Source organism: Halobellus clavatus (assembly GCF_900107195.1).
Taxonomy (GTDB): domain Archaea; phylum Halobacteriota; class Halobacteria; order Halobacteriales; family Haloferacaceae; genus Haloquadratum; species Haloquadratum clavatum.
Genome location: NZ_FNPB01000018.1, coordinates 1 through 49838, shown reverse-complemented (window position 1 = coordinate 49838; position 49838 = coordinate 1). Strand labels below are relative to the sequence as shown.

The window sequence follows — 49838 nt, the reverse complement described above, 5'->3', positions numbered from 1 at the left end:
TGAGCTGAAGACACAGTACGAACTGGACAAGTTCGACACGAGCGACCCGGATGTCGTGAAGATTCTGTTGTACGCGGCGTTGCTGTCACTGCTGGTGAGTCGTGATCTGTTGGGTCTGGTCACCGAGCAGGCCGCCGATGAAATCGTGTTTCCGCCGGAACGCTGGGCGGCGACCTTCCGGTCGCACGCCCAGCTCATCCTCCACGAACTCGGCGAGTTCCTCGGCTACTCGCCACCGCCACTGCTGGAGCGACTGATCGAAGACGCACAGAAGATCCACCAACAACGACCGATCCTGCAAGAGACGCTCGCTACCGCTACGCAACCGAGGTGTGAGTCTTAGCTAAAGACGAATGCTTCTCTGACTCGTACACCGTGTCGACGTAAATCTCGGCGCGGAGGTTCCCGATATTCTGCACTTCCGACTGCACCTCGTTCAATCGCCCACTTCGGATCTCGCGAACGTCGATCGTCGCCTGCGTTTCGAGACGTCCGTCGGTGACCTGCACCGAGTCGCTCGCGAGCGTTCTCGTCTCGCTCCAGAACACGTCGTCACCTCGGGTCGCATAGAGTTTGATGCTGATCTGGTGGGTGACCGCTACGGCGCGATCGTCGGGGACCGCTGTCTGAGCGCTTATCGTGACGTTTGGCGAGGCAGAGAGCAGATAGACCGGCATATTCGAGAGCGTCTGATTGGGTTCATACAGGGTCGTGTTCTCCGTCACTGCGGCGCTCGTATTCACCGTCGTCTCGAACGACTGTTTGTCCGTCTGTTCGGTGATCTGCCGTATCTCCGGCGATTCACCGTACGCGAAGGCCGTACTCGCGAAGGCGACAGTACTCACCAGCAGTAAGCCGACGATGACGAGCGTTCCGTACCGGCTGAGTATATATTTGAGCCGGAGAACAGATTCCGATTGCGAATTCATAGATATCTATCCGTTCGCCTTATTCGCCCATAAGTACGAGCTAACCGATCGCTTTTCATCGCCGGTTACCGGCCGGTAAGTGGCTTACATACCGGGAATCGACGGGCGCTGTGACACACGACCGTCGGATTGTATGAAGACAGACACGAGCGTCCCTCACACGGTGAAGTGCGATTACTCGGGTCCCTTTCAGCACTGCGATAGTTTCGTCCGTCGGATGGGCAGTGGCTTACGCCGCCTATCGTCGATCGCGACGGCGACCGTTTGACAGTCACCGTTCACTGCGTCACGCAGGCGGACTGCGTTTGGAGTGACGCGCAACCGTCTCAGGCGGTTCGCCTGCGGAAAGGACACAGCGTCTTCTTTCGGTTGGCCGGCCCATCACTGAGGGAACGTGACTCGCACCGTGACCTGCTCTCCGCTGCTGAGATAGAGGACGAACTCGACGTACTTCCCCGTCATATCGACGTTTGGCGATCCGCCCTGCTTTCTGAATTTGTCGGCGGTCACTTCGACAGTCTCTCCGGGGGCCAGCGTCTGGTTCGTCGTCAGATCGACTTTCGTGCCGAACGAGAAGGCGCCGTCACTGTACTCGAAGGACCGGTTCGAGGTGAGGGCGCCGGAATTCGAAATTTTTGTCGCGGACGAATTGGTGTCCGTGAAGTTGATCGCCACGATAGTGAGTGACGTTGATTTCGCGTTCTGAAGCGTGAAGCTGCCTTTCCCGTTCGACCCGCCAGCGGACGAGTCGCCGCTAGTGATGGGGGCTGGTCCTGCCCCACAGTTACTCGTGCCGATGGTTGTCGAGCGAGTCGTCTTCCCGCTAAAGCGGTCGCCAGCTGTCCCCTCAACAGTGAACGAAACGCTGTCCGCGCGTGCGCTGCACGCAACGTCAACCGACACGACGAGAGACTCCTTCGGCTGGAGCGTGGCTTGGCTGTTCGAGACGGTCCCTGTGTGTGCAGCGACGGTGAAGTTGATGGTCTGGCCAGCGTTGTTGGTGACGGTGACAAGCCGGTCGGTCGTACCCGCCGCCACGCTCGGGGCAACGTCGAGACCGAAGATGCTGCCGGTATCGTCGGCCACGTCGACCGACGAGCCACGGTCAGCCGACAGACTCGTGAACGCATCAGTGGTGGTGTTGAGGCCGAATCCGACTGGAGCCGTCACCAGCAGGAGGACGACGCCCAGAACAGTCCAGATCGACCGGCCATCCGAGCCCCGCGATCGGGAGCGACGGCGTCCCATCAGCGATCACCCAGTCGGCGGAGCCAGCGGCTGCGCGAACCTCTGATCGGCGCAGTCGTATCGATCAGCAGCCAATACAGCGTGTAGACCGGGAGGAAGATCACGAGTACTGAGCCCAGTGCGGCCAGCCACGGATGGATCGACTGGAGTTGCTCGAGGGTCCCTCTGGGCAGGGTGGCAGGGTAAGGGTACAGACTGATCCGAGCCGTGTGACTTCCCGGTTCTGCCTGCGCAGGGACAGTGGCACTGAGGGTCGTACTTGACCGGGTGATGAGCGGCTCTCGAAGCGAGTCGAGCGCTCCAGACTGGCCTTGGTCCGCTGCCGCACTGGGTTCCGCAATGGTAGTATCAGTGATGACGATCCCTTCTGTATCGGTGAGTACCTGTGTCAGCGGCGTACTGACGATATTGGCATCCAGAGAGGTCGTCGTGCTCTCGCCGACGGCGAGTACTTGGGGGTTATCCGTCCCGGTTTCGGTGACCGAGTACGTCAGTTCCGTGTGGACCGCACCCGACGAGATCAAGAGCACACTGACGAAGATCGCCACCAGAATCGTTGGGATAACGATCTCTCGGCTCTGCAGGGCCGACTCCTTGCTGTCCCGAGGGCGATCGGATTCACCGCGGAGCACGCCCACGATCACCGACAGGCTCATCAGAGTGAACAACAGCATCCAGTTGGCGCGAACGAGTCCGAGAACAACGCCCAACTGCGGGATCAGAACCGGCTGGCCACCGATGGTGAACACCTGGCCGATAATCGCGCTGCGCTCGACCGGCGGGTTTCCGGCTGCCTGATCGGTCGTCGGGTTGGCGTCCCCTTGCGTGAGAAAGCCGTCTGCCGTCGTCCCTACGACGCGATGAGTGACGTAGCCGTCGCGTTCGTCGGAATAGTACGTAACGATCTCACCCGGGATGACCTCACCAGGGGGAACCAGAATGTAGCCGTCGTTCGTCTGGATCGCCGGCTCCATACTGTCGGAGGTCACGTACGAAATCTGAACGGGTGAGGTGGCTGGAGCGAGGAGCGCAAGCGTCACAGCGACGATGACGACGAGTCCAGCCTTTTTGTACATATGTTTGAGTATTGTGTCCGAAAGTGTGATCAGCGTGCGATGCGCGGTGAAAACTCAGTTCGGCTTAGCTGCCGTCGGAGTTAGCGCCGCCGTTGTCCACGTCGTCGATGGTAAACGAAAGCTCTCCGGAGAGGTCAGACGCCGACGTCAGATCGGCCGTCCCAGCCCCGCCACCGGTATCAACCGTCACGACGACGTAGAACGTTTTGGTAGCGGGCGCAGTGAACGAAGCCGTGGTCCCCTCTTCAGTGACCGAGTCGACGAGGCCGTTACTGTCGTAGATACTGAAGTTCAGGTTTTCTTCAGTGTTCGTGGTTGCGCCGGTGTATTTGACGTTGATCTGGTGCTGTTCATTGTCTTGGTTCGTGATCTTGAATGCGTTCGAGGTTGTCGGGTTGGCGGGGTCACCGAGTTCGAACGTCGCATTGACGTTGGCACCGGTCGCCGTGCCGTTGGTGAAGTCGATGCTAAGCTGTTCGGTACTTCCGTCCTGGAAAACCAGGTTACCGGAGTTCCCGTCGGTGAGCGCCAGCAGCCCGCTGCTATCGGTAGCAACGTTAACGTCTGCCGAACGGTCGACCGTTGCCGCGGTGAATGCACTCGCTCCGAAGGTGACGGTGGCGACCAGCAGCAGGCCTGCCACCAACAGGGTGGGGATGGGTTTTGCCATACAAGAATGTAGAAGGACTATTCACGCATAAGTATAACCTAACCGATAGGTTTGCAGGGGCACTTACCGGACGGTGAGTGCCATCTCCCGACGAGACGGAGAGAGGCCGAATAATAGCGTTTTAGCTGGCCACGGACGCGAAATCAGCATATATTGGTGATAGCGTTTGCACAGCCCGGTCGTTGCTCAGATCTCGAGGAAGCATCTGTCGGGCAGAATATACTTGAATATAAACAAGATCTGATGGGATCCGAATGTGCAATCCGCTGCAACTCTCACCTACCGGCTGGTAAGTGACGCTCGTTACCGATCGGTTGGCGCGGAATTAAGCGTGAAACGACAGCTTAGTGCAATAGGCACCAAGACCCCCGTGAAGCAACACACCGACCCTGCCGGTCCGGGGAACACTGACGAACGGATCGATACCAAGCGCGCAGGGACAGAGTCAGCACGCGGGCCCGTCCCGAGGGCACCACGGCGGAGTCTCCATAGTACTCTGCAGCTGTGGAGCGACCGTCTCCGGCGACTAGCCGCCGGGGCGGCCAGTGCGAACGTCTCTGGTGTCCGTCGATCGGGGCCCCGATGACGTTCCGCCGACTCGGGAGTCGTGGCCCATCGCATCCCCCGGTTGAGCCACTGGACATCGCGGACGAAACGGGCGACGCCGATGTCCTCGTCGTGGAGGATAATCCCGGAGACGTTCGACTCTTCGAGGAGGCGTTCGCCGGTCTCGACGCCGACGTATTGTGTCTGCGGAGCAGTCGCGAGATTCCTGATCTCCTCGCACAGATCCGTCGGGGAGAGGTGGTCTCGCCCGCGCTCATCTTGTCAGACTTGAATATGCCCGGAGTCGACGGATTCGACATTCTGGCACGGATCAAATCGAGCGACGAACTGCGAGCCATTCCGGTGGTCATCTTCTCGGGATCCACTATGGAGAAAGACATCACCCGTGCGTACGAACTCGGTGCGAACGCATACGTGTCCAAACCAACAGACGTCGACGAGTATCTATCCGCTCTCGAAGCGTTGACCGATTTCTGGGTGCAGTAGGTTCGCGTTCCGCGGTACTGTTTAATGAGGGGAAGAACTAGTATTGGTATGACTAGGTCGGATCGCTCGTCTGATGGGTCAGCAGACGAGAACAAGTACCTCGCTGAGGCAGCCAACCTCATCTCGAAGAAGTGGTATCCGGTCATTATTCGATTGTTGCTCGATTCCGGTTCATTGGGGTTCAACGACCTTCAGACGCGGCTAGAGCCGATTTCTGCGAAGGTCCTGACTGACGCGCTGGACGAACTGCAGGAGACGGGCCTCGTCGAACGGCGGGTGATCAGCGAGAGTCCGCTCCGTGTCGAATACTCGCTGACTCCCAAAGGCGAGGAACTCCAGGCCACTATTCAGTCGCTGGTGGACTGGGGGGAACGACACCTTGCCGAAGACGTGGGCCCGCCAACTGTGCTCGTTGCGGACGACGACAGGCGACTCGCGGAGATGCACAGCGAGTGGCTCGAACCTGACTACGACGTTCGAGTCACCTACGACGGGGACGAGACGATCAAGGCATTCGACGACGATGTTGATCTAGTGGTTCTCGACCGTCGAATGCCCGGTCTGTCGGGTGACGAACTGGTCGAGTGGATCCGACAGAACAATCTCGACTGCCGGATCGTGTTACTGACCTCACAGGACCCTGACACTGATATCGTTGCTCTCGATTTCGACGAGTATCTCACGAAGCCGACAGACAGATCAGAGCTTCTGGACGTCGTAAACACGGTTCTGGACCGTCGAGAGCACGATGCACTGGTCCGGGAGTATCTCGCCCTCCGGTCGAAGCAGGCACTTCTCAAGACTGAACTGGGGTACCAAGACCGTGACGAAAACGAGGAATACAGACGCCTTATCACCCGTATCGAGGAACTCGAAGCCGAGATAGACGAGGTGCCAGAAAGCGCCCTCCGCCCGATCGTAACAGAGGATACAGCGTGAGGATTGGCTCCCTAGCAGTTCCCGAGATCGGTTGTCAGTCTCGGTGCCCCGCCGTGGCAGAGTCGGCTACAGACAGGCGTTCGGCAGGGGCACGGGACTGATGGCGCTGCCGAGTTACCTGCTCTTCGCCATCGCTGGATATGTGCTCGCAGCGGTAAGTACGGTCACGCTCACCGGGTATGTGCTCTGGCGACACCGGGACGGTCCGACCGAGCGGGCGTTTGGCGCCGTTGTCGGGGCAATCGCGCTGACGACGATTGCGTTTTCGGCCCGACTAATAGCCCCCGAGTTGGACACGAAACTGCTCTGGGAGTTCGTGGGATACGCTGGACTCGTGATTCTTCCAGCCGCGTTCCTCGTGTTCGCGCTCCGGTTCACCGGACGGCACGAATGGGTATCTCGGCCGGTGCTCGCCGCGCTCTGCGTACATCCCGTGTTTACGCTCGTCGCGCTGGCGACGAACGGTGATCACGGGCTGTTCTACGAAGGCGTCGGCCTCACACAGGTGGGAGAGCTGTCACTACTGGCCTGGACGGCGGCAAACGCCGGCTACGCGTTTTGGATCCACCTAGCGTACTCGTACGTGCTCTTCCTCGTGGCAACCGTCCTGTTGCTGCGGTTCGCCGTTGCCTCCAACAGGCTGTATAGGGCACAAACCGCGGCCATCGTCGTCGGGACACTCGTTCCGTGGGCAGTGAACTTGACAGTGGTCAGTGGCGTCGGACCGGCGTATATCGATCTGACGCCGCTGGGGTTCGCTCTCGGTACGACCGTGCTAGCGGTTGGTGTCTTCCGATACCAGTTACTCGATGTCGTTCCGATTGCGAGGCAGCGACTCGTCGAGTCGCTCGACGACGCCGTCTTCGTTATCGATGCTGACGGGCGGATCGTCGAGACGAACCCCGCGGGTCGTGCATCGGTGTGCCTCCGCCCCGAGGTAGACGCCCCGGTCGGTGAGTCGCTCCAGTCGGTGCTCAGGGATGAACTCGCGGAGAAGTCGATCTCCGAAGAGACCGAGAGTGAGTGTACGGTACAAGTCGACGGCGAAAAGCGGCACCTCTGGGCGCGGACGATGCCGGTCACCGGGCCGGGAACGCAGGGCGAAGCCATCCTCACCGTGACGGACATCACCGATCGGCGACGACGGGAACGGGAACTCAGAGACGTCTCAGACCGACTCGAATCGTTCATCGAGGCTGCACCCGTGGCGATTATCGCGATCGATCCCACCGGTGAGGTTACGCTCTGGAACTCGGCCGCCGAAGAGATCTTTGGCTGGTCCGAATCGGAAGTCCTTGGCGAATTCAACCCCGTGATTCCGGACGAGAAGCGGGACGGTCACGACGAACTCAGAGAGCGTGCGTTCAACGGAGAATCGTTTTCGAAGGTCGAACTCCAGCGTCGGACCAAAGACGGAACACGGGTCGACGTGACGCTATCGTCAGTGCCCTTGTACGATGCCGACGGCGATCTCATCGAGGTGGTGGCGTTTCTCAACGACGTCACCGAACGTAAAGAGGCACTCCGTGGACTCCGTGAAAGTGAGCGATCGCTCCGTGATCTATACCGGATCACGTCCGATACAGACCTGTCGTTCGAAGAGAAACTCAACCAGATCCTCGAACTCGGCCGCGAGCGCCTCGGTCTCCCGTTTGCCTTTCTAACACGGATCGACGACGATACGCAGTACATCGTCGAGGCGGTGGGGTCTCACGATCTTCTTCAGACGGGCGCATCTGGCCCGCTTTCGGAGGCGTACTGTCGCAAGACAATTCAGCGGAACGGATTACTCGGCGTGCAGGATGCTGTCGACGAAGGATTTGCGTCCGATCCGGCATACGAACGGTTCAGCCTCGGTTGTTATCTCGGGGGAAAAGTCGTCGTCAACGAGGAACTGTACGGGACCCTGTGCTTTGCCGGCAGCGAGAGCCGCGAGTACTCGTTCACCGAATCAGAACAAGCGTTCGTCGAACTCCTTGTTCAGTGGGCCGGGTACGAGTTGGCGCAGAATCGTCTGGAGGAAAAACTCCGTGACCTTCAGGAGGTCGCCGGGGAACTGATGGAAGCGGACTCGATTGATGAGGTTGGCGACGTCGCTGTCGAATCTGCTGAGGAGATACTCGGTCTCGAAATAACGGGGATCTGGTCGTACGACGAGCAACAGGAGGCGCTGATCCCGATCAGCGAGACGCCAGCGGCGCGAGACCTGCTCGGCTCGTCGCCCAGGTACGAACCGGGGAGTAGCCTCACGTGGACGGTGTTCGAGCGGGGCGAAAAGGCCGTCTTCGAGGACGTTTCGACGGTCCAAGGACGGTACAATGCGGACACGGATATCCGCGCCGAGGTCATTGTCCCTCTCGGCGACCAAGGCGTGATTGTAACCGGCTCCGTGTCCGAACAGGAGTTCAGCGATACGGACATCGGGCTGTTCGAGTTGTTTGGTTCCACTATCACGAGTGCGATGCTTCGGATGGAACGCGAACAGGCGTTGCAGGAGACCCGTGCGAAACTAGAACGATCCAACGAGGATCTGGAACAGTTCGCCTACGTCGCCTCGCACGACCTGCAGGAACCCCTCCGGACGGTGTCGAGTTACCTCCAGTTACTGGAGCGCCGGTACAGGGACGACTTCGATGAAGATGGGCAGGAGTTCATCGATTTCGCCGTGAACGGGGCCGAACGGATGTCCGAGATGATCCAAGCGCTGCTCGAGTATTCACGAGTCGATACGCGTGGGGACCCGCTCAGCCCGACCAGTATGGACGAGGTATATGAAACGGCCCACCAGAACCTTCGAGTGGCCATCGACCAAAATAACGCCACAGTCACCGCCGACAGACTTCCCACCGTGCAGGGTGACGAACAACAACTCGTCCGACTGCTCCAGAATCTGCTGGACAATGCGATCAAATACGCCGGCGACACGGAACCGCGCGTTCACATCTCGGCAGAGCGAACCGACGACAAGTGGGCGTTCGCCGTGGAGGACAACGGCATCGGGATGACGGCCAAAGACACCGAGCGGATCTTCCAGGTCTTCGAACGACTCCACGGCCGGGAATCGTACTCCGGCACCGGAATCGGACTGGCGATGTGTCGCAAAATAGTCGATCGCCACGGCGGCGATATCTGGGTCGAATCCGAACGAGGCGAGGGGTCGACGTTCCACTTCACACTACACGCAACAACCGATGACTGAGGAACCGAACCGATCCGAGACCGTGATACTCCACGTCGAGGACAACCCGGCTGACGCACGACTGCTCGAAGAGGGGTTTTCTGCAGACGCTGGCAGCCGCCTCCACCGGGTGAGCGATGGCGCAGAGGCGCTGAAATTCCTCGAACAGCGGCCGCCGTACGCGGATGCGCCGCGCCCTGGACTCGTGTTGCTCGATCTCAACCTTCCCGGACACTCCGGGATCGAAGTGCTCGAACGTATCAAGACAGACGACGAATTGAAACAGATCCCGGTACTGATGCTGACGAGTTCGGATGCATCGGACGATATCGAGGCGGCGTATCAGAACCACGCGAACGCATATCTGGTGAAACCGATCGATATCGACGAATGTGAATCGCTCGCGGCGCAAATAGAACGCTTTTGGCTGCACACCACAAAACTCTCGCAATCGACCGATGACATCTGACGAACTCACACTGCTACTCGTCGAGGACAACCCGACCGACGTTCGTCTTATCGAGGAGTACCTGATTGACAGCCAGTGGGAACAGAAGTCGGCGGGTGGCCCCGAGGTCATTCACGCCAGCAGCCTCTCGGAAGGGATCGAAGCGCAGAGCGAGAAGATCGATCTCGTGCTTCTGGATCTCAATCTACCGGATAGCGCGGGAATAGAGACGGTCCAGTCGATGTTGGCTGCATCCGAGACTGTCCCGCTCGTCGTGTTGACCGGGATGAACGATCAACGACTGGGAGTCAAGGCGGTCGAGGAGGGCGCACAGGACTACCTCGTCAAGGACGAAGTTTCGCCGGAACTCCTTCAGCGAACGATCAGGTACGCAATCGAGCGTGCGAGTCAGGAGCGGGAACTGCGGCGACGAAACCGGGAACTCGCCGTTCTCAATCAGATCGTGCGCCACGACATCCGCAACGACGTGTCGGTCATAACCGGGTGGGGAACCACTCTCGAGGACTACGTCGAACCCGGCGGCGAGGAGTACCTGTCCCGGGTCATCGATGCGGCCGATCATATCACGCAGTTGACCGAGACGGTCGGGGACTTTCTGAAGATTCTCGACGGTGAACAGGACGCCGAACTACGTCCCAGTGACCCCGTCCGTGTGCTCCGCGCCGAAATCGAGAAGGCTCGGGCCACTCACAGCGAGGCGGAGTTCACGATCGAAGGAGAAGTGCCCGACGGGGTGACAGTCGAGGCAAACCAGTTGCTTTCGTCGGTGTTCAGAAACCTCCTGAACAACGCTGTCACGCACAATACCGAAGATACACCGCAGGTAGCGATCAGCCTCGAAGTGGCTGGCGATACGGTTCAGGTGGCCGTCGCAGACAACGGGTTGGGTATTCCGGATGACCGAAAGGAGACTGTCTTCGGTCGGGGGCAGATGGGACTCGAGAGCCCCGGGTCGGGGATCGGACTGCACCTGGTCGACACATTGGTTGACATATACGGCGGAGAGGTCTGGGTCGAGGACAACGAACCGACGGGGAGCGTGTTTCGGATCGAACTGCCCCGGGCCTGACCCGACGTAACGAAGTGTCCGACCCAGTCTGTGAGACTGCTCGGGCAACGTCGGATCTCCCGCGTCCGCGGGTAGCAGAAAGCGTGTCCTAGTTCTCCTCGATCGCATCGGCGACGATCATCCCCACGACCACCAATCGCGGGTCGACGTCGTCGCCAGAGAGGTCGATCGAGTACCGGTCCCGGAGCGAGAACGCCCCCTTCGCTTCGCCGATCGTGGTGCCGTCGACGCTGACAATCTCGTAGGAGAACGGGATCAGCGTCGTGATGAAGCGGCGGGCGATCGCCATCGGGACGCTGTCCTCGCGGATCGTCGCCACCTTGTCGCCGTCGGGGCCGAAGAGCGAGTACTCGTGTTTGAAGAACGAGATGGCCTCACGCTTGACCGCGCCGACGCGCTCGTCGGTCTGGGAGTCGACGATGTCGTAGGCGGCCGTGATGTCGAGGATGCTGTCGGCCGTGACGCGGAAGCGCTCCGCGCCCGTCTCGGGGTCGGTGAAGCGGAAGTCCTCCTTGAGTCGGAGTTTCTTCTGCGCGGATTCGAGGATCGCCGTGTTCCCCTCGTAGATGCGGTACTTGTTCCCGATCGAAATCTTCTGGCGGACCTCGTACGAACGACTGTCGAACATTTAGCGGTAATGGCTCGGCATCGGCAAAAGGTGTTCGTCCGGCGTCCGCACCGTCCGACACGAGAGCTCGTCACAGTCTGTGAGGCGAGGACAGTGGTTCCGGGAGGGAGCGTATCGACCGACCGAGCGTGGGTCCTCGCGCGCCGGTCTCGGTCTCAGTCGCTCTCTTCGATGAGGTCGTGCCACTCGCCGCCGAGAACGAAGACGACAAAGACCGCTGCACCGAGGAGGAGGCTGAGTCCAACGTCGTACTGCAACCACAGGAGGAAGCCGAACGTGGACCCGACGGACGCGAACGCGAGGATGCGTCGAGAGCGCGGGAGGTCGAAGAGGACTTCGGACCTCGGGAAGAGGTAGTACAGCGAGACGAAGAGCACCAACAGCGTGAGCAGACTGCCGAGTTCGATCACCCGATCGAGCCCCATATCCATCACGACGAAGATCTGGACGCCGAGCGGGACGTAGATCTCTCGGACGGGGCTCTCCGGGACGGTCGGCGCTGACTGCACGGCCTCGTAGACCGTCCACGCGAGGACCCCGATCCCGACAGACCACACCAGGAGGAAGCCGAACTCGCTCCGTGCGAGGGGAATCGGCACGAACGCTGCGCCCCACGTGAAGCGGTGGGACAACCACGCCCACACGACGAGGCACAGGGGGAGTAACAACCCCTTTGGCCTGCTTACGTTGGGCGTCTTCGCAGTCTCGTCGAGATGCGCACGGACGGAGGCCGCATCCGCGTGATACAGGAGCGTCGGAATCCGACGGACGATGCGGAACCAGTACCAGAGACAGTAGCAGACCACGACGAGGGGTGTGAGGCTGAGTGCCGCCCAGACGGCGGCGTCGCCCGTGACGTCGACGGCGTACCCCAGGCTCCCGAGGGTCCGAATCTCGGCGAGCGACCAGTACGCGCCGAGCAGCGCTGACGGGCTGAAGGCAGTGGTCGGCGTGTGATACGCGCCGGCGAGAAGCAGCGGAGCCACCGCGAACAGCACACCGAGGAGCACCGGAAGAAACACCCCCCAGGCCCGCGGGGTTACGGCTGTTCGGAGCTGTCGATAGAACGACGAGTCCACGTCTCGGGCGGCGTCGAACCCGCCGCCGATCGGGGAGTCAGGAGCCGGTGTCCGGTCGCGCCGCAGCACCCAGCTCCCGACGGCACCCACGAGTGCCACGATCTCGATGACGGGATAATAGAGGCTGAGCGTCCCGACGAAGATCCCGAGAAGCGTCGCAGGAACCACGAACACGCTAGTCCCCGCAGCCGCCACCAGCAGGCTCACGAGCGGTCGCAGTCGGGGACGCCCAGCCAGCGTCTCGAAGTCAGCACGCCAGCCGGCGGCGGAGTCGTCGGCCGTCGAAAGCCCCACCAGTGGCCGAGCGAAGTAGTTGTCCGGATGGTGAATCGGCCGCGACTCGACCCGGGACAGGGCGACGCCGACGGGGAGAAATCCGGAGAGCATCGTGGCGTTCAACAGCCACTGTGGCGGTCCGCGCAGTCCGGCAGGGAGGCTCGAACCGTCGACGGACAGCCCCCAGAGGTAGAACACTGCCCCGACGGCGAAGGCGTACGCCCCAAGCACCATTCGAACCCGCGAGTGCCGGCCGATCGGTTCACTGAGGGGGCCAACGTACACCCGTGGGATGGTCGCGACGACGACGAGACCCAGAAGCAAGACGCTCAGACAGAGCGGGACGAGCGCCCCCAGCGAACCGGACTGAACGCCGGCGAGCACCGACGCGATCCAGTCGGGCCCCGAGGCCGGAAACAGCCCCGGGGGGGCGTTCCACGCGAGGATCGTCCCACTCACGACGCCCAGTAGCCGATCGAGGTTGGGGACTCCCGGCAACCGGGCGAGCGCGAGTCTGAGTCCTCTGAGGAGCCTGCGTGCCATATCACGTCCTCCCGAGCGATCGGATCACGGTCCCCGCTGCGGTCTCGCTGACGGACAGCAACTGGTCACCGACGAGCACGGGCCGCGCACCCCGCTGTCGGTCGAAGCGATAACACCGACAGCGGCCGGTGCTGGGCTCGAACAGCCCGCAGAACGGCACGTCGTCCCGGTCGTCCCGTCGAACGAGCCCTGCCAGCAGGTAGCCCTGTGTCGTCGGCTGGACGCTGTGCATCGTGAGAGCGCCCTCGTCCGAGCCGAGTGTTCGCCACCACTGTACGCGACCTCGCTCGCTCAGGCGAGCGATCACCCCGACATCGTCGCGGTCACGGCGGTCGGCCCGTCCGACGGCGACGGCCGCCGCGCCGTCCGCAACTGCGGGCGCGACGTCCCGGAGCACGCTCGCGGGGTACGTTTGACGCCACGCGACGCCGCCGTGTTCGATGGCGAGAGCGCCCGCCGGCGACTCGACGCCGTCGGTACCGTCGAGTCTGCCCACGAGAAGGGACGTCGAGGCGTCGAGTGCGCACGCACCGTCGACGTACGAGACGTCGGCGTCGTAGGTTCGGTTCCAGCGGACGTGGCCGTTCGCGTCCACCCCGAGGAGCCACGCCGAGTCGCGCCAGTCGTCGAACGATTCGCGCTGTGATACGAGGGTGTACGCGGCATCCGGCGACTGAGTGGGGAGAATCGCGAGCGGAGCACGGCCGGAGCCACCCGCCGGCTGGTAGCGGTTCTCCCATCGGTCTGCGCCCTCGTCGGTCAGCGCGACGACCCACGCTGCATCCCCGTCATCGTCGCCGCCGATCAGTACCCCATCGGCCGTGGGGAGTATCGCCGACGGCGGTCCGTTCGACGTCGTCCGTGGGAGCGTTCGCGCAGTACGGACGGCTCCGTCGGCGTCGATCTCGGAGAACCATCCCGGCGCGTTCTCCGCCGCTGACTGCGTCCCGGCGACGACTACCGAACCGTCCGACAGTTGTGCGGTGGCTGTCGGCGGTCCGTCGACGGCGACCTCCCAGCGGACGTTCCACGGGCCGTCGGAGACCGACTGCCACGTCGGATCCAGCCGGTCGGTCACGGCCGAGACCGCGGACGCTGGCACGGCGGCGTCGCGTCGGGTGACATACCCGACCCCGCCGACGGCGGCGGTCGCACCGAAAAGCAGGACGCGGCGACGTGTCGGCATCTACGACGGGACTATTTATTCACGGAAAAAATAGCTACGGTGTACGACCCGTTCGCGAGCGGAAGAGACCGGAGCAGTACGTCGGTCGCTGGCGGGACTGTCCACCCGGTTCCCGCGTCGGCGCGCCCGGCGGAATAACAAGGTGGGGTAATAACACATTTCCGCACCGGACCCCTCTGGTCTGACGATGAATACGCTTCTGTGGGTGCTCGTCGGCCTCGCCGCCTATTCGGCGGGGGCGTTCTTCCTCTCACAGCGCGGGCTCGTGCCCGCTTCGGTGAAGATTCGGGGGCCGTTCACGACCATACACACGAAACGGGGGCGCGATCTCATCGACTGGATCGCAACGCCGAAGCGGTTCTGGCGCGCGTGGACGAACCTGGGCGTCGGAGCCGCGCTCGTGATAATGGCGGGGATGTTCCTCTTCTTGCTGCTGCAGGGGATCGCGATCGTGCAGAATCCCCCCGCGCCCTCGCAGGTGAACCAACCGCAGAACTTCCTCGTGATTCCCGGCGTCAACGACTTCCTGCCGCTCTCTGTCGCGCCGGAGATCGTCTTCGGGCTGCTTGTCGGCCTCGTCGTGCACGAGGGCGGGCACGGCATCCTCTGTCGCGTCGAGGGGATCGACATCGAGTCGATGGGGGTCTTCCTCTTCACGGTGATCCCGCTCGGTGCGTTCGTCGAACCGGACGAAGAGAGCCAGCAGAACGCGGACAGAGGCGGCCGGACGCGAATGTTCTCCGCCGGCGTGACGAACAACTTCTTCATCACGTTCGTGGCGTTCGTGCTCCTGTTCGGCCCGATCGTCGGCAGCATCGGCGTTGCGCCGGGGATGGCCGTCCAGGGCGCATACGACGGCTCGCCCGCGGCGACCGCCGGCGTCGAACAGGGCGACCGGATCACTGCTGTGGGCGGAGTCCCCGTCGGAAACGAGAGTTCGCTCGACGCGGCGCTGCTCGGGACCGACGCACGGAGCGTCTCGGTCGAACTCGACGGCGGCGATAGCGCCGCAGACCGGGACGCGCGTACCGTGACGGTCGAGCGGTCGTTGATGATCGCCGGCTCGGTCGCCGGGAACCCGGCGGACATCAGCGTCGAAGACGATCCGGTGAGCGTCACGCGCGTGAACGGGACCGCGGTCTACACCCGCTCTGGGTTCGCCGCGGCCGTCGGCGAGGACCGATTCGCGACGGTCACGACCGAACGAGGGACCGTCACGATCCCGATCGGCGCGTACCTCACACGGGTCGTTGAGGACGGTCCGCTGGCGCAGTCGGGGGCCCCCACCGAACCGGGGCTGATCGTGACGGCGATCGACGGTCAGCGCATCGTCTCGTCGACCGAACTCACGCAGGCCCTGGACCGAACCGAACCTGGAGAGACTGTCGCGGTGGAAGTGTATCAGGACGGGTCGTTCCAGACGTACGACGTGACGCTCGGAACGAGCCAGCAGGACGGCAACGGATTCCTCGGCGTGAACATCTTCCCGGGGACGAGCGGGCTGTTGGTGACGGACTTCGGTGTCCAGTCCTATCCGGCGGGAACGTACCTCGAACTGCTCGGCGGTGACGGCGGACCCGACGCGACCGGCCTCGCGGGAACCATCGGAGACTCGCCGCTCGCGACGGTGTACGTCTCGCTGGTCCTGCCGCTCGCATCGCTCGTGCTCGGGATCCCGAACTTCCCCGGATTCACGGGGAACGTCCACAACTTCTATGCGATCACGGGGACGCTCGAGTTCCTCGGGACGGGCGTGTTCCTGCTCGCGAACGTCGCCTTCTGGACGGCGTGGATCAATCTGCAACTCGGGCTGTTCAACTGCATTCCAGGCTATCCACTCGACGGCGGGCGGATCCTCCGAGCGAGCGTCGAGACGGTCGTCTCGCGGTTACCGATCGACGATCGCGACCGGGTGGTCACCACGATCACGACCGGCGTGGGGCTGACGATGCTCGCGTCGCTGCTGCTGCTGGTGTTCGGACCGACGATCCTCGGCGGGTAACCGAAGCAGTGGGTCGGTTCCGACCGGACGCGACGACAGCGTTTATCTCCTGGGGGATCTTCTCAGAGAGCGAACTCGATGGCAGACGACGCCGACGCGTCGACGACGACCGAAGAGCGTGTCGAGGAGACCCCGGCGCAACGGGGTGACACCGACGCTGACGACGGGTACTCGTGGGGTGGTCGGCTCAGCCCAGAGAACCTGGTCTCGTGGATCGATCCCGAGACCTATCCGTTGCCGGAGTTCGGCGAGGATCCCCGCGAACACGGATCGCGCGTCCCGGTCGAGATCGAAAGGGAGTATCCGGTCGAACCCGACCGGGTGCTGGCGGTCGGACTGGTACTCTTACTCGTCGGAATGGCGGGCTCGGTCGCACTCAGTCTCGTCGGCGTCTCGATCCCGCCGCCGATCCAGAGCGGGATCACGGCGGGACTGTGGGTCTTCGCAGTGCTGTATCTCGTCGCCGCCGTGGTGTGGCTGTTCAACCTCGCGCTGGGATGGCAGAGCGGGGAGCCACCGATCGAGTACGGGGCCGACGACGTCCAGGTCAGGATCCTGACAGTCGACGCGACAGGGACGGTTCAGCGGACGATCGATCACCTCCCCGATTCGCTGACCGACCGGCACGTGATCGCAGAGTCGGACATCGACGTCACGGGCGCGACGGTACACGTCGTCCCCGAATCGTTCGAGTGCGTCGCGACCAACAAGGGACGGGCCTTAGAGTGGGCCCGCCGCAACGTGCCGTGTGACCGGGAGTATGTGCTCTACCTCGACGAGGACACGCTCGTGACCGAGTTCGACGGACTGCCGGACGCCGACCTCGTACAGTTCCGCGAGTGGCCGATGAAGACCGACTCATGGTGGACCTACTGGGCTGAGATCCTCCGGATGGGGTTCCAACTCGAACAACTCGGCTACGCGGAAGCGACGATCCCGCTGTACTCCTGGGGCGGCGGGCTGGCCGTCCGGAAGTCCGTCGAGGACACGATCACCTGGGATTTCGATACGCTGATCGAGGATACGGTCTTTATGTGGTTCGCCGTGGAGAACGGGGCCAGTTTCGAGGTCGTCGAGACGCGATTCAGGAACCAATCGCCCCTCTCGCTCACCGAGATGTTCGACCAGCGACGCCGCTGGCTGGTCGGGACCATCCGGAGCGAGGAGTACCTCCCGCTGGGCCACCAGATACTCTTGACCGTCCGGAACGTCGTCTGGGGATTCAGCCCGATCCTGTTGGTTCTCACCTTCCCGCTGGCAGTGAGTCCGCTCGAACTCCCGATTCTCGAACCGCTTCGCGCGGTCACGTGGGTCTTGTTGGTGCTCGCGGCCGTCTGGGTCGTCGCGGGCGTCAGATACTACGACTACCGGGCGCAGGCGTTGCCCGTACTCGTGCTGTCACCACTGGTGATCTTCCTGCACGCTGTCGGCGCGCTGTGGGGCTTCCTGTTCCCGCCGCAGACGTTCCACACGACCCCGAAGTCCGCCGACACGGACTCGACGGAGTAGCGCACCGTTCCCAGGACGTGGGAGTGACTCGCAACGCCCATACGGGAGGCCGAGTAAGAGAAGAGTATGCCTGAGGCCCCACCGACAGACGAGGGCTGGTTCGTACTGCACGACTTCCGCACCGTCGATTGGGACGCGTGGCGCGACGCGCCGGAGCACGAGCGCGAGCGGGCGATCGCGGAAGGGACGGAACACCTCCGTAGACACGAGGAAGTCGCCGACAGCGACGAGGGCGCATCAGCCGTCTTCTCCGTCCTCGGCCACAAGGCCGACCTCCTCGTCGTACACTTCCGACCGACGCTCGACGACCTCTCGCGCGCCGAACGTGCCTTCGAGCGGACCGCGCTGGCCGGCTTCACCACCCAGCCGACCTCGTACGTCTCCGTGACGGAGATCTCGGGGTACTCGACGCCGGAGTACTTCGACGATCCCGATTCCGTCGATCAGGGACTCCAGAACTACATGGAGGGCAAACTGCAGCCCGAGATCCCCGACGACGAGTACGTCTCGTTCTACCCGATGTCCAAGCGCCGCGGGGAAGAACACAACTGGTACGACATCGACTTCGAGGAGCGCGCGGAGATGATGGAGACCCACGCCGAGACCGGCAAGGAGTACGCCGGGAAGATCAAGCAGGTCATCGCGTCTTCGGTCGGCTTCGACGACTACGAGTGGGGCGTGACGCTCTTCTCGGACGATCCGACCCACATCAAAGACATCGTCTACGACATGCGCTTCGACGAAGTCTCCTCGAAGTACGGGGAGTTCGGCCAGTTCTACGTCGGCCGCCGCTTCCCGCCCGCCGACCTGGGTGCATATCTGGAGGGAGAGGCGGTCCCGACGAGCGAACACGACGGCGCGTCGGCCCACGCCCACGGCGGCGCGCACTCTCACGGCGACGACGGCGGCGCGCACTCCCACGGCGACGACGGCGACGACGGCGACGACGACGACGGCGAGGGAGCAGACGAAGACAGCATCCGCGCGGAGCTGTCCGAGATGGACATCTACGCCGGCCAGCCCCACGGCGAAGACGTGTACGCGACGGTGCTGTACTCGGAGGCCGACACCGACGAACTGTTCGACGAGGTCGAGGGGCTCCGCGGGAACTTCGAGCACTACGGCACGCACGTCAAGACGGCGGTCTACGAGGCCCGCAACCGGGACCGTAGCGCCGTGGTGAGCATCTGGGACACAGCTTCGGCCGCGGAGACGGCCGCGGGATTCCTGTCTGAACTGCCCGGAATCGTCTCTCGGGCCGGCGAAGAGTCCGGCTTCGGAACGATGGGAATGTTCTACACGGTGAAGTCGGAGTACCGAGAGAACTTCCACGACACGTTCGACGACGTCGGCGAGGTCCTCGCGGAGATGGACGGGCACCAGGAGACCGACCTGCTCGTGAACGTCGAAGACGAGAACGACATGTTCATCTCCAGCCAGTGGGACTCCCGTGAGAACGCGATGGCGTTCTTCCGCTCGGAGGACTTCAGCGAGACCGTCGAGTGGGGTCGCGACGTGCTCGCCGACCGGCCGCGACACGTCTTCTTAGCGTAAGCCCGCGGCTCAGGGGTTCGTTTCCACTCCACGAATACTGCGAGTGCAACGTCAGACGCGATGCAGTCTGCGGGTTTCGAAGCGAAACGGAGGGGTTCCCGTTCGCGCGCCAGCGGCGGTTCGCGTGTCTCGGGTCTGACTGTTCGCAACCGACACTCGAAGCGGCCGTTTCGGCCCGGCACCTCGGCGTCCGCGGTCGATTCACCCCGAATTGCGCTCACCCGAGTGAGTCAAATAATGTTAATTATTATATGTGTATACGTTCAAACTGGCGTATGGCACACTCACCAGAGCAGCCAGATCTGTACGTCTGCACCGAATGTCAAGTCGCGCACGCCGGGACCGTCGCGGAGTATATCGAGAGCGGTGGGCACAGCTACGAACCGCCCGAAGCGTGCGGAGCCTGCGGCGCGTCGTCGTTCGTCGAGTCCAGCGGTTGGCCGCACGTCGGGAAGTAACTCCGACGGGTCGAGACCGAAGGGCTCAGCGACGACGCCGGTACCCGATCGCGCCGACGACGCCCGTGAAGAGCGTCAGCGCATCCCACGGCGAGGGGTCGATCCCTCGCCGGTCCGCGTCGCGTCTGACCCACGCGGTCAGCGCGAGGTGAGCGAGCGCGGTCGCGACGAGAAAGGCGGTGCGACGAGCGTTCATACGGCGTCAGTCCGACGACGCGGTGTTCCGCGGTCCCGTCGTCGCGCGCTTGTCGATACCGGCGGCGCGGATGTCTTCGCCGTCGACCGACGACCGGAGTTCGTCCATCCCGTCGTCGCGGTCGATATCGAAGTTCGTCTGATACAGGTCGGCGACGCGCGCCAGTTCGTCGTCGGTGAGCTTCGGCACCTCGCTCGCGGCCGCCCACGCGGAGATGTCTTCTTTGGTGTGGAACGTCGGCGTCACCGAGGCGACCTCGTCGTAACTGAGGAGGTACGCGATGGCGGCCTGCCCCATCGTGCGCTCGCCGTCCCGTTCGAGGAACCGCAGCGTCTCGAGTTTCTCCCAGCCCGTCTCGTACCACGCGTCCGGGCGGAAGCCGCGGTGGTCGTCGAGGTCGTGACCGGTCTCAGGCGTCACCTGCTCGTTGAGCAGCCCAGAGGAGTGCGGGACTCGCGGGATCAGGCTGGTCGAGGAGTCGGTCTCTTCGATCGTCTCCAGAAAGTGGTTGCCGACCTCCTGCTCGAAGAGGTTCCAGACGAGTTGGACGGAGTCGAACTCCTCTTCGATCGCCATATCGCCCTCGGCGAGCCAGCCGATCGAGGGGCCGAGCGCCCAGCCGACGGCGCGGACGAGTCCCTCCTCGCGGAGTTCGTCGAGCGTTTCGAGGACGTCGGCGTCGACCTCGTCGACGTTGGCGTTGTGGAGTTGAAGGACGTCGACGTACTCCATATCCAGGCGGTCGAGGCTCTTCTCGGTCGCCGAGCGGAGCCACTCACCCGTGATCTCCTTCGGGAGTTCGCCGTGCCCCGCTTGCGGGTTGTTGTAGAAGTCATAGCCCACCTTCGTCGCGACAGTGACCTCCTCGCGGTAGTCGGCGAGCGCCTCCCCGAGAACTTCCTCGCTCTCGCCGTGACCGTACACGTCGCCGGTGTCGAAGTAGGTGATGCCCTCGTCGATCGCGTGATGGAGCAGTCCGATCGCGTCCTCGCGCGTGCGGTCGCCCCACCAGTCGGTGCCGACGACCCACGCGCCGAAACCGACTTCGCTCACTTCGACGTCGGAATCGCCCAGTGTCCGATAGTTCATATCCACGCGTTAGGCGTCGGCTCACTTATACTGTCGGCTACGCTGCCGACGGTTTATATCCGATGACGGGACCAGCGTCCCTGTGACCTGAGAACGACCCCGCGTCGGCCAGCGGTCGCTCGGCAGACCGACGCGGGAGCCACGAAGCGACGGCGGTGCCGACTGTTCGCCACTGCGATTGCGTCGCAGGAGACGCCCAGGAGTCACGCTGCCGTCTGTCGCCGGGAGTAACTCCACTGGCCGCCGCCGACCCACTCACGCCCGCTCGTGAGTGAAGATGCCGGTGGGGTCGTAGCGCTCGCGGACCGCTCGGAGTCGCGCGGCGTTCTCCGCGTACACGTCCTCGGCGTCCGGTTCCGTGCCACCGGCGAAGTTCGGCAAGGTGCCGGACACCGCGCCGTCGCCGCGGAGCCGGCGGCAGGTCTCGCGAACCCACTCGACGTTCTCCGTCGTCGCCAGCGGATCGTCCCAGGCGGCCTCGACGTTCGCCACCGCCACGGCGTCACGGCCGACGACCGGACTCGTCTCGGTGTCGATCCGTTCGACCGCGCCGTGCATCGGCCAGAGGACGATCGTCGAGAGAGTCGAAGCGGCGCGTTCGGCCGCCTCACTGAGGGCTTCGAGCGTCCCGTCGTCGAGCGTCGCGAGGGGGACCGACTTCCAGTAGTAGCGTCGGCCATCCGGGAAGTCGTCGTCCATCATCGACTGCAGGTCGAGGTAGGACATCGCGTCGAAGGTGCTCGCGAACGCGGCTTCGTGGGCCACGAACGGATCGCACACCTCGCGAGCGTTCTCGGGTACGCCGGTGTAGGCGCCCGCGAGCACCAGCGCGTCGTCGCCGTGACGGTCGGCCGGGAACGCCGCAGTCGCCGGGACGGACCCGAAGTACGGGAAGACGCAGGCCTCGTCCGGTGCCGTCCGCTGGAAGTCGCGATACGTCCGGAGCGACGGCGTCGCCTCGTCGAGCGGCAGCCACGACTCGAAGTACGCGACGTCGTGATCGAGCGGATGCAACTCGAACTCGAAGGCCGTGACGACGCCGACGGTGCCGCCGCCGCGGGCGGCCCACAGGAGGTCCTCGCGCCCGTCGGCGTCGGCGGTCACCCGTTCCCCATCAGCCGTGACGACGTCGATGGAGCGGAGGTTATCGGCGGCGAAGCCGTGCTTCGGCGAGAGGTAGCCGGTGCCGCCGCCGAGCGTGAGCCCGGCGACGCCCGTCTCGGTGTAGACGCCGCCGGGCGTCGCGAGCCCGAACGACTGGGCGGCGCGGTCGACCGTGCCCCACGTGGCTCCCGGGCCGACGCGGGCCGTCCGCTCGTCGGGATCGATACGGACCCACTCCATCTGCGAGCAGTCGACGACGAGCGACCCGGAGACGACCGACGCGCCGGAGACGCTGTGCCCGCCGCTTCGAACGGAGACGTCGAGGCCGTGATCGCGGGCGAACGAGACGCTCGCGACGACGTCGCCGACGGAGTGACAGTACGCGATGGCGGTCGGGTAGGCGTTCACCATCCCGTTCCACACGCGGCGCGCGTCGTCGTATGCGAGGTCCGTCGGCGTGACGACGTCGCCGGAGAGTCGCGTCGAGAGGTCTTCGAGCGGCAGGTCCGCCGCCGTGTCGAGCGCGGTGCGGTTGGCGTCCATATCGGATCGCTGGACGCGAGCGATTTACCGCTTGTGTCGGCGCCCCTTCACGCAGGGAGCGTCGACAGCCGAGACCGGCTCAGAGCAACTCCGCCATCCGGTCCAGGTAGTCGTCGTAGACCGACAGCGCTGACTCGATCGGTTCGGGGGACGTCATATCGACACCGGCGGTCTCGAGCACCTCGATCGGGTACTTCGAACCGCCGAGTGAGAGCGCCTCCCGGTACGCTGCGGCGGCGTCTTCGCCCTCGTTGAGGATCTGATCGACGATTGCGACCGCGGCGGAGATGCCCGTCGCGTACTGGTAGACGTAGTAGTTGTAGTAGAAGTGCGGAATGCGCATCCACTCGCGAGCGATCCGGTCGTCGATCCGGGCCGGCTCGTAGAACTCCGCCTTCACCTCGCGGTAGCATTCGTCGAAGCGATCCGGCGTGAGCGCGCCGTCCGCTTCGGCGATCTCGTGGATCTGTAGCTCGAAGTCCGCGAACATCGTCTGCCGATAGAGGGTCGCGCGGAACCGTTCGAGGTACTCGTCGAGGATGTGCATCCGCAGTTCGTCGTCGTCGAGGGTTTCGAGCAGGTAGTGCGTGAGGAGCGTCTCGTTGACTGTCGAGGCGACCTCTGCGACGAAGATCGTGTAGTCCGCGTACTGCCACGGCTGGGCGTCCTTCGCGAGTTCGGAGTGCATCGAGTGACCCAGTTCGTGTGCCAGCGTGAACATCGAGGAGATGTCGTCCTGGTAGTTCATCGAGATGAACGGCTGGGTGTCGTACGTCCCCGCGGAGAACGCCCCCGAGCGTTTCCCGCGGTTCTCGTAGACGTCGACCCAGCGCGAATCGAGGCCGTTCTGAACGCGGGTCTGGTAGGGTTCGCCCAGCGGCGCGACGGCTTCGACGATGTACTCCCTGGCCTGTTCGTAGGGGATGTCCGGGCCCTCGTCGCCCGTCAGCGACATATAGAGGTCCCACATCTCCAGTTCGTCGACGTCGAGCGCGTCGCGCTTCAGTTCGGTGTGCCGGTGGAGGCTGTCGAGGTTCGCCCGCACGGTATCGACGAGCGTGTCGTACACCGCGACGGGGACGTTCGGCCCGTTGAGCGCCGCCTCGCGGGCGGTCTCGTAGTTCCGTGCCCGGGCGTACTTCACGTCCTTCTTGACGCTGTTCTTCAGCGACGTACCGACGGCGTTGCGCACCTCGGCCCACTCGTCGTAGAACTGTTCGTAGACCTCCCGACGGAAGCCGCGATCCGGGTGCTTCTGGAGCTTCGTGAAGTTACCCAGTGAGATCTCGACCGCCTCGCCGTCGGGGCGTTCGACGGTCGGGAACGTCATATCAGCGTTCGAGAGCATCCCGTAGATGTCCGACGACGCGCCGGCGACTTCGCCGAGTTCGGCGAGGAGTTCCTCGACCTCCGCAGAGCGGGTGTGGGGCTTCATCCGCAACACGTCGTCGAAGTAGTGTTCGTACGCTGCGAGGGCCGGCTCTGTCTCGATGAGCGAGTCGACGTCCGCCTCGTCGAGTTCCTGGAGTTCCGGTTCGAGGAAACTCGCCGCCGACTGCGCCGAGGACGAGAGCGATTCGGCTTTCGCCTGCAGGGCCTGGTACTCTTGATTTCGGGTGTCTTCGGCGCTCCGGAGGCTCGCGTAACTGCGCACCTTCGCGACCTCGCGCATGATCTCCTCGCGGAGCTCGAAGAGTTCGCGGAGCGTCTCGGCGTCGTCGGTCGCGTGGCCTTCGTACTCCCGAAGGTCGTCGACGCGGGCGTCGACCGCTTCGTACGCCTCCTCCCAGGCCTCGTCGTCCTCGTAGATGCTCGCGAGATCCCACTTGTAGTCGGGGTCGATCTCGCTGCGTTCGGGCACCTGACTCATACCAGATGGAGCGCCGGAGCCGTGGTAAGGCTTACTCACGCGGCCACAGCGGGCACGGTCGGCGGGTCAGTCGCGGAGCGAAGAAGCGATGTCCTGCAGCGATTCGTTCGGCCGGCGGGGAACGTCGTAGACGAGTCGGTCGCCGGGCTCCCGGAGTCCATAGCAGAAGCCGGGGTCGAGTTCGTCGAGTTCGACCGCGTCGTCGGGGGCGCGGTCGTGCGTCCGGCACCACTCGACGAGCCGGTTCTCGCCGTCCGGCGGGTCGCGCGTCAGTCGCTCGTTGTCGTACGCGCCCCGGACGAGGGCACCGCGGGCATCCGATTCGACGCGGGCGTGCGTCGACGTTCCGTCGAGTAAGAGACGGACGACGTCGCCGGCCTCGACCGCGGCGTCGTCGGGAAGTCGGAGACAGGGTCGTCTGGTACCGCCGCTACGGGCCAGCGTCGCCCGGAAGTTCGTCACGGCGGCGTGATCGCTCGGAACGCGCTCGGACACGGACGGGTTACTCGTCGTCCGCGTCAGCGTCCGCTTCGTCTTCCGCGTCCGCTTCGTCGTCAGCCGCAGCGTCTTCGTCGGCCTCGGCGGCTTCGTCGTCGGCCTCATCTGCTTCTTCCTCTTCTTCGGGTTCGCCGGCGATGGTCCCGTCGACGATCGAGGCGTTGACCTGCGCGGTCGCCTCCGAGATCTGTCGGCCGCGGACCGTGATGCGCTTGCGCTCGCCGTCGCGCGAGGGCTTGTAGCCGACGCCGCCCTCGAGGAGCAGTTCCTTCAGGTCCGCGCCGGCCACGTCGTCTCGCATCGGGCGGCCAGCCTCGTCGGACCCGCCGGTGAGTTCGAGCGTCCGTCCGTCGAGATCGACGGCACCGCCGTCGACCTCATCGCCGAGTTCGCGGCCGAGGAATCGGTTCGCGTCCTGTCCGTCGACCTCGAACTGCTGGGTGTCTCCGGTCTGATCGGAGACGACGACTTTGAATTCAGCCATAGACGGATCGAGACGGCCGCCGATAAAAAGTACGTCGAAAGCGACTCCCCATCCGCGGGGCTCGGATACCTACGCGGACCGGAAGCCGTCCTCCCAGCGGAAGCGGCCGTTCCGCTGGACCACCTCGTCGTCGATTTCGAGTCGCGCGTCCGCGCTCACGTCGGTGATGAGATCGACGTGGACGGCAGACTCGTTGCCCGACTCGCCCGCGGGAACGCACGCGTCGTACGCGCGGCCGAGTGCGAGGTGGATCGTATCGCCCATCTTCTCGTCGAGGATCCCGTTGCCGGTCACGCGATCGATGCCGCGATTCATCCCGATGCCGAGTTCGCCGAGCGAGCGGGCTCCCGGATCGGTGTCGAGCACGTCGCCGATCGTCGCCGCGCCGACCGCCGCGTCGTAGTCGACGACGCGACCGTCCTCGAAGCGCAGCCAGAGGTCCCGCACGCGGGAGCCGGAGATGGTCATCGGCACGTCGAAGCGGACCTCGCCCTCGACGTTGTAGGGCGCGGTGAACACCTCTCCGGAGGGGAGGTTGTGCGAGCCGTACGCGACCGAAGCCGCGGAGTTGACTGCGGTGCGGCCCTCGATCGACATCGTGAGTTCGGCGTCGCCACGGACGAGTCGAACCTCGCTGCCCTGATCGAGTCGGTCTTTGAGTTGGCCCATCTCGGCCGCCAGCGAGTCCCAGTCCCGGAGGATCGCATCGTACAGGAAGTCCTGATACGCCTCGTAGGCCATCTCTGCCTGCTGAGCCAGCGACCGGGTCGGGTGGAGCGTCGAGACCCAGTCGGTCGCGAGACGCGCCTCGCGAATCGGTGAATTCGCCCGTTTGGCGGCCTTCTGGGTCTCGCCGTCGACGTCGGCAGTCGCGAAGGTGTTGCGGCCGCCCTTCAGGAACAGTGCCGAATCCGCGTGCTCGTAGAGCGCGCGTTCGTGGGTCGGCGTCTCGAAGTCGCCGTCGTGCGCGCGCTGGTACGCGCGCTTGACCTCGTCGGAGGCGTAGGTCGTCGCGACGTTCGCGCCGATCTCACCGAGGACGTCCGCAACGGCGACCGCGAGGTCGTGAGTTCCCTCGGCGACGCTGACGACGACGTTATCTCCGGGTTCGATCCGCGCGCTCCACTCGACGAGGAGTTCCGCGTGTTCGCGGACACGTGGGTCCATACGTCCTCTGGCGGGCCGGATGACAAACGTGTATCGCCTCACTTATCGTCGCGGGTGGCCGACGCCGGGCCGTGACAGACGTCGCCCTCGCCACCGCCGCCGAGTTGCCGTCGCTCATCGACGACGAGGACGCCTTCCGAACCGCGCTCGAGGCCCGCGACATCACCGCCGAGCCGGTCGTCTGGTCGGACGAACCGGTCGAGTGGGGCGAGTTCGACGCGGTCCTCGTCAGAACGATCTGGGACTACTACCGGCGAGCGAACGCGTTCGACGCGTGGCTCGACCGACTCGATTGCGCGCCGACGACGGTGTGGAATTCGGTCCGGACGCTGCGGTGGAACAGCCACAAGTTCTACCTCCGCGACCTCGCCGAACGGGGAGTGCCGACGTTGCAGACGGCGTATCTCGATCGCGGCGCGGGCGTCTCACTCGACGGGCTGATGGCCGATCGCGGCTGGGACGAGGTGGTCGTAAAGCCCGCGATGAGTGCCGGAGCGTTCGAGACGAAGCGAATATCTCGGGCCGACGCCGACGCAGCCCAGACGTGGTTCGAGGACCTCATCGCTCGCCGTGACGTGTTAGTCCAGCGCTTCGCCGACGAGATCGAGGCGGGGGAGTGGTCGCTGGTCTTCTTCGACGGCGCGTACAGCCACGCCGTCCGGAAGCACCCCGAGGCGGGCGATTTCCGCGTGCAGTCCGAACACGGCGGACGCGTGACGGCCGAGTCCCCACAGGCGGGGCTCGTCGAGCAGGCGGCGGACGTCGTCGCCGCGGTGACGGCCGAACTGCGGGGGCAGGTGCCGCTGTACGCCCGCGTCGACGGGATCGTTCGGGACGAGATATTCCGCCTCGTGGAGATCGAACTCATCGAGCCCGAACTGTTCTTCCGGGCCGATGACGGCGCCGGCGACCGGCTCGCCGAGGCGTTCGTCGAGCGGCGCTGAGCGGGGGCGGCCGACTCGACACCGCGGGAAACCGCAATCACTACTTCGCCCGGGGGCGGAAGCGCTGGTATGCAACTTGGCGTCGTCGGCCTCGGCCGGATGGGACAGATCGTCGTCGACCGCGTGATCGACGCCGGACACGACGTAGTGGCGTTCGACCTCGACGCGGAGGCCGTCGCGACGGCTGCCGACGCGGGCGCGACCCCCGCTGAGGACCTCGCGGACCTCACCGACCGCCTCGGCGAGGAGAAGCGAATCTGGCTGATGGTACCCGCCGGCGAGGCCGTGGACGCGACCCTCGAAGAACTCGACCCGCATCTCGCTGCCGACGACGTCGTCGTCGACGGCGGCAACTCCCACTTCGAGGCGTCGGTGCGGCGCGCCGAATCGACCGACGCGGCGTACCTCGACTGTGGGACCTCCGGCGGGCCGGCCGGCGCCGAACGCGGCTTCTCGCTGATGATCGGCGGCCCCGAGTGGGCCTACGAGGCGCTGACGCCCGTCTTCGACGCCGTCGCGACCGGGCCAGCGGGTCACGACCGGATGGGCGCGAGCGGATCGGGTCACTACGTCAAGATGGTCCACAACGGCGTCGAGTACGCGCTGATGCAGGCCTACGGCGAGGGCTTCGAACTCCTCGCGAACGGCCGGTACGATCTCGATCTGGAGTCGGTCGCCCGGACGTGGAACAACGGTGCGGTCATCCGTTCGTGGCTTTTGGAACTCTGCGAGGAGGCCTTCCGCGAGGAGGGCAACGACCTGGGCGACGTCGCCGACCACGTGGCCGGGGGATCGACCGGGACCTGGACCGTCCAGGAGGCCCTCGAACAGGAGGTGCCGGTGCCGCTGATCTATCAGGCCCTCGCTGAGCGCTTCGGCAGTCGAGCCGACGACGGCCGCTTCGCCCGCCGGCTCGCGAACCGGCTTCGCTACGGCTTCGGTCGACACGACGTGAAACGGCGCGGCGAGTGAGTGCCAGAATCTCGCCGTTCGTGGCGGCACCGACGCGACAATCACAATTTCCTTAACCCCCGATTCCGTAGCGCCGATATGGTCGAAATCAACTTCGTGGGGCTGGGTCTCGGGGTGACCCTGACGCTCCTCGTGGTGGCGATCCACTACGCTCGCGGTACCGGGTGGACGGCCACCGGCGACATCTCGCAGGAGGTGCTCGAACAGCGGGCGAGCACGCTCCCGGAGACAGACTTCCCGGAACCGATGAACCGATCCATCGGCGGCGGCGCAGCCCCCGCAGGGGCGGTCACCGGTGGCGAGGAGGGCGCTGAACTCGAAGAGGCCGGCGAGGCCGAGGAGTCCGATCCCGGCGACATCCCGGAAGACGAGATCGAGTACTTCGAGGTCGAGTTCGCCAAGCAGGGCGAGACGATCGAAGTCGCGAACGACGAACCGCTCCTCGATCAGGGCGAGGACGAGGGCTGGGACCTCCCCTACGCGTGCCGACAGGGCCAGTGCGTCTCCTGCGCCGGCCAGATCACCTCCGGTGGCAACGCCGAAGACTACGTCGAACACGACAACCAGCAGATGCTCGACGACGCCGAACTCGACGACGGCTACACCCTCACCTGCGTCGCGTACCCCCGCGCGGACTTCACGATCGAGACCGGCGAAGCGCCCTGAGACTGCTCCCTGTTGCGTTCACGGCGTCTCTCGTTTCCGTTCACAATCGTTATACCACCGGCCGGTCTACTCGTCTTCGAGGGCCCGTAGCTCAGTGGACAGAGTCCCTGGTTCCGGACCAGGATGTCGCGGGTTCAAATCCCGTCGGGTCCGTTTTCCTGCGAACGAAGTGAGTAGTGAAAACGCAACCTGCGGGATTTGAAGCAGGGAGCGAACGGAGTGAGCGACCGAGGTTCAAATTCCGTCGGGTCCGTATCGTTCTCATCGTATGACAGCGGCGGGGTCGACACCGAAATACTCCAAGGCGCGTGCTTTCGTTCGACAGGTGATGTTCAGTGGTGCATCGGTGGGGATCGCGTACAGGCAACGCTGGGTTCGATAGAGAAAATCTCTCGCGGATTAATTGCTCTGACCGGATCCGACTAACGATCTCTCAGTACAGTCCGGTTATTCGTCTTCGAGAGCGTCGTAAATGTCCCGGTTCGAATCTCGGTCGTCCGCCGCGACCCGCCGAACCAGTTCCCGCCGGATGTCCGCCATCACGTCGTCAAGCGGGGAGGTCGTTTCTGCGCCTTCTTCGGTGGCCATACCTGAATGGACGCGTCGAACGCCGTTAATCATTCGGATCCGAGGAATCGCCGGTCAACTGATCGAGCCCGTACCGGACGAGTTCCTCTCGCCATTCCTCGATCTCGCCGGCCAGATCCAGCTCTTCCGTGTGGGATCGGAGATACTTGGTGGTGTCCTCCTCATCAACCGCCGCTTCGTCGGTCCCGAATTCTTTCAGGATCGTTCTCACTTCGTCGTCGTACTCGAACCGATACCCGTTGAGGAAGTAGAAGACGACCGTCACGTTGAGTGCGGTCCGTTTGTTCGCATCGACGAACGGGTGATTGGCGACGAGGAATCGGAGGAGGTGGAACGCCTTTTCGTGGATAGTTTCCGGTGCGGAGTCGAAGCTGCCCGCTTCGATGTAGTCTAATGCGAACTCGATGTCGCCACGGTTCCGAATACCGGCGGGAGTATCGGAGTACTCCGCGACGATGTCGTCGTGGATGGCGACGACGTCTTCGACCGACGGGCACCACAACGAGTCGGCCATTCGCTCCAATCTCGACACTGCACGAGTGTAGATGTTGCTATGGATGGGCCGGGTGAGAGACGTCAGAAATCACCGTTTTCAGGACGTCGATTTCGACCGTCTGACGCCTGAAAGATGAAGTCGTTCGACAGTCGAACCAGCGCCCGTCGGGTCCGTTTTGTGGTGTATCCGTGTGAACGAGCCGTGTCTCGCTTCGTGGCGGATCCCCTGCACCGGGCTGGTCAGTACGCCTCGGTACGCGGAGCGAGGGCGCTCGATGGGGTTACCGGAGCGTCGCGTCGACGTACTCGCGAGCGGTCTCCCGGGCAGTCTCGAACGCGCCGACGTCGTCCAGCACGACCGAGCGGGTCCGAGCCCCGTCGACGATGGTCATCAGCGATCGGGTGACGTGATCGGCGTCGACATCGCGGAACACGTTCTCGTCGATGCCGTGGTTGATGACTGCCTTGAGCATGTATCGGATGTACTCGTCGTTCTGCCGGAAGCGATCCTCGAAGGCGTTCTTGTGGGGAGCCTGCCCTCGCATTTCGAGGAGCGCGACAGAGAGGGCTCGGTTCTCCTGGGGGGTGACGAGGAGTTCGTCCAAGAGCAGTTCGAGTCGCGCTTCGGGATCTGTCGTCTCGATCTCGCGGATCGAGTCGACGAATCGTTCGAGGAGGTAGTCGAGGAAGGCGGCGAGCAGAGCCTCTTTGGTGTCGTAGTGATAGTGAATCGCGGCCGTCGATTTGCCGTACTCGTCGGCGATCCGCTTGATCGTCAGGTCGGCGTAGCCGTGCTGGCGAAGCGCCTCGTAGGTCGCCTGCATAATCTCCTCGTTCGGCCCGCCGGCGGACCGGTCCGATGGTTCGGCCATCGGCCTTCGCTTGCTCCCGCGGTAGGATAATCGTTGTGACCGAAGGGATGTGGAGACGTATCAAACGCGTCGGTCAGTCGTATTCCGGCGATTCGATCCGGATAGGATCAATTTTCGTGATTGTTTCGGGTTCCAAAGCCTTTTGACTAACTGGTCAGTAAGTACGATACTGACACAATGGACGACGATACGCCGGCCGAGGCCTCGGAGACGATGTCCCGAGCGCCCAGCCGGAACGGACCTGTCGATCTCGCGGTCGGCTCCCGACGCCCCGCGCGGCGAGCCGGCGCGGGAGACGCCCTCACACCGGAGGCGACGCGCTGATGGGGCTCCTGAATCGGGTCAGTTCCCTGTTCAAGGGTCCCGAAGAGTTCGATCTCACGTCCGGCGACATCGCGAAGCCGCTGTTCTTCCTGTCGATGCCGATCGTGGTGACGAACCTCTTCCAGACGGCGTACAACCTCGCGGACACGTTCTGGCTGGGCCAGTACAGCACCGACGCGCTGGCGGCGATCAGTTTCGCCTTCCCGATGGTCTTTCTGCTGATCTCGCTCGGGATGGGCATCTCCGTCGCCGGCAGCGTCCTCGTCGCGCAGTTCACTGGCGCGGGCGAGGAGCGCGAAGCCGAGTACGCCGCCTCACAGACGGTTTCGTTTGCGATCGTCGGTTCGATCCTCCTCGGAGCCGTCGGCTACGTCGGCGTCGACGCGTTCCTCGAACTGTTGGGGGCCTCAGAAGACGTCCTCCCGATGGCGACGAGCTATATGGAAGTCATCTCGCTCGGGCTCGTCTTCATGTTCGGCTTCTTCGTCTTCATCGCGCTGATGCGCGGCTACGGCGACACCATCACGCCGATGCTCGTGATGTTCGGGTCGGTCGTGTTGAACATCGTCCTCGACCCCTTCCTGATCTTCGGGTTCGCCGGGAACCCCCTGTTCGGGATGCTCGGGCTCGGTGGCCTGGAGGCGTCGTTGCTCGTGGCGACCGGCTACACTGGCTCGGGCATCACCGGCGCGGCCGTCGCGACCGTGTTCTCGCGGGCGCTGGCCCTCGTCGTCGGGCTGGCGATTATGTTCCGTGGGAACCGTGGCGTCCAGATCCGGCTCCGCGATATGGCGCCGGATCTCGCGTCCCTCCGCCGACTCGCCCGAATCGGAGTTCCGGCGTCGGTCGAGGGCACGGGCCGAGCGCTGTCGATGAATCTGCTCTTGGTCATCGTCGCGCTGTTCCCGGACACGGTCATCGCCGCGTACGGCATCGGGACGCGCGTGTTCTCAGTCATCTTCCTGCCCGCCATCGCGGTCGCGCGCGGCGTCGAGACGATGACCGGCCAGAACGTCGGCGCCGACAAACCAGAACGGGCAGCGACCGCGGCTGGGCTAGCGGCGAAGGTCCTCTTCGTCGTGCTCACCGGCGCTGGTGTCCTGGCGTGGATGGCCGCCCCGACCATCGCGGATCTGTTCACCACCGATCCCGCCGTCGTCGACGTCACGACCCGGTTCCTCCGCTACGTGGCGCTGAGCTTCGGGTTCATCGGGATTATGCGGGCGTACACGGGAAGCCTCCGCGGGGCGGGGCGGACGCTCACCGCGGCGGCCATCTCCGTGTTCATGCTCGGCGTCGTCCGGTTCCCGATCGCGTGGATCGCCGCCGGCGAGATCGGAGAGACGGGCATCTGGATCGCGTTCGCCGTCTCGAACGTCGTCGGCGCGGTCGTCGCCTACGCGTGGTATCGGCGCGGGACGTGGCGGGAGAGCACGCTCACGGAGTCGAAAGTCGACGTCGAGGAGCCCACCCTCGAACGTCCGGCGAAGGGCGATTGAGCCCATCGCTCCGCGCCACTGCCCGACATCACAGCACCTGAACGCCCAGGACACCGACCAGCCCCAGGAGCGAGAGGTACGCCGACCGGAGGACGACCGGACGGAACAGGTCGCGGTTGATGCCGACCGCGAGCCACACTTTGACCAAGATGCTCGCGAGCGTGCCGGCGAGGACGCCCTGCGCAGCGACAGCGGGAGAGACCTGCCCGGTGCTCGCGAGTGAGACGGCCGTCGTGGTGGTGGTCCCACTGGAGAGCAACCCGGAGAGGAAGCTCGTCACCAGAAATCCCGCGGTGCCGAAAATCTGCTGTGCGCCCGCGGTGACGACGAGCACGACGAGAAACAGGAGTCCGAACGTCAGTGCGTTGGCGCTGCTGAACGGCGAGTCGAGGTCGAGTTCCATCTCTCCCCGCCAGGTCCGCTCGTAGCCCGTCAACAACAGGCCGCCGACGGCGATGAGCCCGAGCGGGAGCCCGACGCCGAACGCAGACTGCGGAACGAACGCGACCACGATAACGAGATTCCGAACGGCCATCGCGGCGTCCGCGATCAGGATCGTCGCGACCGCGAGCCCGAACGTGTCGACGTTCGTCTTGGCTCGGTTGGCGATCTCGCCGATGACGGCGGTCGAGTTCACCAGCCCGCCCAGAAAGCCCGTGACGAGCATTCCCCGGCCGCCGTAGCGCTGCATCAGGGCGTAGTTCGCGAAGCCGATGCCGCTGACAGCGATCACGAGCATCCAGATGAGCCGGGGCTCGATGGCGTTCCAGGGACCGTACGTGCCGGCGGGCAGCAGCGGGTAGACGACGAACGCGATGATCGCGAACTCCGCCGCACTGCGGACCTCTCGGTGTGAGAGGCGGTTGGCGAACGCGTGCAGTTCTCGACGGAGTACCAGGAGGAACGACGACGTGATCGCGATGACGACCCCCACGAGGACGTAGTCGGTTCCGACGAGGACGCCAACGGCGTACGCGACGAGGAGCGACGTCGACGTCGTGAGTGCGAGGCTCCCGCCCTCGTCGGCTGCGTCCTCAGTAGCGGTCGAATGGACGGAATCGTCAGTGGCGGTCGAATGGACGGAATCGTCAGTGGCAGCTGAATCGACGGAGCGAACGGGGCTGGTGGCTTCGGCGAGGAGGCCACGAGCGCCGAGGAGGACCCCCTGCACCAGAACCAGGAGGCCCCCGGTGGCCAGGAGAACGGGCCCGCCGACGATGGCGGCCGCGACTCCGAGGAGACTCGTGAGTGTGAACGTCCGGATCCCGGCGGACTTGTTCGACCACTCGCGCTCTAAGCCGAGCAACATCCCCAGCGCGCCCGCGACGAAGAGATTGAACACGTTCGTGTCGATCGGGAGGGACTCGAGACCGAACGCAGCCATCGTTACCACCCGGTAGTGTGGCGCAAAGTGGCTCGCGAATCCACGGTGAACATAGTTATAAGTATAGATATGTTGTCTATGTATAGTATATAGTTATTCGGCTCCGGGAGACGAGCCGGAGTTTAGGCCCGCCGAAACTTCGAAAGGGACTTTAATATTTAGGCTGGCCTAAAGAGTATGTCACACGAACGGAGCGGGACGGAGCAGGCGACGCGGCGAGACTGTCTCCGGTACGGCGTCGGCATCGCGACCGCAGGCGCACTCGCGGGGTGCAGCGGCCGGTCGGGAACAGGCGATGAAGACGCCGCCACGGCGACCGACACAGAAGCCGCGACTGGCACCGAGGCCGGAGCAGAGAGTCCCACCGAATCGTCCGATCGAGAGTCATACAGCGTCGAGTTGGTCCCCGTCGGAACGGTCGCCTTCGAGTCGGTTCCCGACACGTGGGTCGCCAACAACGGGAGCTGGGCGGATATGGGGATCGCGCTGGGACAGGAGCCGCCGGCGGCCGTCTGGCTGCCGAGTCGCTACCACACGCAGTACTACGACGAGATTCCCGGGGTCAGCGTCGACGGGAGCGAGATCGAGAAGCTCTGGGGCGACGGTGGCGTCGGGAAGGAACAGTTCTACGCGCTGGACGCCGACGTGCACGTCTTCGATCCGAACTTCCTCCTGAACCGCGGCGAATGGAGCGAAGGCGACGTCGAAGAACTCCGGACGCAGGTCGGGCCGATCTTCGGCAACAGTAGCTTCTCGCGGAACTACGGCTGGCACGACGACTACCGCTACTACACGCTGTACGAGGCCTTCGAGAAGCTCTCACAGGTGTTCCAAGAGGAGGAGCGCTACGAGGCGTTCGAGGCGATCCACGACGACTTCCAGGCGGCGTTGGCCCCGGTTGTCCCCGCCCGGAGCGAACGGCCCTCGGCGGCGGTCGTCTGGGGCGGCGGCGACCAGCCCGAGACCTTCTATCCGTACGTCATCGACGAGGGAACGAGCTTCAAGCACCTCAACGACCTCGAGGTGAGAGACGCGCTAGCGAACACGGCCGTCAAGGACTTCTACGCCAGCCGCGGCGCGATCGACTTCGAGACCCTCCTCGACGTGGATCCCGAAGTCCTGTTGATCCGGGGCCAGGAGGCGAAATCCCGCACGGAGTTCCGCGACACGGTCGTCGCGTTTCTGCGAGAGCACGAGATCGCTCGCGACCTCACCGCGGTCGCGAACGACGACGTCTACCGCGCGGGGCCGCTGTATCAGGGGCCCATCTCGAATCTGCTCGTGACCGAACGGCTCGCGGGGGCGCTGTACGACTTCGAGGGAGAACTGTTCGACCGCCAGCGCGTCGCCGACGTCGTCGACGGGACCTTCGAGTGATGCGCCGCGACGCTGATCCTGCTCGGTGGGAGCGGTGGCCGACGAACGGGACGAGCCGAACCGAACGGCGATGACGGCGAGCGAGCGAGCGATCACCGCCGACGCCGACAGTTCGAGCCGGTGGCCCGGGGTAGTCGACAGCGCGCTGGTCACGCTCTGTCTCGGGAGCGTGCTGGTCGTCGTCGCCGGCGGCCTGATTCAGGTGAGCTTCGGCTCCTACTCGATGTCCGCGCTCCAGGCGTGGCAGGCCGTGTTCAACCCGGAGGTGGTGTTCGACCCCGAGGCGTGGCAGGCGTTCGTGTTCGGCACCGAACTCCCCGAGATGAACCGTCGGAGCCTCATCGTCTGGAACATCCGACTGCCGCGGGTGTTCGTCGCGGTGCTCGTCGGGATGAGCCTCGCGGTGTCCGGAGCCATCTTCCAGGCCGTCACGCGCAACGAACTGGCGAGTCCGTTCATCCTGGGCGTGAGTTCCGGCGCGGGGTTCGCGGTGCTTCTGACCCTCGTCGTGTTCAGCAGCCTCTCGCCGCTGCTCCCGCTCGTTGCGGCCCTCGGGGGAACGATCGCGTTCCTGCTGGTGTACGTCATCGCGTGGAAGAACGGGACGAGTCCGGTCAGACTCGTCCTGGCCGGCGTGATCGTCAATATGGTGTTCCAGTCGCTGCAACGGGGGCTGTTCTTCTTCGCCGACGACCTCGGAACCGTGCAATCTGCCATCGCGTGGATCACTGGCTCGCTCACCGGCGTCGGCTGGGAGCAGTTCCGGATCGCCCTCGTTCCGACGCTGGTCGCCGTCGTCTTCGCGCTCGCCGCTGCGCGGCAGTTGAACGTCCTCCTGCTCGGCGAGCAGACAGCCAGCTCGCTGGGGATGCAGGTCGAGCGCATCCGGTTCCTGCTGTCGGGCGTCGCCATTCTGGCGGCGAGTGCGGCCATCGCGGTCGCGGGAGTCGTCGGGTTCTTCGGGCTCGTCATCCCCCACGTCGTGCGCCTCGTCGTCGGCGGCGACTACCGGCGATTGCTCCTCGGCTGTGTGTTCTTGGGGCCAGCGCTGATGGTCGTCGCCGACGTCGGCGCGCGCCTCGCGTTGAGCCCGGTGCAGATTCCCGTCGGCGTCGTAACCGGGCTGATCGGCGGCCCGTACTTCCTCTATCTTATGCGCAAGCAGCAGAATATCGGTGAGCTCTGATGCACGACAACGGCCGATTCGAACGGACGGATCCGACCGGCGAGAGCAGCGAGCCAGCGCCTGAATCGAACGGGGCGACCGGGCGAGGCACCGCCGACAGGCGGAAATCCGCAGTCGAACTCCGCGGCGAGAAACTCGCGATCGGCTACCCGACGACCGACGAGCCGGTCGTCGAGTGCGAAGCCGTCCTCCTGCCCGCGGGCGAGGTCACCGCCCTCGTCGGCCCGAACGGCAGCGGCAAGAGCACGCTGCTGAAGGCGATGGCCGACCAGCTCACCCCTGAGGCGGGACGAGTCCGCATCGACGGCGAGGCGGTGCAGTCGATCGAATCGAAGGAACTGGCGCAGCGGCTCGGCCTCCTGTCGCAGGAGCACGACTCCCCCGCCAGCCTCACCGTCGAGGAACTCGTCTACCACGGCCGGTATCCCCACCGGGGGTTCTTCGAGTCCGTCGGGGCGGACGATCGGCGGGCGGTCGAGCGTGCGATCGAACTGGCGGGCGTGGCAGACCTGCGCAACGAGACGATGCAGAACCTCAGCGGCGGCCAGAAACAGCTCGCGTGGATCGCGATGGTCCTCGCACAGGAGACCGACGTGCTCCTCCTCGACGAGCCGACGACGTATCTAGATCTCCACCACCAGCTCCGCGTGATGGAGGTGATCCGGACCCTCAACCGCGAACAGGGCGTCACCGTCGGCGTCGTCCTCCACGACATCGGGCAGGCCGCCCGCTTCGCCGACAACCTCGTCGCGATGAAAGACGGTGAACCGTACGACTGGGGCCCGCCGCGAGACGTCGTCACCGAGGAACTCCTCTCGGACGTCTTCCGTGTCGATGCCAGCGTCGACGGCGACGCCCCGACCGGACCCCATATCGCCCCCCACCGGGCGATCGACGAGGATTAGGCCCACCTAAAAATCGAAGCGACTAAGTTGTTTTAGGCTAGCCTAAAAATATGGCACCGCAGAGACGCGACGTGTTATCGGTCAGCGCGGCCGCATTGGCGACGCTCGGCCTCGCAGGATGTAGCAGCCTACAAACGACTGGGACGACGACCGAAACGGGCTCCGAAAGCGAGACTGGGACCGAGACGGGCAAGTCGAATCCTGTTGGGGTCACGGCGAATGCAGCTGTCGCCGCCGAGTGGAACGCCTACCGAGCCCGGGTGTGGGACGCGCTGGCATTCGGTGTCGCCGGTGAGCCGGGATCGGGCTCGCAGGTTGTCCAGAACACCTTCGCGCGGTTCGAGGGAGCGACCGGCGAGTACGGTGCCCACGAGGTGCTCGAATCGACCGGGGAGAGTAATTACGAAGGGTTCGAGGAGGCACTCGGCGCGCTCCGAACCGAGGGACTCGCCGCGGATAATCTCGAACGCGCTCGCGAGGCGGCGATAGACGCCGACGATGCGCTCTCGTCGGCACAGCGGACGGTCGTCGACGGCGCCACCGCCGACGCGCTCGACCTCCAGCTGCTCGGCGTCACGGCACAAAACGCCGAAATGGCTGCCACCGTCGGCGACGTCGAGAGCGCTGGGACTGTCGCCGAAGCGGTCCGGAGTCGCTTCGAGGCGTCATCGGCCTCCGAGGCGCTCGAATCTGCCGATGGCGATGTCTACGGCCGCTTAGAGAGCGCACTCGATGGAGTCGTCGCCGCAGCCGGAAGTGGGGACGTCGAGGGGGTCCGAAGCGAGGCGGCGGCTGCGTTCGTCGCCGCTATCGAGGGGAGCTACGTCGTCGCGCCGACGGAGACCCACGCCGGGACTGGACACCTGTCGGCGATTCAGTCGCGCGGCTGGGATGCCGCCGCGTTAGCCAGCGAGGGCGGATCCTCAACGAACGGCGCTCACGCTGCGGGACTCACGATCTATCGGGCCCGCGTCCACGATGCCCGCTGGCTTGCGGCAGTCGGTGAGCCCGGCCGGGCGTCGACGATAGTCCAAGACGTCTTCGCGCACTTCGAGGGCGCCCGGGCCCACGAGGCGCTCGAATCGGCAGACGAGGACGCGTACGAGGGCTTCGAATCCGGACTCTCGTCGCTTCAGTCCGCAATCGAATCCGGCGATGCCAGCGGTGCCGACGAAGCGCTCGCGGCGGTCGACTCGAACCTCCTAACGGGGATCGAAGCGCTCGGGGGATCGAGCGCGCCGCTGCTCGAATCGGCATTCTTCCGGGCGCGGTTCGCCGACGCACGGGAGCGCTACCGCCGTGGGGAGGGCGAGGTCGCCGGCTCGATCGCCGAGGATCTCTTCGCGCGCTTCGAAGAGAACGAACTCGGCTTCCACGAGACTGTGGAGTCGACCAGCGAGGAACTGTATGCGAGTTTCGAGGAGGAACACCTCAGTGGCCTCATCGACGCCTTCAGCGCCGGTGACGACGACGCGGTTGTCACCCACTACGAGGGGGTGCAGTCGACGCTTCTCGAGTTCGAGACGGCTGCCGGCTCGGACGCAACGGTGAGCGGTGCCGAAGCGGGCTATATGGCTGCCCGCGGCTTCGACGCCTCAGTCCTCGCCGCCTTGGGTGACGACGCACGAGCGCAAGCGATCGGACAGAGTGCTTTCCAGCACTTCGAGTCCGGTGCGGGCGGCTACCACGAAGCACTGGAGGAGGCCGACGAATCGCAGTACGAGACCTTCGAGTCCGCGTTGTCGGCACTCATCGACGCTGCCGGTAACGGCAGGGACGTCTCCTCAGCCGCGACCCGGTTCAACGCTGAGGCCGTCGCATCAGTCTACGCCATCGTCGGCGAGAGTGGGGGCAGCGGCTCTCACGGGGAGGCCGCAAACAGAGTACTGCAGGGTGTCTTCGCGCACTTCGAGGAGGCACGCGTCCACGAACTCGTCGAGGAGGCCGACCGGAACGCCTACCAGACGTTCGAGGCGCAACTGAACGCCTACATTACCGCACTCGACGAGGACGGCAACGTGAATGCAGCCGCCGAAGCGTTCGCCGACGCGTCCCAGTACGCGCAGTTCGCGCTCGTCGACGCCGTCGAGGACCTCCCGCTCGGTCTGGATCTCGCTGGCGGAGTCGGCGGCTCGGGCGACGGATCAGCGTCGGGGGGAGTTGACAGTTCGGCTCTCCAGGGTGGGCCGAACGTGGTCGAAGGCATCCCCGAAGACGCCGACCACATCATCGAGATGCAAGCAGTGGCATTCGAGCCGAGCGAACTCACAGTCTCACAGGGCGACACAGTAGTCTGGAGTCACGGCGCCGGCGAACCACACTCCGTGACGGCGTACGAAGAAGAAATGCCGGACAGTGCAACCTACTGGGCTTCTGGTGGGTTCGAGTCGCAGTCGGCCGCAGAGTCCGGGTGGGAGAATGGCACCGGAGCGGTCCAATCCGGCCAGTCATTTGTCCACACCTTCGAGACAACCGGAGTCCACGAGTACGTCTGCATCCCCCACGAGGCCGCCGGAATGACTGGCACTGTCGTCGTCGAGTGAACGGCACTCGGCCCGGTCCCAACTACGGTGTGAGCCGAGGTGTCTCCGATTCCCTCTCTCAGGACCCTCCGAACCGAGATTGAGATGCTCGCGACCGATGCTGGCGAGTACACCGTCGTGTGTGCGCGGACGGGTGTGCAGCCAGTGCCCGTTGTCGGCCATCGGTTTCCGGACCGCGAAACGGCCGAGCGCGCTGCGCGGGCCGCCGAAGAGTACCGGGCGGCGCGCCGTCGGGACGATCACCGACTCCGTCGTCACGACCTGATAGCCACGGACGATGGAACGTGTGACTCTCTCGATCACAGAGGCGTCACACAGAGCCGGAGCCCAGCCGGCGCTGAGAGCCGCCGGTGGGACGAACCACGGCGTTAAGTACGTCTCGGGCGTGGTTCCGACAATGAATCGGAAGCGCGCGACGGTTACGTGTCCGGAGTGCGGCCTGCGGGAGACGTTCGAGAAACTCGCGGCTGCACGTGGGGTCATCGAGACCCACCGATCAGAGACCGGACACGAGGCGACGTGGGAACTCCACCGGCTCTCGTCGGGGGTCGAGCGCGCCGGTGACGAGGCCGGTGTCTGCGGGCGCGAATCGTGTCCGACCACGGACTCGCCGCTGTACATCGGAGAGGACTAGCGCGTCGACGCGAGGTCGTCCAGCGCGACGGCCTCACCGACTCCGAGCGGCGGTTCGCTCGAGTGGGAGAGGTGGTCACCGACGGCGATCACCGGCCGCCGATCGCGTCGTCGAGTCGATCACGTCGCCGCCGGCACTCGCGGATCCCGCGGAGGAGCGCGTCCAGCGCGGGGTACGTGGTGTCGCGATCGCCGAAGAGGTACTCGACCACCGTGTCGTGAGGGATGCCCGCCTTCACTTCGGCGGCGGTCACGGCGTCCAGCGTGGACTGCCGCGCGCGGAGCGCCGAGGTGAGCTCCTCCGCCAGATCCACCGCCGTCGTACGGCGATCCCACAGTTCGCTGTCGGCGGCCAGGATTCGGGTCGAATCGTCCGCGGAGGGGAGTGAGCGCTCGGCGCGTTTCAGCGCCGCGACCGCGTCGTCCAGCGACGAGCGCTCGCGGTCGAGCGCCCGGAGCATCACTCGGCTCTCTGCGAGACGTTGGCCGACGTGATCAAGGATCGCTTGGCGCAACGGCTCGGTAAACTGATTCCCACCCCCCTCGGCGGCGAGCGCGACGGCGACCTCAGTGCTCAGTTCGCTCGCCAGCGCGCCGCGGACTCCAGTCGACGCCGTCACGTCCACGTGGGGAACGACCTGCTCCTCGAAGGCCGAACGGATCCGGCGGCATCGATCGCCGGTCGTTCCGGTGGCCTCGGTCGTCCAGCCGGACGACGCCGGGCGCGCCTCGATGCCACCGACAGAGACCGGATCGGTCTCGCGGACCGTCTGGCGGAACTGTTCGAAGGCTCGATGCTGGCGCTCGGTGGCGCGTCGCTCCGCCCGGACGTGCCCGCGCGCTTCGGTCAGATCCGAGACGGCGGCCGCGACGTCAGGCACGGCGGTTCCCCTCCCACGCCGATTGCGATCGACGACGTTCCAGATACGACCGTCGAGAGCCCGGATGCGACACGGCGGCGCTCGCTCCGGTCCCTGCGGACGATTCGGTCTCGTGCATATTTTAGGTATGCCTAAATCATTGTATAATCCTTTCGCCCCACGGGTGCGGCGCGCGGCCGGCGCGGTCGATCCCCGGGCTTTTGCTCGCGCCCGACAGAACGTCGGTATGCGCGCAGCAGTCTATCACGGACCGCGAGACGTCCGTGTCGAAGACGTTCCCGAACCGGAACTGGACGGCCCGGACGATGCCATCGTGCGAGTGACTCACACCGCCGTCTGCGGGTCGGATCTGTGGTTCTACCGCGGCGAGAGCGACCGCGATCCGGGATCGACAGTCGGCCACGAACCGATGGGAATCGTCGAGGCCGTCGGCGAGGACGTCCGCTCGGTGGCCCCCGGCGACCGAGTGTTCGCGCCGTTCAAAATCAGCTGTGGCTCCTGTGAGTTCTGTCGAACGGGACTCCACACCTCCTGCGTCGAGAGTGACGGCTGGGGCGGCGACAACGGCGGCGCGCAGGGCGAGAAGGTCCGCTGTCCCAACGCCGACGGGACCCTCGTCCGCGTGCCGGATCGGTACGCCGACGACGAGGACGCCCTCCGGTCGCTCCTCCCGCTGACAGACGTGATGGGAACGGGCCACCACGCGATCGTGAGCGCCGGCGTCGACGCCGGAGACACGTGCGTGGTCGTCGGTGATGGCGCTGTGGGGCTGTGCGCTGTCCTCGCCGCGCATCGGCGCGGCGCGTCGCAGATCGTCGCCGTCGGCCACCACGAGGACCGCCTCGCACTCGCCGAGGAGTTCGGTGCGACCGACGTCGTCGCAGAGCGGGGCGAAGCGGCCATCGACCGCGTGCGGGAACTGACGGGTGGCGGCGCCTCCCACGTCGCCGAATGCGTCGGAGCCGCCTCCTCGATGGAGGCGGCGGTGGAGGTCTGCCGACCGGGCGGCACCGTCGGCTACGTCGGCGTCCCGCACGGCCTCGACGGCGGACTCGACCTCTTCTCGTTCTTCGGCGACAACGTCACGCTGCGGGGCGGCGTCGCTCCCGTTCGGGCCTATGCCGAGGAACTGATGGCCGACGTGTTGCAGGGAACGCTCGATCCCGCGCCGGTGTTCACGAAGACGGTCGATCTCGAACACATCGAAGACGGGTACCGGGCGATGGACGAGCGCGAGGCGATCAAAGTGCTCGTCGAGGTGTAGGGGGTCTTTCGGGCCGAAGGTCGGACTCGCGCGACGCGTCCGGCCTCTTCGGACGACCGTCTCGGTTCGCTAGACGCCCTGCTTACCCGGTGGCGTCGCTGGACGTCCCGCTACTTGACGCCGCCGACACCCGAGGCCGCGTCGGGGAGGTCGTGTGCCGTCGCGTCGAGACCTAACGCCTCGAGGGCGGCTTTCATATGCTCGTCTTTGGCGTAGTCCGCCCCGTCTTCGACGCGGAGTTCCTGGGCCTTCGCGAGCACGTCGCCCCGGCGGTCGTCGGGGATGTCGTACTTGTCGGTGGACAGTTCGATCACGAGGCCGTTGTTGTCCTGGGTGTAGAGCGAGAAGAAGATTCCCCGATCGAAGACGTTGTAGTTGCGACCGGCGTCGTCGAGGGCGGCGGCGACGTCCTCGAAGTCTTCGGGCGCGATGCTGAAACAGAGGTGGTGGACCGAGCCAGTCCCACCGCGTTGTGGCCCGCGGTTCGAGGCGCGGTCGCCGACGAACACCGTCAGGATGCGGCCGTCGCCGGTGTCGAAGAAGAGATGCGTCTGCGAGGGGTCGTCGAGGTTCGGTTGTCGGAGGACGAGCGGCATTCCGAGCAGGTCACGATAGAATGCGACGGTGTCCTCTTCGTTACTCCCCCAGATGGTGATGTGGTCGGTCCCCGTCGTGTGAAACGGGCTGTCGGGCTTCTCAGCAGTGACTGGCGTTTCGTCGCTCATACCAGTCCTACCACCGCCAGGAGCATAAATAACGGAGTGACACCGGTGTCACCGCGCGGGGTCGGTGTCCCGCGGTCCGATCAGTCGCCGGCCGTCCCTACGAACGTGTCTCGACGGTAGCGGCACTGCTCACAGAAGAACTGCGCGTAGCCGGCCGGTTGCACGCCCGTGAACGACATCTCCTCACCGCAGTCGGGACACCACTCGTCGTCGACGCCGGACGGTCGCTGAGTCGACATACCCGTGTGAGTGCGACCCACCCATATTACAGTTCCGATCAGTAATGATCGTTACTGCACGTTACGGAGTGGTGAGTGACTCGACGAGTCGACCGAAAGGAGGGTGCGGTGATCAGTACCGCGAGGGGAGGTAGGCGAAGCCGATCATAAAGACCGCCGTGAGGAACGAAAGGATGCTCACGCCCCACAGCCCGTTCTTGTGGAGGGTGTACTGATCGATCTCCTGGGTCTGCTGGTTGTAGCTCTCGAAGTCCTGGGTCAACTGCAGCGTCGACTCGTCCGCGAAGTGCGCGAGGTACGTCTGTCCGTCGAGGGTGACGTTGTCGTGGTTGCTGACGCCGATGGTGTTCGTCCGTGGCGCGTTCCACGCCAACGTGACCGCATCCGTGGTCACGGAGTCGATGGTGGTGCTGTTGCCCTCGTAGTCGAGGGTGTCGCCCTGTGCGTACGTCCGGGTCTCGGGGTCGGGGAAGTACTCGGCGGCGGCGACGAGTTCAGAGTCGTTGAGGACGACGTACTGGGTTCCGTTCTGTGTCACCATCTCGCTGCTGGCATCGGGGTCGTCCTGCAGGATGGCCGTCTCGTTCAGCTCTTCACGGAGGGTGAGCGAGGTCGGCTCTTCGGCGTCCTCGACGAGAACGCGCCACTCCTGCCCGTCGTAGCTCTGCGTGGTGTTGTTCTCCCACGTGGCGGTGTAGCGCGCCGAATCGTTGGTGTACTGGAGTTCACCCTCGACGACGGTCGTGACCGCGCCACCGTGATCGCCGCCCTGCTCGGAGGTAGAGATGCTCGAAACCGTGTAGGTCTGTCCGCCGGCCTGGAACTGATCGCCCTGCGCGAGCTCGTACTCCGGATTCTGGAACTCGACGTGTGGCGCTTGCGCCGTCGCGATCAGGGAGTACGAGGCCGCACCGATGACGATGAAGAGTGCGACGTAAATCGCCGCGGCACGTCGTTGCATATCTCCGGATTTGACCACGTGGCGTATAACGGTTACCGTTTTCGCGAACCAGCGGGAACGAGCAGGTCCGGCGACGGCGCTGGTGCGTCGGCACACCGCGACCAGCAGCCGGTCGTTCGATTCTGCCGTCGTGATCCCGTGCGTGATGCACCGGTCTCCCGACCCGATCCATCAGAACGGGCAATCGTCGGGTTCGACGGGGTGGCGACGGGAACGGCCCGGTTTGTTATGATCGATGATTTTGTATGGATCGCTTCGAAGTCTACTTGAGCATCTATCCGATGAATTTCTTATGGGAATTTCGGACCTGTTCGATCCACAGAGTATCGCGGTCATCGGGGCGTCGGCGACGCCGGGCAAACTGGGCAACGATGCGATGGCGAACGCGAAGGAGTTCGACGGCCCGGTCTATCCCGTCAATCCGTCGGGCGACGGGACGGTCTACGGATACGAGTTCGTCGACTCAGTCGCCGATACCGACGCCGACCTCGCGCTCTGTTGTGTTCCGGCGCCAGCGACGCCGGACGTCATCGAGGACTGCGGACGAGCCGGGGTCGGTGCCGCTGTCGTCTTCGCCGGTGGATTCGCAGAGGCCGGTGAAGCGGGCCAAACGCGACAGGCGGAGATCAGACAGACCGCCGAGGAGTACGACATTGCGGTCCTGGGCCCGAACACGGCCGGACACATCATCCCGCACAAGAACATCTTCAGTTCGTTCGTCCCCGGCTTCGACGAGATTGAGCAGGGTGACGTCGCAGTGGTCGCACAGAGCGGCGGCATCGGCGTGACGGCGACGTTCCAGTTGGAACGAGAGGGGTATGGCATCTCCGGAATGTACGGCCTGGGGAACCGCGTGAACACTGATTTCGCTGACGTCATCCCGAAGCTCGACGAAGATCCCCAGACGAAGGCGATCGGACTCCACATCGAGGGAACGACCGAGATCGACGAGTTCGCCGAGGTCGTCTCGGACGCGACCACCCCGATCGTCGCACTCAAATCAGGCAACCGGATGCGCGACTTCGTGCAGGCGCACACGGCCGCACCGAACCAGACGTACGAACGCTACGAAGAGATCCTCACCGCCAACGGAGGAGCGATGGCCGGGTCGGTGACCGAACTCCTCGATGCGAGTCGCGTCCTCGCAAAGTCGCCCACCCCGGCGGGCCCCAACGTCGGTCTCGTCACCGCACAGGCCGGTCCCGGGATTATGATGGCCGACTATCTCGCCGAGCGCGGTGCTACCTTCCCCGAACTGACCGCCGAGACCCAAGACCAACTCGACGACCTGCTCCTCGGATTCACCTACGACGAGAACCCCGTCGATACGGGCCGACCGATGCCCGAGTTCGGTGAAGTCATCGACACTGTCGCCCGGGACGACAACGTCGATATCGTGCTCGTCTATGAGATCTTCGAACACTCGCTCGGCTACCCGATCGACGAACTCGAGACGCTCTCGGCGGAACTGGACAAGCCGATCGTCTTCACCGTTGCCGGTCCGTACGACCCGCTCGAACCGGACCGACAGCGGATGGAGGAACTCGGAATTCCGACGTTCGATGCCCCCGAACGCGGTGCGTACGCCACGTCGGTACTCGTCGACTCGGTTCGCTGAGTCTCGTTACGACCACTGGTGTCTCATCGGGTCAAGTTGAAACGCGCGGGCGAACTTCCCGCTTCCGGACGTTACTGTCTACTTCCTCGATATCGTGTATCTACGACGCCTGTACCGGGGAGACGGACCACTCGTCGTCAGCGTCACGCAGGCTCCGGGGATCGAATCCGAGAGGCCGGCGTCGAGTCAGTCGGCCGCCGTGATGGCGCGGTCTCCGTAACGATCGCTTCGTCGGATATCGACCGGCATACGTAGAAGAGGTAACCGTCTGACACCCTCGGCCCAAAGGGCGAAACTGAGATCGACGCCTGTGTGATTGACTCCAGACCCGCTGCACCCGAGGGTTGTCGTCACTGTAAATCGAAAATTCAAGCCAAGGGCCCGAATTAAGGCAGTGTTTTAAGTATAATAAGCCATCACATCAGGTGAAATATCTCCAAATCGCCCCAGATAGCGGATGAATCGATGTTTTTGTCTTAGATTACTATTGGATGGCAATCCGGTGAGTCGATGAGTGCCCCCGTCCCACGATAGGTTATTAGGTCCGTGGATCCGATTACTACGTACGATGGCCTCTTCCAGTAGTGAGTCCTCCGACGAACTTGCGACCGCGGTGGGTCGGTACGTTCTCGGCGACCTCTCGCTCGGACGTGCTGCCGAAGCGGCGGGACTGTCCCGATGGGAGTTCGAAGAAGTGCTGGAAGACGCTGGCTTCACGTCTCTCTACGGGCCACGAACTGACGACCAGTTACAGCGGGAGATCGACGTTGCACTCGACCTCGACGAATAGATGCCGGACGGATACCCGCAACCGGTTTTCCCTGACGCAACTGTCATCAGTAATTTCGCCAGTACGAGCTCGGTTAAATTTCTCGTTCACCTACTCGAAGCTCCGATCGTAGTACCCGCAGTCCGTGACGAGATTGAACGGGGAGTCAAACACGGTCACGAGTATCTGACCAGCGCCGTCGAGGCGTTCGACAACGGACTGGCAGTCAGTGACGTTCCACCCGAAATAGGGAGGGTGAGCCTCTATGAGCGACTTGATCCAGGAGAAACGGAAGCGTTGCGGGGAGCCGTTGAACACGACGGGACGATCGCCACCGACGACCTCGCAGCACGCCGTCTTGCAACGGAACTGGATATGCCGGTCACTGGATCGATAGGCCTCCTCGTCCTCGGCATCAAACGCGAGCATATCGACAGCGAAACCGCGGACGAATGGCTAGAGGTCTGGCGGGACGAACGTGGCTACTACGCCCCCGTCGAGAGCGTCACCGAACTATTAGATGAATAGAGCCGCGAACGGACGAGAACAGGACCAACAAGTCCTCCCCAATCGTGGACCTCAACAACGAAAAAATTCGGGAGACCTGTACCGACGCGGTGTTCGATCGCGGGCGGGACTACCGCAACGAAGGGCGCATTCAGCGAATCGAACAGTTTGGCGACGTGGTTACAGCCGCGGTTCAAGGGACGAGTCTGTACAACGTGACCGTCGATCTAGGCGAACACACCATCGATGCGCGGTGTACGTGTCCTTACGAGGGAGCGGGCGAATGCAAGCACGTCGTCGCAGTGCTGCTGGACGTCGTCGCCGATCCGCTCCAAGAGGAGAGCGAACGCGTCGAACGGGTTATCCAGGATGTCTCGTCCGACGACCTACACGCGTTCGTGCGCGATACACTCGCCGAAAACCCGGACCTACGGGAGCAGTTTCTCGCTCGGTTCGGCGACGGCGGCAAGTCGGTCAAAGAGTACCGTGACGAGATCGAGGAGCTGTTCGACCAGCACACCGAGGACTATCCAGTCGTTACAGAGGCCATCGACTTTGCTCACTTCTTCGAAGTAGCCGAGCAGTACCGCGAGCGCGAGCGCTACCGGGCGGCCGCAACCGTCTACCGTGCGCTGTTCGAGGGAATCGACGACAACCACGTCCGCATCGACGCCGCATACGATCACTACGCCAAGGCCTTGCGGTCTGCGCTCGATGGGTACGTCGACTGCGTGCTCGCGGTCGACCCAAGCGACAGCGAATTCGAACAATACGCCAGCGTACTCGAAACACAGGCGATATCCGAACCGCGGATCAACGAAGAGGAGTTCCGACGTGCGCTCGACGACTTCAAAGATCGACGATGACGTATCCCAGCCGAGGTGAAATCTGACCGTCTACAGAGAAGGGCCATTTTTGATATCGGTCCCAAATACTCGATAGGGAGACGCGCTGAATCTGTCCCTACGACGGTACTGCGAGACACCCGTGAACGTCGCTTGTGGACCTTCGATGGATGTGCTTCTGAAACTTCTGTCGTGTTCCCGAGATACCGCTTTCAAAAACGAAGATATGCCAAGACATAGTCGTCTTGGGCCTTTATGGTATAGGGTAGAAAGCCAAGGGCCGGATTTGAACCGGCGATGATCCGCTCTGCAGGCGGACGCGTTCGGCCAGACTCTGCCACCTTGGCGCACCTCTACGTACTGCGTTTCGGCGTTTAAGCCTAGCGGTCCGTCGCGGTACGGGAGCGTACCGCTGTTCGGCGAGCGATTGACCGTCGCATCGCTCGCGCGTTCGAAATAAAAAGCGCCCACGAGATCGCTCCTCGTGGGCGCTGAAGTATGAATGGGTAGGCGGCGAGCCAGTGTTCCCAGAGGATCGCTCACTCCAGTACTACCTCGCACGCTGGCAGGCTTAACTTCCGTGTTCGGGATGGGTACGGGTGTCTCCCTGCCGCTCTGGCCGCCTTTATGCCGACTGACGGACTCGAACCGTCTCGAACCCTCGATTTCGATTTCGATTTCGGTCTCGATCTCGAGTGTTCGTGCCAGTGTCGGTTGGGCTGCGTACGTGACCGTGTGATATGCGCGCAATCCAGCTTCCGCCTGAACCCGCTCGGCGCGTGGTTCTGCGGTGAGTCTCGGAAACCGTTCCGGATGTTGTTCCA

General features: G+C 64.3%; 47 protein-coding genes, 2 tRNA genes, 1 rRNA gene and 2 pseudogenes. 27 read left to right on the top strand and 25 right to left on the bottom strand.

The genetic code is table 11. The annotated features are described in order from the left end of the window. Positions 1-343, top strand: a pseudogene (locus BLU74_RS17190) (IS4 family transposase); the annotation flags it as partial. Here the strand turns inward: BLU74_RS17190 and BLU74_RS17185 are convergent. The 4 genes from BLU74_RS17185 to BLU74_RS17170 all read right to left on the bottom strand — a co-directional run bounded on the left by BLU74_RS17185 (position 318) and on the right by BLU74_RS17170 (position 3923). Then, positions 318-929, bottom strand: coding sequence for a hypothetical protein (locus BLU74_RS17185; protein WP_089769577.1), 612 nt, complete (start codon positions 927-929; stop codon positions 318-320). The pseudogene BLU74_RS17190 and the gene BLU74_RS17185 overlap by 26 nt on opposite strands. Positions 930-1310: 381 nt before the next feature. Continuing rightward, positions 1311-2177, bottom strand: a complete 867-nt coding sequence (locus BLU74_RS17180) for a hypothetical protein (protein WP_089769574.1) — start codon at positions 2175-2177, stop codon at positions 1311-1313. Continuing rightward, positions 2177-3253: a signal peptidase I gene (locus BLU74_RS17175; RefSeq protein WP_089769572.1), complete on the bottom strand. Its 1077-nt coding sequence runs from the start codon at positions 3251-3253 to the stop codon at positions 2177-2179. The genes BLU74_RS17180 and BLU74_RS17175 overlap by 1 nt, the downstream gene beginning before the upstream one ends. A gap of 64 nt (positions 3254-3317) precedes the next feature. After that, positions 3318-3923, bottom strand: coding sequence for a hypothetical protein (locus BLU74_RS17170; RefSeq protein WP_139175885.1), 606 nt, complete (start codon positions 3921-3923; stop codon positions 3318-3320). Between the two features lie 582 nt (positions 3924-4505). Between BLU74_RS17170 and BLU74_RS17165 the strand changes: the two genes are divergently transcribed. The 5 genes from BLU74_RS17165 (at position 4506) to BLU74_RS17145 (ending at position 10631) form a co-directional block, all read left to right on the top strand. After that, on the top strand, positions 4506-4976 hold the full coding sequence (locus tag BLU74_RS17165; protein WP_089769568.1) for a response regulator: 471 nt from the start codon (positions 4506-4508) through the stop codon (positions 4974-4976). A 48-nt stretch (positions 4977-5024) separates the two neighbouring features. Further along, positions 5025-5915 (top strand): winged helix-turn-helix transcriptional regulator, encoded by an 891-nt coding sequence (locus BLU74_RS17160; protein WP_089769566.1) that lies wholly within the window; start codon positions 5025-5027, stop codon positions 5913-5915. 100 nt (positions 5916-6015) lie between these two features. Then, positions 6016-9114 (top strand): histidine kinase N-terminal 7TM domain-containing protein, encoded by a 3099-nt coding sequence (locus BLU74_RS17155; RefSeq protein WP_089769564.1) that lies wholly within the window; start codon positions 6016-6018, stop codon positions 9112-9114. Further along, complete coding sequence (locus BLU74_RS17150; RefSeq protein WP_089769562.1) at positions 9107-9562, top strand: response regulator; 456 nt, start codon at positions 9107-9109, stop codon at positions 9560-9562. The genes BLU74_RS17155 and BLU74_RS17150 overlap by 8 nt, the downstream gene beginning before the upstream one ends. Then, on the top strand, positions 9552-10631 hold the full coding sequence (locus BLU74_RS17145; protein WP_089769560.1) for an ATP-binding response regulator: 1080 nt from the start codon (positions 9552-9554) through the stop codon (positions 10629-10631). Before BLU74_RS17150 ends, BLU74_RS17145 begins: the two co-directional genes overlap by 11 nt. Before the next feature lie 88 nt (positions 10632-10719). Here the strand turns inward: BLU74_RS17145 and BLU74_RS17140 are convergent, their stop codons facing one another. From BLU74_RS17140 to BLU74_RS17130, 3 genes are all read right to left on the bottom strand, one after another. After that, a complete protein-coding gene (locus tag BLU74_RS17140; protein ID WP_089769558.1) occupies positions 10720-11259 on the bottom strand; it encodes an LURP-one-related family protein in 540 nt (179 codons plus the stop codon). A gap of 155 nt (positions 11260-11414) precedes the next feature. After that, positions 11415-13157 carry a hypothetical protein gene (locus BLU74_RS17135; protein WP_089769556.1) on the bottom strand — a complete coding sequence of 581 codons (1743 nt, stop codon included), beginning with the start codon at positions 13155-13157 and terminating at the stop codon, positions 11415-11417. Between the two features lies 1 nt (position 13158). Further along, positions 13159-14343, bottom strand: a complete 1185-nt coding sequence (locus BLU74_RS17130; RefSeq protein ID WP_089769554.1) for a hypothetical protein — start codon at positions 14341-14343, stop codon at positions 13159-13161. 187 nt (positions 14344-14530) lie between these two features. Between BLU74_RS17130 and BLU74_RS17125 the strand changes: the two genes are divergently transcribed. The 4 genes from BLU74_RS17125 to BLU74_RS17110 all read left to right on the top strand — a co-directional run bounded on the left by BLU74_RS17125 (position 14531) and on the right by BLU74_RS17110 (position 19866). Further along, positions 14531-16345, top strand: a complete 1815-nt coding sequence (locus tag BLU74_RS17125; RefSeq protein ID WP_089769552.1) for a site-2 protease family protein — start codon at positions 14531-14533, stop codon at positions 16343-16345. 78 nt (positions 16346-16423) lie between these two features. Next, positions 16424-17854 carry a glycosyltransferase family 2 protein gene (locus BLU74_RS17120; protein WP_089769550.1) on the top strand — a complete coding sequence of 477 codons (1431 nt, stop codon included), beginning with the start codon at positions 16424-16426 and terminating at the stop codon, positions 17852-17854. Between the two features lie 66 nt (positions 17855-17920). Continuing rightward, positions 17921-19408, top strand: coding sequence for a heme-binding protein (locus tag BLU74_RS17115; protein ID WP_089769548.1), 1488 nt, complete (start codon positions 17921-17923; stop codon positions 19406-19408). A gap of 275 nt (positions 19409-19683) precedes the next feature. Then, positions 19684-19866: a hypothetical protein gene (locus tag BLU74_RS17110; protein WP_089769546.1), complete on the top strand. Its 183-nt coding sequence runs from the start codon at positions 19684-19686 to the stop codon at positions 19864-19866. Positions 19867-19891: 25 nt separating this feature from the next. On the opposite strand, the gene BLU74_RS19115 is transcribed toward BLU74_RS17110, so the two are convergent. The 7 genes and pseudogenes from BLU74_RS19115 to BLU74_RS17080 form a co-directional block, all read right to left on the bottom strand. Beyond that, a complete protein-coding gene (locus BLU74_RS19115) occupies positions 19892-20062 on the bottom strand; it encodes a hypothetical protein (RefSeq protein ID WP_175454694.1) in 171 nt (56 codons plus the stop codon). Positions 20063-20068: 6 nt separating this feature from the next. Next, positions 20069-21151, bottom strand: coding sequence for an aldo/keto reductase (locus BLU74_RS17105; RefSeq protein ID WP_089769544.1), 1083 nt, complete (start codon positions 21149-21151; stop codon positions 20069-20071). 255 nt (positions 21152-21406) lie between these two features. Then, the gene (locus tag BLU74_RS17100) at positions 21407-22798 is read right to left on the bottom strand and encodes an FAD-binding oxidoreductase (protein WP_089769542.1); all 1392 of its coding nucleotides are present in this window, start codon (positions 22796-22798) and stop codon (positions 21407-21409) included. A gap of 79 nt (positions 22799-22877) precedes the next feature. Then, positions 22878-24668: an oligoendopeptidase F gene (gene pepF / locus BLU74_RS17095; protein ID WP_089769540.1), complete on the bottom strand. Its 1791-nt coding sequence runs from the start codon at positions 24666-24668 to the stop codon at positions 22878-22880. A gap of 66 nt (positions 24669-24734) precedes the next feature. Next, complete coding sequence (locus BLU74_RS17090) at positions 24735-25163, bottom strand: DUF7112 family protein (protein ID WP_089769538.1); 429 nt, start codon at positions 25161-25163, stop codon at positions 24735-24737. A 94-nt stretch (positions 25164-25257) separates the two neighbouring features. Beyond that, positions 25258-25650 (bottom strand): annotated as a pseudogene (locus BLU74_RS17085) (30S ribosomal protein S6e); the annotation flags it as partial. A gap of 69 nt (positions 25651-25719) precedes the next feature. Further along, complete coding sequence (locus tag BLU74_RS17080) at positions 25720-26817, bottom strand: aminopeptidase (protein ID WP_089769535.1); 1098 nt, start codon at positions 26815-26817, stop codon at positions 25720-25722. 71 nt (positions 26818-26888) lie between these two features. On the opposite strand from BLU74_RS17080, the gene BLU74_RS17075 reads away from it, so the two are divergent. The 4 genes from BLU74_RS17075 (at position 26889) to BLU74_RS17060 (ending at position 29552) form a co-directional block, all read left to right on the top strand. Further along, on the top strand, positions 26889-27761 hold the full coding sequence (locus BLU74_RS17075; protein WP_089769533.1) for an ATP-grasp domain-containing protein: 873 nt from the start codon (positions 26889-26891) through the stop codon (positions 27759-27761). A 69-nt stretch (positions 27762-27830) separates the two neighbouring features. After that, positions 27831-28733: a phosphogluconate dehydrogenase (NAD(+)-dependent, decarboxylating) gene (gene gnd / locus BLU74_RS17070; protein ID WP_089769531.1), complete on the top strand. Its 903-nt coding sequence runs from the start codon at positions 27831-27833 to the stop codon at positions 28731-28733. A gap of 78 nt (positions 28734-28811) precedes the next feature. Further along, a complete protein-coding gene (locus tag BLU74_RS19530; RefSeq protein WP_089769529.1) occupies positions 28812-29399 on the top strand; it encodes a 2Fe-2S iron-sulfur cluster-binding protein in 588 nt (195 codons plus the stop codon). 80 nt (positions 29400-29479) lie between these two features. Beyond that, positions 29480-29552, top strand: a tRNA-Arg gene (locus tag BLU74_RS17060). A gap of 294 nt (positions 29553-29846) precedes the next feature. Here the strand turns inward: BLU74_RS17060 and BLU74_RS19110 are convergent. The 3 genes from BLU74_RS19110 to BLU74_RS17050 all read right to left on the bottom strand — a co-directional run bounded on the left by BLU74_RS19110 (position 29847) and on the right by BLU74_RS17050 (position 31354). Continuing rightward, entirely contained in the window at positions 29847-29987 is a 141-nt protein-coding gene (locus BLU74_RS19110) for a hypothetical protein (RefSeq protein ID WP_175454693.1), read from the bottom strand. A gap of 25 nt (positions 29988-30012) precedes the next feature. After that, entirely contained in the window at positions 30013-30501 is a 489-nt protein-coding gene (locus BLU74_RS17055) for a type II toxin-antitoxin system death-on-curing family toxin (protein ID WP_089769527.1), read from the bottom strand. 262 nt (positions 30502-30763) lie between these two features. Continuing rightward, a complete protein-coding gene (locus tag BLU74_RS17050) occupies positions 30764-31354 on the bottom strand; it encodes a TetR/AcrR family transcriptional regulator (RefSeq protein WP_089769525.1) in 591 nt (196 codons plus the stop codon). A gap of 177 nt (positions 31355-31531) precedes the next feature. Between BLU74_RS17050 and BLU74_RS19105 the strand changes: the two genes are divergently transcribed. Beyond that, entirely contained in the window at positions 31532-31678 is a 147-nt protein-coding gene (locus BLU74_RS19105; RefSeq protein WP_175454692.1) for a hypothetical protein, read from the top strand. Next, on the top strand, positions 31678-33177 hold the full coding sequence (locus tag BLU74_RS17045; RefSeq protein ID WP_089769523.1) for an MATE family efflux transporter: 1500 nt from the start codon (positions 31678-31680) through the stop codon (positions 33175-33177). Before BLU74_RS19105 ends, BLU74_RS17045 begins: the two co-directional genes overlap by 1 nt. 28 nt (positions 33178-33205) lie before the next feature. Here BLU74_RS17045 and BLU74_RS17040 read toward each other — a convergent pair whose 3' ends face one another. Beyond that, positions 33206-34561, bottom strand: a complete 1356-nt coding sequence (locus tag BLU74_RS17040; protein ID WP_089769521.1) for an MgtC/SapB family protein — start codon at positions 34559-34561, stop codon at positions 33206-33208. A 177-nt stretch (positions 34562-34738) separates the two neighbouring features. Between BLU74_RS17040 and BLU74_RS17035 the strand changes: the two genes are divergently transcribed. The 6 genes from BLU74_RS17035 (at position 34739) to BLU74_RS17010 (ending at position 41206) form a co-directional block, all read left to right on the top strand. Beyond that, entirely contained in the window at positions 34739-35938 is a 1200-nt protein-coding gene (locus BLU74_RS17035; RefSeq protein ID WP_089769519.1) for an ABC transporter substrate-binding protein, read from the top strand. A 70-nt stretch (positions 35939-36008) separates the two neighbouring features. Next, complete coding sequence (locus BLU74_RS17030; RefSeq protein ID WP_089769580.1) at positions 36009-37124, top strand: FecCD family ABC transporter permease; 1116 nt, start codon at positions 36009-36011, stop codon at positions 37122-37124. After that, entirely contained in the window at positions 37124-38029 is a 906-nt protein-coding gene (locus BLU74_RS17025) for an ABC transporter ATP-binding protein (protein WP_089769517.1), read from the top strand. The genes BLU74_RS17030 and BLU74_RS17025 overlap by 1 nt, the downstream gene beginning before the upstream one ends. A 50-nt stretch (positions 38030-38079) precedes the next feature. Next, positions 38080-40572, top strand: coding sequence for a DUF5059 domain-containing protein (locus tag BLU74_RS17020; RefSeq protein ID WP_089769516.1), 2493 nt, complete (start codon positions 38080-38082; stop codon positions 40570-40572). A gap of 84 nt (positions 40573-40656) precedes the next feature. After that, positions 40657-40944: a DUF7552 domain-containing protein gene (locus tag BLU74_RS19710; protein ID WP_089769514.1), complete on the top strand. Its 288-nt coding sequence runs from the start codon at positions 40657-40659 to the stop codon at positions 40942-40944. A 25-nt stretch (positions 40945-40969) separates the two neighbouring features. Continuing rightward, complete coding sequence (locus BLU74_RS17010; RefSeq protein ID WP_089769512.1) at positions 40970-41206, top strand: DUF7542 family protein; 237 nt, start codon at positions 40970-40972, stop codon at positions 41204-41206. Between the two features lie 88 nt (positions 41207-41294). Here the strand turns inward: BLU74_RS17010 and BLU74_RS17005 are convergent, their stop codons facing one another. Next, the gene (locus tag BLU74_RS17005) at positions 41295-42086 is read right to left on the bottom strand and encodes a DUF7260 family protein (protein WP_089769511.1); all 792 of its coding nucleotides are present in this window, start codon (positions 42084-42086) and stop codon (positions 41295-41297) included. After that, positions 42079-42204, bottom strand: coding sequence for a hypothetical protein (locus BLU74_RS19525; protein WP_281241872.1), 126 nt, complete (start codon positions 42202-42204; stop codon positions 42079-42081). The genes BLU74_RS17005 and BLU74_RS19525 overlap by 8 nt, the downstream gene beginning before the upstream one ends. 108 nt (positions 42205-42312) lie before the next feature. Between BLU74_RS19525 and BLU74_RS17000 the strand changes: the two genes are divergently transcribed. Beyond that, a complete protein-coding gene (locus BLU74_RS17000) occupies positions 42313-43350 on the top strand; it encodes a zinc-dependent alcohol dehydrogenase family protein (RefSeq protein ID WP_089769509.1) in 1038 nt (345 codons plus the stop codon). A gap of 110 nt (positions 43351-43460) precedes the next feature. Here BLU74_RS17000 and BLU74_RS16995 read toward each other — a convergent pair whose 3' ends face one another. The 3 genes from BLU74_RS16995 to BLU74_RS16990 all read right to left on the bottom strand — a co-directional run bounded on the left by BLU74_RS16995 (position 43461) and on the right by BLU74_RS16990 (position 45275). Then, complete coding sequence (locus BLU74_RS16995) at positions 43461-44075, bottom strand: VOC family protein (protein WP_089769507.1); 615 nt, start codon at positions 44073-44075, stop codon at positions 43461-43463. A gap of 80 nt (positions 44076-44155) precedes the next feature. Next, positions 44156-44314, bottom strand: coding sequence for an HVO_2142 family zinc finger protein (locus tag BLU74_RS19100; protein WP_175454691.1), 159 nt, complete (start codon positions 44312-44314; stop codon positions 44156-44158). Between the two features lie 112 nt (positions 44315-44426). Then, positions 44427-45275: a hypothetical protein gene (locus BLU74_RS16990; RefSeq protein WP_089769505.1), complete on the bottom strand. Its 849-nt coding sequence runs from the start codon at positions 45273-45275 to the stop codon at positions 44427-44429. Positions 45276-45567: 292 nt separating this feature from the next. Between BLU74_RS16990 and BLU74_RS16985 the strand changes: the two genes are divergently transcribed. The 4 genes from BLU74_RS16985 (at position 45568) to BLU74_RS16970 (ending at position 49035) form a co-directional block, all read left to right on the top strand. Then, on the top strand, positions 45568-46893 hold the full coding sequence (locus BLU74_RS16985) for a CoA-binding protein (protein ID WP_089769503.1): 1326 nt from the start codon (positions 45568-45570) through the stop codon (positions 46891-46893). 568 nt (positions 46894-47461) lie between these two features. Then, positions 47462-47683, top strand: coding sequence for a UPF0175 family protein (locus BLU74_RS16980; RefSeq protein WP_089769501.1), 222 nt, complete (start codon positions 47462-47464; stop codon positions 47681-47683). Next, positions 47684-48190 (top strand): PIN domain-containing protein, encoded by a 507-nt coding sequence (locus BLU74_RS16975; protein WP_089769499.1) that lies wholly within the window; start codon positions 47684-47686, stop codon positions 48188-48190. It begins immediately after the preceding gene. A gap of 44 nt (positions 48191-48234) precedes the next feature. Then, positions 48235-49035, top strand: coding sequence for an SWIM zinc finger family protein (locus tag BLU74_RS16970; protein WP_089769497.1), 801 nt, complete (start codon positions 48235-48237; stop codon positions 49033-49035). A 250-nt stretch (positions 49036-49285) separates the two neighbouring features. Here the strand turns inward: BLU74_RS16970 and BLU74_RS16965 are convergent. Next, positions 49286-49361: transfer RNA gene (locus BLU74_RS16965), tRNA-Cys, on the bottom strand. A gap of 158 nt (positions 49362-49519) precedes the next feature. Continuing rightward, a 5S ribosomal RNA gene (gene rrf, locus BLU74_RS16960) occupies positions 49520-49641 on the bottom strand. Positions 49642-49838 lie beyond the last annotated feature (197 nt).

Excerpts from the sequence above, each read along its gene's own strand:
- BLU74_RS17185 (WP_089769577.1), bottom strand. The coding sequence starts at position 929 with ATGAATTCGCAATCGGAATCTGTTCTCCGGCTCAAATATATACTCAGC.
- BLU74_RS17180 (WP_089769574.1), bottom strand. The coding sequence starts at position 2,177 with ATGGGACGCCGTCGCTCCCGATCGCGGGGCTCGGATGGCCGGTCGATC.
- BLU74_RS17175 (WP_089769572.1), bottom strand. The coding sequence starts at position 3,253 with ATGTACAAAAAGGCTGGACTCGTCGTCATCGTCGCTGTGACGCTTGCG.
- BLU74_RS17170 (WP_139175885.1), bottom strand. The coding sequence starts at position 3,923 with ATGGCAAAACCCATCCCCACCCTGTTGGTGGCAGGCCTGCTGCTGGTC.
- BLU74_RS17165 (WP_089769568.1), top strand. The coding sequence starts at position 4,506 with ATGACGTTCCGCCGACTCGGGAGTCGTGGCCCATCGCATCCCCCGGTT.
- BLU74_RS17160 (WP_089769566.1), top strand. The coding sequence starts at position 5,025 with ATGACTAGGTCGGATCGCTCGTCTGATGGGTCAGCAGACGAGAACAAG.
- BLU74_RS17155 (WP_089769564.1), top strand. The coding sequence starts at position 6,016 with ATGGCGCTGCCGAGTTACCTGCTCTTCGCCATCGCTGGATATGTGCTC.
- BLU74_RS17150 (WP_089769562.1), top strand. The coding sequence starts at position 9,107 with ATGACTGAGGAACCGAACCGATCCGAGACCGTGATACTCCACGTCGAG.
- BLU74_RS17145 (WP_089769560.1), top strand. The coding sequence starts at position 9,552 with ATGACATCTGACGAACTCACACTGCTACTCGTCGAGGACAACCCGACC.
- BLU74_RS17140 (WP_089769558.1), bottom strand. The coding sequence starts at position 11,259 with ATGTTCGACAGTCGTTCGTACGAGGTCCGCCAGAAGATTTCGATCGGG.
- BLU74_RS17135 (WP_089769556.1), bottom strand. The coding sequence starts at position 13,157 with ATGGCACGCAGGCTCCTCAGAGGACTCAGACTCGCGCTCGCCCGGTTG.
- BLU74_RS17130 (WP_089769554.1), bottom strand. The coding sequence starts at position 14,343 with ATGCCGACACGTCGCCGCGTCCTGCTTTTCGGTGCGACCGCCGCCGTC.
- BLU74_RS17125 (WP_089769552.1), top strand. The coding sequence starts at position 14,531 with ATGAATACGCTTCTGTGGGTGCTCGTCGGCCTCGCCGCCTATTCGGCG.
- BLU74_RS17120 (WP_089769550.1), top strand. The coding sequence starts at position 16,424 with ATGGCAGACGACGCCGACGCGTCGACGACGACCGAAGAGCGTGTCGAG.
- BLU74_RS17115 (WP_089769548.1), top strand. The coding sequence starts at position 17,921 with ATGCCTGAGGCCCCACCGACAGACGAGGGCTGGTTCGTACTGCACGAC.
- BLU74_RS17110 (WP_089769546.1), top strand. The coding sequence starts at position 19,684 with ATGGCACACTCACCAGAGCAGCCAGATCTGTACGTCTGCACCGAATGT.
- BLU74_RS19115 (WP_175454694.1), bottom strand. The coding sequence starts at position 20,062 with ATGAACGCTCGTCGCACCGCCTTTCTCGTCGCGACCGCGCTCGCTCAC.
- BLU74_RS17105 (WP_089769544.1), bottom strand. The coding sequence starts at position 21,151 with ATGAACTATCGGACACTGGGCGATTCCGACGTCGAAGTGAGCGAAGTC.
- BLU74_RS17100 (WP_089769542.1), bottom strand. The coding sequence starts at position 22,798 with ATGGACGCCAACCGCACCGCGCTCGACACGGCGGCGGACCTGCCGCTC.
- pepF (WP_089769540.1), bottom strand. The coding sequence starts at position 24,668 with ATGAGTCAGGTGCCCGAACGCAGCGAGATCGACCCCGACTACAAGTGG.
- BLU74_RS17080 (WP_089769535.1), bottom strand. The coding sequence starts at position 26,817 with ATGGACCCACGTGTCCGCGAACACGCGGAACTCCTCGTCGAGTGGAGC.
- gnd (WP_089769531.1), top strand. The coding sequence starts at position 27,831 with ATGCAACTTGGCGTCGTCGGCCTCGGCCGGATGGGACAGATCGTCGTC.
- BLU74_RS19530 (WP_089769529.1), top strand. The coding sequence starts at position 28,812 with ATGGTCGAAATCAACTTCGTGGGGCTGGGTCTCGGGGTGACCCTGACG.
- BLU74_RS19110 (WP_175454693.1), bottom strand. The coding sequence starts at position 29,987 with ATGGCCACCGAAGAAGGCGCAGAAACGACCTCCCCGCTTGACGACGTG.
- BLU74_RS17055 (WP_089769527.1), bottom strand. The coding sequence starts at position 30,501 with ATGGCCGACTCGTTGTGGTGCCCGTCGGTCGAAGACGTCGTCGCCATC.
- BLU74_RS17050 (WP_089769525.1), bottom strand. The coding sequence starts at position 31,354 with ATGGCCGAACCATCGGACCGGTCCGCCGGCGGGCCGAACGAGGAGATT.
- BLU74_RS19105 (WP_175454692.1), top strand. The coding sequence starts at position 31,532 with ATGGACGACGATACGCCGGCCGAGGCCTCGGAGACGATGTCCCGAGCG.
- BLU74_RS17045 (WP_089769523.1), top strand. The coding sequence starts at position 31,678 with ATGGGGCTCCTGAATCGGGTCAGTTCCCTGTTCAAGGGTCCCGAAGAG.
- BLU74_RS17040 (WP_089769521.1), bottom strand. The coding sequence starts at position 34,561 with ATGGCTGCGTTCGGTCTCGAGTCCCTCCCGATCGACACGAACGTGTTC.
- BLU74_RS17035 (WP_089769519.1), top strand. The coding sequence starts at position 34,739 with ATGTCACACGAACGGAGCGGGACGGAGCAGGCGACGCGGCGAGACTGT.
- BLU74_RS17030 (WP_089769580.1), top strand. The coding sequence starts at position 36,009 with ATGACGGCGAGCGAGCGAGCGATCACCGCCGACGCCGACAGTTCGAGC.
- BLU74_RS17025 (WP_089769517.1), top strand. The coding sequence starts at position 37,124 with ATGCACGACAACGGCCGATTCGAACGGACGGATCCGACCGGCGAGAGC.
- BLU74_RS17020 (WP_089769516.1), top strand. The coding sequence starts at position 38,080 with ATGGCACCGCAGAGACGCGACGTGTTATCGGTCAGCGCGGCCGCATTG.
- BLU74_RS19710 (WP_089769514.1), top strand. The coding sequence starts at position 40,657 with ATGCTCGCGACCGATGCTGGCGAGTACACCGTCGTGTGTGCGCGGACG.
- BLU74_RS17010 (WP_089769512.1), top strand. The coding sequence starts at position 40,970 with ATGAATCGGAAGCGCGCGACGGTTACGTGTCCGGAGTGCGGCCTGCGG.
- BLU74_RS19525 (WP_281241872.1), bottom strand. The coding sequence starts at position 42,204 with ATGCACGAGACCGAATCGTCCGCAGGGACCGGAGCGAGCGCCGCCGTG.
- BLU74_RS17000 (WP_089769509.1), top strand. The coding sequence starts at position 42,313 with ATGCGCGCAGCAGTCTATCACGGACCGCGAGACGTCCGTGTCGAAGAC.
- BLU74_RS16995 (WP_089769507.1), bottom strand. The coding sequence starts at position 44,075 with ATGAGCGACGAAACGCCAGTCACTGCTGAGAAGCCCGACAGCCCGTTT.
- BLU74_RS19100 (WP_175454691.1), bottom strand. The coding sequence starts at position 44,314 with ATGTCGACTCAGCGACCGTCCGGCGTCGACGACGAGTGGTGTCCCGAC.
- BLU74_RS16990 (WP_089769505.1), bottom strand. The coding sequence starts at position 45,275 with ATGCAACGACGTGCCGCGGCGATTTACGTCGCACTCTTCATCGTCATC.
- BLU74_RS16985 (WP_089769503.1), top strand. The coding sequence starts at position 45,568 with ATGGGAATTTCGGACCTGTTCGATCCACAGAGTATCGCGGTCATCGGG.
- BLU74_RS16980 (WP_089769501.1), top strand. The coding sequence starts at position 47,462 with ATGGCCTCTTCCAGTAGTGAGTCCTCCGACGAACTTGCGACCGCGGTG.
- BLU74_RS16975 (WP_089769499.1), top strand. The coding sequence starts at position 47,684 with ATGCCGGACGGATACCCGCAACCGGTTTTCCCTGACGCAACTGTCATC.